We start from the raw sequence: 57,671 nt of genomic DNA, 5'->3' as shown, positions 1-57,671 counted from the left end.
AAGTACGTTTTGATGCTACTATTGCTAAATTACAAAAGGAACGTTCTAAACTTGAAAAAACGGGGCAATCCCTAAAACAAAACGAGAAAAAGAAGCTAGAAGAAGCCGATAAGCTTGAGGAAATTAATAATAAGATTCAGAAAAAATTAGAAAGCTATCAAGAGTTATACGATAGTAACCAACGTTTAATTTACTTAGGACAAAAAGTAAATGATATAGCCGAAAAATATTTTAACAATAGACAGAAGAAAGCCTTAATGGACGAGCTTTTTAAAGTCGTACAGATAGAAAACTCGAAACGCAAAAAAGTTACAGCCAAACAAAAGAAAGCTATAAAAGCTAAAGAGAATCAAGTAAAACAAGAAGCCGAAAAGAAAGTTGAAGTTATTAGGAAAAAGAAAAAAATAGAAAAAGAAAAAGCTATTGAAGCGCCTAAACCAAAAGCTATTATTCGTATTGGAGACCGCGTAAGAATGGAAGATGGTCGCGCCATTGGTACTATTGATAAAATAGAAAAAAACAAGGCCGTTGTTAATTACGGGATGTTTACAACCAATGTTAGCCTAGATCAATTGGAACTTGTTGAAGCTGTTAAAAAATAGTTTAACATCCACATTTCTTAAAAATAAAGTCGGTAGTTGTATACTATCATCCAAATTCACCATACTGGAGGATTAAAATAGCAAGCATTAAATATTGATATATTAATACCAATAGATATATAATAAGAAAATGTATACACAAAAACGACCTAATTTAAAACTACAGTTGTTGTATAAATTAAATTAATATTAATTAGTTGGGAGTAAGTAAATCTCAAGCCTTAAAACTAAATTACAACAACACAATTAAAGTTTAAATTAAAAATATAAAACCATTTAATGAGGCAACAAATTAATATAGACTTAACGCCTTTGTGATTTTTTAAAAAAAACTAAATCTTTACTTAATATAAGTTCATAGAACATATTCACTATCTTTACAACGTGAATTTTAAAGTACCAAAAGATACAAACTTAATCCTGTTTGATGGGGTTTGCAACCTTTGTAATAGCTCTGTTTTATACGTTATAAAACGGGATAAAAAGAGCAAATTTATGTTTGCGCCTTTACAAAGTGAAACCGGTAAAAAAATTATAGAAAAATTTAATATAGACACCGCTCTAATAGATTCTATAATTTTATACAATCCAGCAAAAAACAGTATTAATTACAAAAGCACTGCAGCCTTAAAAGTAGCATCTAAACTTGGTTTCCCGACTAACATATTAGCAATTTTCCTTATTGTGCCTAACTCTATTCGCAATTGGGTTTACGATTTTATTGCTAAAAATCGTTATAAATGGTATGGTAAAAAAGACGCTTGCATGATACCTACACCAGAATTGAAAAGTCGGTTTTTAGACTAACATATTTGTCTTAAATTTATTTATAGATAAACACGCAACCATTACGGTTTTTTCTCATCTTTAAAATAAACTATAAACCATGAAGCAAACACTAACCTACCTTTTAATTGTTTTCCTATGCTTTTCTTGCAAAACAGATGATGCTACTCCCGATTGTTCAGCCGTTTTATGTGAAGAACCTAATTTAAATATTAATTTAATTGATAGCGAAACCTACCTAAATGTAATACTTCAAGATAATATTGAAGCAGAATCCATTGTGATTAAAAATGCTTCGGAAAACGTTATGCCCTTTAGTATTAGCGAAAGCAACGGCAATTTATACATAGCAAAACAAAACACATCGGACACTTTAGAAATACAAATAAATTCTGAAATTGTTGCAACAATCTCATACGATACTACAGCTCCAAAAACTAATGAGTGTTGTGATTTTGGAATACTTACTAATGTAGACATTGAAGGCTTATCCTATATTGTAGAAAACAATTTAATTTCCATTTATATCTAACACAACGTGTCTTACATTATTTAGACTTTAAAATAAACTCACTCAAATTAGTATTTAACTCAAGCATACATATAGATAACTCATTGTCTGTTTTTTAATGTGTTGATTGGTTATAAGTTTATTGGAAACTTAAAACCACTAATCATGAAACAACTATGCTATTTATTTCTTTGCTTTACCACTTTTGTATTTGCTATCAACCCTAAACCAATACCTTCGGCTATTAAAGATGTAACCGTTTTTGTTGATGGCGCGCAAATAACACGACATGCTACTATTTTACTTTCGGCAGGAACAACCGAATTTTCGTTTACCAAACTTTCTCCTCACATTCTAGAAAACAGTATTCAAATTTCTGGGTTAAATAACGCCTCTATAATATCTATAAACTACGCCATAAACCATTTATCTAAACTCGATAAATCTGAAACCATAAACCAACTTAAGGCCGAAATAGAACGTTTAAAGGACGCTATTAATGCTGAAGAAGACATTATGTCTGGCTACCAAGAAGAACTTAAAATTATAAAAGAAAACAGAAAACTGGGTAACGAAAATCAAGTAGTAAGTCTTGAAAAGTTAAAACAATTTGCAGCCTATTACCGAACACGCATTACCGAGATAAATACGCTTATAAATAAATCTTTAAAAACCAACAGGGATTATAACGAGCAAATCGGCGACATAAAAAAACAACTACAAGACTTACATGTAGATGATAAAATACAATCTGGCGAAATAAAAGCGAAATTCCATACCAATGCAAGCAAGCAACTTAATTTGGTTATAAAATACAACGTTAAAAACGCAGGATGGTTTCCTATTTACGATTTAAAAGCAAAAGATATAAACAAACCAATAGATTTACATTACAAGGCACATGTATATCAAAATACAGGTATTCGTTGGGAAAATGTTAGTTTAACACTCTCTACAAACGACCCGAACACTAATAATTTAAAACCTGAAATGAATCCTAAATACTTAAATTTTGTTAGCCGAAATTACAATTACAACACAGAAAATGCCACAAAAAGAAACGACTTTAAACATAATCCTTTTGTTAAACTTATTACTGGCACAATTACAGACGAAAGCGGCATGCCTTTACCCGGAGCAAGTATAATCTTAAAAGGCACAAGTATAGGAACCTCCACAGATTTTGATGGTAACTTTTCTATAGAGCCACAAGGCGCAGAACAATTAGAGATTTCCTATGTAGGTTATGTTTCAGAAATTATACCAATACACTCCAGTGTTATTAATATAAGTCTTCAAGAAGATGTATCTCGTTTAGAAGAAGTTGTGGTAGTTGGGTATGGTTCTAATGCTGCATCGGCACTTACAGAAAGTGTAGCAAGCGTTACCAGTTCTAATATTAAAATTAGAGGCGCTGGTACTTTTAAGTTTAAAAGCAAACCATTATATGTTATAGATGGTGTTACAAGTACAGAAAACGCATTTAAAAAATTAGATGAAGACAGAATTGCTAGCATAGATGTACTAAAAGATGAAGCGGCTACAGCCATTTATGGTAGTAGAGCATCAGATGGTGTTATCATAATTACTACAAAAAAAGGCAACTTAACCTCTAACGGAGATGTTATAAAAGCAGGTATTACCAACACAAATTTTGAAATACAAAAACTTACTTCGGTTGAAAGTGATGGTAATATTACCGTTATCGATATTGATAAATACACGGTTCCTTCAACATTTTCATATTTTGCAGCACCCGTAATTAACGAAAATGTGTTTTTAACAGCAAAAATTGGCGATTGGCAACAATATAATTTATTACCAGGTGAAGTGAATGTGTATTTTGAAGATAGCTATTCTGGAATAACAACTATTAATCCGTATGCCATAACCGATAGTTTAACGGTATCTTTAGGCATCGACCCTAATGTCGCTATTAAAAGGAAACCTATTAATAATTTCAAGAAAAACACCTTTATAGGCCATAATAAAGTTATAGAAAAGGCTTACCAAATAGAACTAAAAAATAACAAACCAACAGCCATAGATATTGTAATTCTAGATAGAGTTCCTGTTAGTGAGGACAAAGAAATAAAAGTGGATGATATTGAAACGGGAACTTCAGATTATAACCCCAAAAAAGGCATTTTAAAATGGAAAACTACAATTTCGCCCAACCAATCTGAGAATTATAAATTTTCATATACTTTGAAATATCCACGGTATAGGCATATTAGTTTGTAGGCTTGATTACTTAAAAAACTAGGGCTAAACAAAAAAACCTAATACTTACACCAATATCGGGTATGAAACAAAAAATTGTTTTCATATCCGGTATTTTAAATGCGCATTAAAAGAATTCTATAAAAGTTAATAACTTAAACAATACCTTACAAGGTACTAAGCCTCTTTTAAAATCTTTTTTAGTTGACTAAAAATCATTTGTTCCATAACATCAAAATCGCCATCGGCAAACGCCATTAACTTTATATCTGCAAACAAATCGACTAAATCGTTACGGTAATAATCGTGTGTTTTAACGGCTTCAATTATATTCTGAATACTTTGGTAATCGTTATCCTTTTCAAATTGTTCGCTTACACGCTTGTAAACTTTTTTATCAACTCGACTTAAAATATATTCCTTTTCATTTTTAGATTCTTCTAAATCGGCATGCGCTATATAAATTAAAATATAGGCTAATAATTCGTCCTTAGTCCATGTACTTGGGTTTTCCATAATTTATTTTTTTAAACTACCATACTCGGTCCAAGAACCATCGTAAACCGAAATGTTTTTATACCCCGAAAGTTCGGCGCCTAATGCCAATACACAAGCTGTAATTCCTGAACCACAGGAAAATATAATAGGATCGTCTTGCTCTGCAACCATGTAAAAAGCCTTGGCTAATTCTTTTTTAGATTTTAATATACCATCTTCTAAAAGGTCTGTAAACGGTAAATTAACAGAGTTTGGAATAGTTCCAGAACGCAAACCTTCTCTAGGTTCTGGCGTTTCACCGCTAAACCTACTTACAGAACGTGCATCTATAATTTTATGTGTTTGATTTTTAGAAGCCTGTTCTACATCATCAAAAAACTTCATATAATTTGGTTGCAAATTTGCTGTAAAATCACCTGATTCACCTGTGTAATGCTTCATAACTTCGGTAGTGAAACCCTCTTTTTTCCATGCTGGAAACCCACCATTTAAAACAGCCACGTTTGTAAAGCCAAAAGCCTTAAACAGCCACCACACACGTGCACTAGAGTAAATACCCTTATCGTCGTAAACAACAATGGCACTGTCGTTATTAACCCCTAATGCCCTAGCCTCTTTCTCAAACTGCTCGGTAGCAGGAAACGCGCTAGGAAATGGATCGTCCAGATTACTAAACTTCTTTTTAATATCGAACAATCTCGCATTTGGAATCTGCTGGGAATCTGCATTAAATACCTTATTTATTGTACCGTCTAGAATAACTAAATTGTTGGCACTTTTGTGTTCATAAAGCCATTCGGCAGAAACTACTGGCGATATTAACGCTACATTGGAATTCATTTATACTGTATTTATTATACGAAACTAGAAGTTATATTTCGCTTGACATAAATTTAATAGATTTTTAGAACACACCAAAATATAGTTTGGGTTATTTTAGCTTTACATTATAGCTTACTTAACCTCTTCGTAATGATCGTCCCACTCTTTTGGTTTTGGATCGTGCAATTTACCTAAAGACTTAGCCACAATCATAGACACTGTAGCATCTCCAGTAACGTTTACAACAGTTCTACACATATCTAAAGGTCTATCTACAGCAAAAATAAGGGCTAGTCCAATTGGCAATAACTCTGCCGGAAACCCTATAGATTCTAACACAATTACCAACATAACCATACCTGCACTTGGTACTGCAGCACTTCCAATAGATGCTAATAATGCTGTAAGTACAATAACCAATTGATTGGTAAAAGTTAATCCTTCTGGCCAAATAACTTGCATAATAAAAACCGCAGCAATACCTTGGTACAAACTAGTGCCATCCATATTTACAGTAGCACCAACAGGTAATACAAAACCAGAAACTTCTTTATCGACCCCTAAATGTTCCTCAACACGCTCCATGGTAACGGGAAGCGTTGCCGCACTACTACTGGTAGAAAACGCTAATAATTGCGCAGGACTTATTTGTTGTAAAAACCACATGGGCGACTTTTTAGTATACACACTCACCAAAATTAGGTAAAACCCAATCATTAAAATTAAACCACCAATTACGCAGAATGCATAATATAAGAGCTTGATCAAAATTTCAACATCATCGAAAGCTATAATAACATTTGCTAATAATGCAAATACAGCGTATGGTGCAAAAAGCATGATTAAATCTACCATTTTCATGACTACTTCATTTAAAGAATCAAAAAAGTCTATTAAAGGTTTTGCCTTTTTTTCTCCAATTAAAAGCAAGCAAATACCAACAAAAATAGCAAAGAAAATAACTTGAAGCATAGAGGCTTCGGCAAAGGATTTAAAAATATTGCTTGGAAAAATATCTACTAAGGCTTGTAACGGACCTGCTTCTTTTTGTGCAGACGCTTTCATTAATTTATCGGTTACACCTGCATCGTTTTCATACTTAAGCTTAATTTTTTCGATGGTATCTTGAGGCATACCGTTTCCTGGCTTAACAATATTTACAATACTTAAACCAATAATAATAGCTACTAAAGTTGTTGCTACATAAATGCCTATGGTACGTAAACCCATAGATTTTATTTTAGAAATATCTTTTAAATCTGAAATACCTTTAATTAATGATGCTAGAATTAAAGGTACAGCAATTAACTTAAGAAGGTTTATAAAAATAGTTCCAAAAGGCGCAACCCAATCGGCTACAAATCCTTTTCCACCATCAACGGTATTCATTATAAACCCAAAAATGATTCCTAAAACCATTCCTATAATAATCTTCCAGTGCAATGCTATTTTCTTCATAAAGTCTATCGTAACCTCTATATAAAAAAAGGTGTTATTTTTTTTTAAATTTTCAATTTCTAAGATAGCACAATATAACTATTTTAAATATAAACTAGCAAATTGGATTTTTGACAAATAAATTCTTACCAAAAAATGGTTATCAATACATTTTATTAAATAAAAAACAAATCTATAGACTTAATTATAAGATGTTTTTGCCTTTGGAATTTGGCTTAAATATCCAATGCATATGTAGGAGTGTCTTCTTTAAGTGTTGCCCCTGCGTTTACAATTATGTATCTCATTAACGGAAAAGTTAGCCCCGATTGAAGACTTTCGACTGGACTCAAGTCAATCTAATCCTATTTTAAACCTAATAAAAACAGGAATTTTGTATTTACCTAAACCAAATAAAAAACCACGTTACTTAAAATTTGTAATAACGTGGTTTAAAAAAATATAGTCCTTCGACTGCGCTCAGGATAAACTACAAACGGGAATAGCTTCTAATAAGAATTTTAAACCCCTGCTATTTCACCTATTTCTGCAATAAATTTATCGCCTAAAGCATCGGCTTCTTCTTGCGATTTTGCTTCGGTATAAATTCTAATAATTGGTTCTGTGTTACTTTTACGTAGGTGTACCCAACTCTCTGAAAAATCTATTTTAACCCCATCGATAGTGGTTAATTGTTCGTTTTGGTAACGCGCTTCCATGGCTTTAAGAATGCCATCTACATCTAAACCAGGTGTTAATTGTATTTTCTTTTTACCCATAAAATAACTTGGATAGGTTTTTCGAAGTGCGCTAACACTCATTTTTTTGTCGGCCAAAAGGCTTAAAAATAAAGCTACACCAACCAAGGCGTCACGTCCGTAATGCGCATCTGGATATATAATACCTCCGTTACCTTCGCCACCAATAACAACTTTGTTTTTCTTCATTAAATTCACCACGTTTACCTCGCCAACAGCACTAGCTTCGTACATGCCACCATGTTTCTCGGTTACATCGCGTAAGGCCCTTGTAGAACTCATGTTACTTACCGTATTACCCGGTGTTTTACTTAATACATAATCTGCGCAAGCTACAAGTGTGTACTCTTCGCCAAACATATCGCCGTTTTCGTCCATAAAAGCAAGACGATCAACATCTGGATCGACAACTATACCAAAATCGGCATTATGCTTTTTAACTTCGGCAGACAGGTCTGTTAAGTGTTCCTTTAAAGGTTCTGGGTTGTGAGGAAAATGTCCGTTTGGTTCGCAATATAACTTAACCACTTCTACCCCTAATCGTTCTAAAAGTAACGGAATTGCGATACCGCCTGTAGAGTTTACACCATCTACAACCACTTTAAAACGAGCTTCTTCAATGGCTGTTACATTAACAAGGTCTAAATCTAGAACTTCAATAATATGTAAATCTATATATGCTTTGTTTTTCGTTATTTTTCCTAGGCTATCCACATCGGCAAATTCCATAGTATCGCTTTCTGCAATGTCAAGAATTTTAGCACCTTCAACAGCATCTAAAAACTCCCCTTTTTCGTTTAATAATTTTAAGGCATTCCATTGCTTTGGGTTATGGCTTGCGGTTAAAATTATACCACCATCGGCATGTTCCATAGGCACCGCCACTTCTACGGTTGGTGTTGTAGAAAGCCCAACATCTACCACATCAATACCTAAACCTATTAAGGTATTCATGACTAGGTTTTGAATCATTTTACCAGAAATACGGGCGTCTCTTCCAACTACAACTTTGTAGTTTTCTTTTTGGCGTTGTTGTTTTAACCACACACCATAAGCCGATGCAAATTTAACAGCGTCTATTGGAGTAAGGTTCTCGCCTACTTGTCCGCCTATGGTTCCTCTAATACCTGAAATTGATTTTATAAGTGTCATTATCTAAATTTAGTTTTAAGTTTTAAAAATGGTTTTTCAAAATATTTATATGAAAGATGAGCCAAAATTATAGTTAATGCAAATGTTAAAATATTTATTAATATAATGGTAAATATATTATTAAAAAAAGCAAATTCTTTAAATTTTATAAATATGAAAACTACCGCATTTAGTGCTATTATATGTAACATATATATACCATACGATATTTGTCCTAAGTAATTTATAATTCTATTTTTTATAACAATCCCAAAATTATTACAACTAAGCACATGTATAAATAAAGACAACAACACCATGGCTGTTAAATTTGTAAGCCATAAATCTTTAAACTGAAAAACATTCGTGAAAAAAAATAACAATGAAGCACTAAGAATTATTATTGGAATTATAATAGATCTTTTTAAAAATTCCAACTTTTTCTCCACTTCTAAAATTGCAATAACTCCTCCTGAAAGTAAGTAAAAGTAAACGAAAAAATGATTTCGCAAATAAGCACTGCTAGTGCTATGAAACACTATAAAATATAAAATAGCAATGCCAATTAAAACCTGTAATATCTTAGTTTTTTTTAGAAAATAAAGCAATGGGGCTATTAAAAAATAAAACTGCTCTTCAATACCTATGGACCATAAAATTTTTAAAATTCCTCCTGGGTCATGTGAAAACGCAAAAATATTTGGAAAAAAGAATACACTAAGCAACAGTCCTTCTTTTAAGCTATAGTTCGTTTCAAAAGGAATGCCCAAATACGGTAAAAACATATGATAAAACAGAAAACCAAAAATTAATACTAAATAGTATAACGGAAAAATTCGTAAAATTCGTCTTAGATAAAATTTACGAATTGAAAAACGCCCCGTTTCTTTTTCAAGATATATCAATCTTACTATTAAAAATCCGCTTAAAATAAAAAAAGTATAAACCGCTTGTATACCTTTATTGAAAATAGGTAAATCATTATAAAATGGAAGTCCTTGATTTCTTGATAGATTAGGAAGATGAAATACAATAACTAATAACGCTAAAAAAAAACGTAAAGCATCTAAGTTTGGAAGCTTTTTCAAAAATACATGGTTTAGCTTACAAAAATACATATATTTATTCAATGAACTACTTAGCCCACATTTATTTGTCTGGTGATAACGATTTAGTAACTATTGGTAACTTTATTGCCGATGGTATTAAAGGTAAACAATACAAAACCTTCCCGAAAGAAATTCAAATTGGCATACTATTACATAGACATATAGATAGTTTTACCGACGCTCATAAAACGTTTAGACTAAGCACCAAAAGACTTCACGAAAAATATGGACATTATTCTGGAGTTATTGTCGATATTTTATACGATCATTTTTTAGCAAAAAACTGGAGTAAATATTGCAACGTCCCTTTAGATGAATATGTAGAAACCTTCTACGATTCGTTGGAGGCAAATTTTGATATTTTACCTGTAAGAATACAAAAAATGATGCCTTATATGTTAGCAGATAATTGGCTATTAAGTTACGCGTCTATTGATGGGATTTCTAGAGTTTTAGATGGTATGAATCGTCGCACTAAAAACCGTGCTAGCATGAACGAGGCTGTTGTTGAACTCGAAGCTTTTTACTCTGAATTTGAAAAAGAGTTTTCAGATTTCTTTGAGGAAGTTATTGCCTCATCAAAACAAAAATTAGAACTCATAAAACAAGAACTTAATGATTAAACATAGTTTTAAAATCGCTTTAATACTGTGCCTTTTCTTTTCATGTAAAAAGGCAAATAATAAAACTGAAGCAACACGCGGCCTCATTACAAAAAATGCCATGGTAGTTTCGGCTCGAGCCGAAGCATCTAAAATAGGAAACGACATACTAAAACAAGGTGGAAATGCCTTTGATGCCATGTGCGCCACCCAATTGGCTTTAGCTGTTGCTTATCCTTATGCAGGTAATTTAGGTGGTGGCGGTTTTATGGTATACCGTAAAGCTAATGGCGATATAGGCTCTATAGATTTTAGAGAAAAAGCACCAATGGCAGCTACAAAAGACATGTATTTAGACGAAAACGGCGATGTAATACCCGAAAAAAGTACCTTAGGCGCTATGGCTGTCGGTGTTCCAGGAAGCGTTGCTGGCGTTTTTGAAGTTCATGAAAAATTAGGTTCATTACCCATAGAAGCCATCATTACCCCAGTTATTGAATTGGCTAAAAAAGGTGTTGTGGTAACCAAAAAACAAGAAGCCAAATTTAAAAAGTACCAACCGCTATTTTTAAAAGCTAATAAAGATTCTATATTATTTGATTTACCCTGGAAAGCCAAAGACACGATTAAATACCCAAAATTAGCCAATACCTTACAACGTATTTTAAAGCATGGTAAGGATGAATTTTACAAAGGTGAAACAGCCAAAATACTAGCTAAGTTTATTCAGGATAATGGTGGCATTATTACCGAAGAAGATTTAGCAAATTACCAAGCAAAATGGCGCAAACCTATTACCTTTAGTTACGACGATTTAAAAGTAATATCCATGGCTCCGCCTTCTAGTGGTGGCGTATGTTTAGCGCAAATAATGAAAATGCTAGAGCCTTTTAATTTAGAAACATACGGGCATAACACCTTAAAAACCATACAAGTTATCACCGAGGCAGAACGTCGCGCTTATGCCGATAGAAGTTATTATTTAGGCGATCCAGATTTCGCAAATGTACCTGTGCAACCCCTAATTAAAGCAGACTATTTAAACCATAGAATGGCAGATTTTTCTTTTGAAAAAGCAACACCATCAAGCCAAGTTTCTCATGGTAACATTCAAGTTGTTGAAAGCGACGAAACCACACACTACTCTATTGTCGATCAATTTGGAAATGCCATTGCAGTAACAACAACCCTAAACGGTGCCTATGGTTCTAAACTGTATTGTTCAGAATTAGGTTTCTTTTTAAACAACGAAATGGACGATTTTAGCAGCAAACCCGGAACCCCAAATATGTTTGGCCTTATTGGTGCAGAAGCTAATAAAATTGAACCCGAAAAACGGATGCTAAGTTCTATGACGCCAACTATAATCGAAAAAAACGGCAAGTTATACATGACCCTTGGTACACCAGGCGGATCAACCATTATTACGTCCGTTTTACAAACTATATTAAATGTTCATGAGTTTGGTATGACCATGCAAGATGCGGTAAATGCACCTCGTTTTCATCACCAATGGTTGCCAGACGAAATCCGTATGGAACCGAACAAATTTAATAGCAAACTTATAAACAATCTCGAAAACTTAGGATATTCCATTAACGAAGAGGACTCTCCAATAATTGGAATTGTAGATGGTATTCTTGTTTTGGATGATAACTCGTACGAAGGAGGTGCCGATTATCGAGGAGATGATACGGCTGTCGGTTTTTAAAGGTTTTACTTTAATTAACCGTAGTACTTTTATAATTTTATAAACAAACCCACAAAAACAACCCTCTTTTATATGCCTATAAAACCCAAGAAAGTACTAAAAATAATAGCAGGAGTGCTTATATTTTTCACACTCCCTACCCTTCTACTTTTTGGGTATATGCATATAAAATACAACGAAGATTTACCCGTAGGAATTCAAGGTGAACAGGCAGATGCTCTAGCACATAAAATGCTAAATACTCTAGATTATCAAGCCTTTAAAAACACGAATTACATTGAGTGGACATTTAAAAAAAGACACCATTACAAATGGGACAAAGCTAATAACAAATGTACCGTGTATTGGAAACAAAATAAAGTTGTTTTAGACCTAAACAACACATCAAAAAGTAAGGTATATATCAATAACTTTATAAACACCAGCGATTTAGCTAAAGAGCTCATTAAACAAGCAACAGACTACTTTAACAACGATTCGTTTTGGCTAGTTGGCCCCTATAAAGTATTCGATTCTGGTGTACAACGCCAACTTGTAAAAACAGAAACAAATACCGAGGCATTGCTTGTAACATACAACTCGGGTGGTTCAACTCCAGGCGATTCTTACCTTTGGATTCTAGATGAAAATTATAAACCAACAGCCTTTAAAATGTGGGTTTCCATACTGCCTATAGAGGGTTTAGAAGCTTCATGGAGCGATTGGACTACCACCAAAACCGGGGCGCAACTACCAACATTTCATAAATTCTTATTTTTTGGCTTGGAAAATGAAAATATTAAAACTTCAAATTAATTAAGTTTATGGGCGCAACCCAAAAGGGTCGGGCTATACGCTACAAGTCCTCGCACCTCCTACGTCGGGCTGTGGGCTTTTCTCTGCTATCCCTTGCGCGGGTACATTTGCAAATTAGCTTTCTCAAACCTTTTTTTAAGAGTCTTTGTCTAAATCACTTCACAAAAATCTACTCAAATTTAATAAACAACAACACTAACTCACTTCTTTTTTAATCGCAAAAAGTGTAACTTCGCAACTTTGCCATTTTATGAGTGAATTCACAGATTTTATCGAAGTTAAAGGAGCACGTGTACACAATCTTAAAAATATTGATGTATCCATACCACGCGAAAAGCTTGTAGTTATTACAGGCTTATCTGGTAGTGGAAAATCCTCACTAGCCTTCGATACCATTTATGCCGAAGGACAACGCCGTTATATCGAAACATTCTCTGCATACGCCAGACAGTTTCTAGGCGGCTTAGAACGTCCGGATGTCGACAAAATCGATGGGCTTTCTCCGGTAATTGCCATCGAGCAAAAAACAACTAGTAAATCGCCACGTTCCACAGTAGGAACCATCACAGAGATTTACGATTTTATGAGACTACTTTTTGCACGTGCCAGTGATGCTTACAGTTATAATACAGGCAAGAAAATGGTAAGCTACAGCGACGAGCAAATTAAAGAGCTTATAAAAAAAGACTTTAATGGTAAACGCATAAACGTACTATCGCCTGTAGTACGTTCTAGAAAAGGGCATTATCGCGAATTATTCGAGCAAATAGCCAAACAAGGCTTTGTAAAAGTAAGAACCGATGGCGAGATTCGAGATATTGTAAAAGGGATGAAATTAGACCGTTACAAAAATCACGATATCGAAATTGTAATAGACAGACTCGTAATTAACGATAGCGTAGATAACGATAAACGCCTTACCGAAACCATTAACACAGCCATGTATCATGGTGAAGATGTACTTTTAGTTATCGATCAAGACACCAACGAAACACGCTATTTTAGTAGAAGTTTAATGTGTCCTACTTCAGGAATCTCCTATCCTAACCCAGAACCAAATAATTTTTCGTTCAATTCCCCTAAAGGCGCTTGTTCAAACTGTAACGGTATTGGTACTTTGTATCAAATTAACGAGGCTAAAATTATTCCAGACGATTCATTATCGATTAAATCTGGAGCCTTAGCGCCTCATGGTCCGCAAAAAAACAGTTGGATTTTTAAGCAATTAGAAACCATTGCACAACGTTTCGATTTTAAATTAACCGATGCTTATAAAGATATTCCTAAAGAAGCTAAACATATTATTCTTTATGGCGGAAATGATAAGTTTTCAGTTGAAAGTAAAACACTTGGTGTAACTCGTAATTACAATATAGATTTTGAAGGCGTTGCTAATTTTATTGAAAACCAATATAACACAGCCGAATCTAGAACCTTAAAACGTTGGGCTAAAGATTATATGGACAAGGTAGAATGTCCTGTTTGCGAAGGTTCTCGCTTAAAAAAAGAATCGCTTTACTTTAAAATAAACAACAAAAATATTGCCGAACTTGCTAATACCGATATGGTGGAGCTTGCCGATTGGTTTAGTACTTTAAACGATACCCTTTCAGAAAAACAGTTAAAAATTGGCGAAGAGGTTATTAAAGAAATAAAATCTAGAATTCAGTTTTTACTCGATGTTGGTTTAGACTATTTGTCCTTAAATCGTAGCTCAAAATCCTTATCGGGTGGCGAGGCACAACGTATTCGTTTGGCCACACAAATAGGATCGCAGCTTGTTGGTGTGCTTTACATTTTAGACGAACCTAGTATTGGTTTACATCAGCGCGATAACGAAAAACTAATAAACTCCCTTGTTTCGCTAAGAGATATAGGAAACTCGGTTGTTGTTGTAGAGCATGATAAAGATATGATTGAGCGTGCCGATTACGTTATTGATATTGGCCCTAAAGCTGGAAAATACGGTGGCGAAATTATTAGCATTGGCACACCAGACGAACTTAAAACGCATAACACCCTAACTGCCGATTATTTAAACGGTAAAAAAGAAATTGAAATTCCTAAAAAACGACGTAAAGGCAATGGTAACTTTATAGAACTTAAAGGCTGCACGGGTAATAACCTAAAAAATGTATCGGTAAAACTACCATTAGGTAAAATGATTGGTATTACAGGGGTTTCTGGTAGCGGAAAATCCACATTAATTAACGAAACCCTTTACCCTATTTTAAACGCTCATTACTTTAATGGTGTAAAAAAACCTATGCCTTACAAAAGCATAAAAGGTTTAGAGCATATAGATAAAGTTATCGATATTAACCAATCGCCTATAGGTAGAACCCCACGAAGTAATCCTGCAACATACACGGGTACTTTTGGCGAAATTAGAGCCTTATTTGCTAAAATTCCCGAAGCCATGATTAGAGGCTACAAAGCGGGTCGTTTTAGTTTTAATGTTAAAGGAGGGCGTTGCGAAACCTGTCAAGGTGGTGGTTTACGTGTTATCGAAATGAATTTCCTACCAGATGTTTACGTAGAATGCGAAACTTGCCAAGGTAAACGTTTTAATCGCGAAACCTTAGAGATTCGTTACAAAGGCAAAAACATTAGCGATGTATTAAACATGACCATGAACGAAGCTGTAGACTTCTTCGAGCATATCCCTAAAATACACAAAAAGCTAAAAACTATTAAAGATGTTGGTTTAGGCTACATCACGCTAGGGCAGCAAAGTACAACACTTTCTGGTGGCGAGGCACAGCGTATTAAATTAGCAACCGAACTCTCAAAACGCGACACCGGAAACACATTTTATATTCTAGACGAGCCCACAACAGGTTTACATTTTGAAGACATAAGAGTGCTCATGTTAGTTTTAAATAAATTAGCAGACAAAGGCAATACCGTTTTAATAATAGAACATAACTTAGATGTTATTAAAACCGTAGATCATATTATAGATATTGGCTACGAAGGCGGTAAAGGTGGCGGACAAGTGGTTGCCGAAGGTACCCCAGAAGAGATTATAAAACACAAAAAAAGTTACACAGCTAAGTTCCTTAAAAAAGAATTAAATTAGCGTGCCTAAAAATTAAGCAGAAATAATAAAAACAATAAAATTTTCGCTTTCGCGGAAATAAAAAACATACTATGAGAAAAGAAAAACATCACAAGGGTTGGAATGAAATAAAAACAAACGATTCATGGGCCATTTTTAAAATAATGGGCGAGTTTGTTAGCGGATTCGAGAAAATGAGTAAAATTGGACCCTGCGTTTCTATTTTTGGTTCGGCAAGAACCAAGCCCGATCATAAATATTATAAGCTAGCCGAAAATGTAGCAACAAAAATAGTTGAGGCTGGCTACGGTGTAATTACTGGTGGTGGTCCAGGTATAATGGAAGCCGGTAATAAAGGTGCCCATTTAGGTGGCGGAACTTCTGTTGGTTTAAATATCGATTTACCTTTCGAGCAACACGACAATCCGTATATAGACAGCGATAAAAGCTTAGATTTCGATTACTTTTTTGTTAGAAAAGTTATGTTTGTTAAATACTCACAAGGCTTTGTAGTAATGCCTGGTGGTTTTGGTACCCTAGATGAACTTTTTGAAGCTATTACGCTTATTCAAACAAATAAAAGTGAAAGATTCCCTATCATTCTTGTAGGAACAGATTTCTGGGAAGGCCTTATGGACTGGGTAAAAAAGACGTTACTTGATGGTTTTGGAAACATAAGCGCAAAAGATTTAGACCTTATTCATTTGGTAGATACCGCCGATGAGGTTATTACCATTTTAGATAGCTTTTATAAAGAGTCTGGCTACAGCCCTAATTTCTAAAAAAATAAAATATTGGCTATTTATGGGCTGTACGTTGTACAGCCCATAAATTAACTTAAACACCTTGTTTTAAGCCATCCTATTTTGCTATCTTGCAACGCCATACATAAATCTATTAACCTAATAATGTTTTTTAAATTTGAAATTTAGATTTTTTAATTGTTTTATTTTACTGTGTTTCTGTCTTAGCAGTTTTGCTCAAAACAAAACCAATGTTAAGGCTGTTTTTGATATAGAAAATAAACAAATAAAAATATCGCAATCCATTCAATATAAAAACACTACTAACGTCCAATTAGATACCATTTATCTTAACGATTGGAATAGTAGCTATTCTACAAAAAAAACACCTTTAGCTATTCGTATTGCAGACGAATACAATAATAACTTTCATCTTGCCAAAAACGAAGATCGAGGATTTTCTGTTATTACCTCCATGAAACAAAATGGTAAAGATGTAGAGTTTAAACAACTTAAAAACCAAATAGACATTCTTAAGGTTGCGCTTAACGAACCTCTAAAAGCCAATGATACCTATACTTTAGATTTAGAGTATACCGTTAAAATCCCAAATGCTAAATTTACTAGCTACGGTGTTACAGATAGCGGCGATATAAACCTAAGATATTGGTACATTACACCTGCCGTTTTTAATGGAGAATGGCAATACTATAGCAATAAAAATTTAGACGATTTATACATCCCAATTTCAGAGGTAAATCTAGAAATAGAATACCCAAATGGCTATGCCATAACTTCAGATTTAGATGTAAGTAACACACAACAACTACCTACAAAACAAATCATTACACTTAAAGGAGCAAACAGAAACAACAACCGATTGTTTTTAACTAAAGGTTCAGAATTTAAAACCTTACAAGATGGCGAATTATCAATAATTTCAAACATTCATGACGAAGATCTTGATATTGTAGAAAAGGTTTTAATCAATGAAAAGGTAAAAACCTTTCTCTTCGAAATCTTTGGTGAATATCCACATAAAAAGCTTCTTCTTTCTCAAATCGATTATGATAAAGATCCTATTTATGGCTTAAATTTTCTACCTAGTTTTATTAAAACATACCCTAATCATTTTCAATACGAGCTCAAGTATTTAAAAATTGCCTTACATAATTATTTAGAAAACACCTTACTATTAAATCCTAGAAAGGAACAATGGTTAATAGATGGTATTCAAATTTATTATTTAATGAATTATGTAGACAGGCACTACCCTAACATGAAATTCCTTGGTAGCATAGCTAATTTTTGGGGTGTAAGATCCTTTCATGCTGCCGATATGAGTTTTAATGATAAATACGTGTTATCTTATATGCTTATGGCACGTACAAATCGAGACCAACCATTAACCATGGCTAAAGACTCGTTATTAAAATTCAACAAAAACATAGCCAATAAATACAAAGCCGGTGTAGGACTAAAATATCTAGACGATTTTGTAAACCAAGATATTGTAGAGCATAGTATTGAAACTTTTGTTAAAGAAAATAAACTTAAACAAACCTCCGTAAAAGATTTTGAAAGCTATATAAAATCAAAAACCAAAAAAGATATTAATTGGTTTTTTGATGATTATTTAAGCACTAGAAAAAAAATAGATTTCAAAATAAGTAAATTAAAAAAGACCGAAGACTCTATTACCTTAACCATTAAAAATAAAGGCGATAATAGCATGCCTATTTCATTATATAGCTTGTATAACGATAGTGTAATTGCCAAACGCTGGGTAGAAAACATAAAAGGTAGTAAAACCATTACCATACCAAGAGAAGACGCCAATAAGTTAGTTTTAAACTACAATAACACCATTCCTGAATTTAACTTAAGAGACAACTGGAAATCTTTAAAGGGTTTCTTTTTTAACAACAAACCTTTGCAATTTAGGTTATTTCAAGATGTAGAAGACCCCTACTACAATCAAGTCTTTTTTATGCCCATTGTAGAGTATAATAATATTTATGATGGTTTCACCGCTGGTGCCAAAATTTACAATAAAACCGTATTAAGAAAATTATTCAATTATAAAATTGCACCAAGATATTCGTTTAAATCTCGATCGCTAACAGGTTCTGCTTCGGCTTTTAAAACCCATTATATTCAAAACAAAAATTTATACTCCATTCATTATGGAATTGCCGCAGGATATAGCTCTTATGGTGAAGATTTATTTGTTAGACAAATTACACCTTCGGTACAATTTCTATTTAGAGAAAACAACGATTTTAGGTCCAATAAAAGGCAGTTGCTAAATGTAAGACACGTAAACATTAATAGAGATCAAGAACTCAATAACCCAGATTCTTCCAACGAGCCTAATTACAGTGTTTTTAATATTAGATACGTAAATTCTAACGATAACCTTATTAATTTTAGTAAGTGGAATACCGATTTTCAAATTGCCGATAAGTTTAGTAAAGTCTCTTTTAACTACGAGTTTAGACGCCTTTTTGAAAGCAACAGACAGCTAAATGTTAGAGCGTTTGCAGGAGCCTTCCTATCAAATAATAGCGACTTAGGGTCTAATTATTTCAGTTTTGCATTAGATCGTCCAACCGATTATCTTTTCGATTATAATTACTTAGGACGATCTGAAGACACCGGTATTTTTAGTCAGCAATACATAGAAGCCGAGGGTGGATTTAAATCTAAATTAACCACACCATTCGCTAACCAATGGATCACAACATTAAATGCTAGTACAACGCTATGGAATTACATCCTAGCTTACGGCGATATAGGTTTAGTAAAAAATAAATTTAACGCCGCTAATTTTGTTTACGACTCTGGTATTCGAATTAATTTAGTTACCGATTACTTTGAGGTTTACCTGCCAGTATATTCAAATTTGGGTTGGGAAATAGGTCAGCCACGTTACGATCAAAAAATACGTATAAAGTTTACAGCCGACCCACAAGCCCTCTTAGGCTTGTTTAGAAGGAAATGGTTTTAATTCATTTTATTTATTGAATAATCAATAAAACCCTCCTATCTATCAATAATCATCAACAGAAAAGCCTTTAAATATTACATTTTTAAAAATTTATCATTATTTTAACAAGGGAATTAATTGCAAAAAAGGTCAATTTTAACTACTTTCGCAAAACTAAAAGCATGAACCTATGCAACCCTTAACCAACTTGGAAAACAATTTATCTTTCGATGATTTTAAAGCAGAAGTCATAAACGACTATCGTACTGCTATGATAAGTCGCGAATGCAGTTTGCTTGGACGAAGAGAGGTATTAACCGGAAAAGCAAAATTTGGTATTTTTGGAGATGGTAAAGAAGTACCGCAACTTGCCATGGCTAAAGCCTTTAAAAAAGGCGATTGGAGATCTGGTTATTATAGAGACCAAACCTTTATGATGGCTATTGGCGAATTAACACCAGAACAGTTTTTTGCAGGTTTATACGCCAACACCAATATCGAGCTAGAACCTATGTCTGCTGGCCGCCAAATGGGTGGGCATTTTGTTACCCACAGTCTTAATAACAACGGTAGCTGGAAAGACTTAACAGCACAATATAATTCTAGTGCCGACATCTCTCCTACTGCAGGACAAATGCCACGTTTATTAGGGTTAGCTCAAGCCTCAAAAATATTCAGAAATGTTAAAGGCATAAACGCCTCAAAATTTTCTAAAAATGGAAACGAAGTCGCTTGGGGAACCATTGGTAACGCAAGTACTAGCGAAGGTTTATTTTTCGAAACCATAAATGCTGCAGGCGTTTTACAAGTGCCTATGGTAATTAGTGTTTGGGACGATGATTATGGTATATCTGTACATGCCAAACACCAAACCACCAAAGAAAACATATCGGAAATCCTAAAAGGATTCCAAAGAGATAAAGATAGTAATGGCTACGACATACTTCGTGTAAAAGGTTGGGATTATGCCAACTTAATAGAAACCTATCAAGAAGCATCTGCCATAGCACGAGAAGAGCACGTACCCGTTTTAATTCACGTACAAGAATTAACACAACCGCAAGGGCACTCTACTTCGGGTTCTCATGAGCGTTACAAAAATGCCGAACGCTTAGAGTGGGAAGCTAAAAACGATTGTAATGTTAAATTCCGCGAATGGATTCTAGAAAGCGGTATCGCTACAAACGAAGCGCTTATAGAAATTGAAAGAGCAGCAAAACGAGATGTTCGAGAAGCCAAAAAATCGGCGTGGAACACCTTCTTAAGACCCATAAAAAAGGAACAACAAGAATTACTGTCTATATTAAAACAAGTTGCAGCCAATAGCATTAACGGCGTATTTATATCTAAACTAAAAGAAAGTTTAGCAAATATTAACGAGCCAACACGAAAAGACATCCTTTCTCATGCACGCAAGGCATTACGCTTTACGGTAGAAGAAACGTTTCCAGAAAAGAAAACGCTTCGTAATTGGATAGATTCTATTTTCGAGCAGGTACAACCTAAATTCAGTTCGCATTTATACTCCGAAACGCAAGGTAGAAATACACGTATTAAAGAAATAAAGGCCACATATAACGACGATGCCGAACAAGTAGATGGCAGAATTATTCTTCGCGATAATTTCGACGCCATTTTTGCTACCCATCCCGAAGTATTAGTTTTTGGAGAAGATACCGGTAACATTGGCGATGTAAACCAAGGTCTAGAAGGCTTACAAGAAAAATACGGCGAACTTCGAGTAGCCGATTCTGGAATTCGGGAAGCCACCATTATAGGTCAAGGTATAGGTATGGCGCTACGTGGCTTACGTCCAATAGCCGAAATTCAATATCTCGATTACATTTTATACGCCTTACAAATAATTAGCGACGATTTAGCTACCGTGCATTACCGTACAAAAGGCAAGCAAAAAGCACCTTTAATAATAAGAACCCGCGGGCACCGTCTAGAAGGTATCTGGCATTCTGGTTCGCAAATGGGCGGTATACTTAGTTTAGTAAAAGGTGTAAATTTATTGGTACCTAGAAACATGACTAAAGCAGCCGGTTTTTACAACACCTTATTGCTAGGCGACGATCCTGCAATTGTGGTAGAATGTTTAAATGGCTACAGACTTAAAGAAAAAATGCCAAACAACCTTGGCACACTTAAAACCCCTATTGGCGTTGTCGAAACCGTAAAAGAAGGTACAGATATCACCCTAGTATCCTACGGTTCCACATTACGCATTGTAGAGCAAACAGCCAAAGATTTATTGGCTATAGGTATCGATGCCGAAGTTATAGATGTACAATCTCTAATGCCTTTCGATTTAAACCACGACATCGTAAAAAGTATCGCAAAAACAAATCGCGTGGTTATTATAGACGAAGATGTTCCTGGAGGCGCATCGGCCTATATTTTAGATAAAATTCTAAACGAGCAAAACGCATTTCAATATCTAGATAGTTCGCCAAAAACCATTACAGCCAAGTCACACAGGCCAGCTTATGGTAACGATGGCGATTACTTCTCAAAACCATCTGCCGAAGATATTTTTGAAGGTATTTACGATGTTATGCACGAGCTTAACCCAAGTAATTTCCCTAAACTAAGGTAACACGTTATTTAAACAATTTGTGCGCCACCACAAGGGTCGGGCTATACACTACAAGTCCTCGCACCTCCTACGTCGGGCTGTGGGCTTTCCATTGCTATCCCTAGCGCAGGTATCCGCTAACTTAAGTACAAAACAATTATTTATTTAACACCCGCAAACCATTGTACTTACAATCCTTTTTTTATATTTATAACATCAGGTAAAAAGACCTACAAGGTTTTAAAAACCTCGCAGGTCTCTAAAACATAATACATTATCGGTATTTAACAACAAACCACTTAGGTCATAATAAATCGACTTTTATAAATGAAAGCTGTACCATTACCAGAAATAAAGAAAGAACTCAATACACTTTCACACAAAGAAACCCAAGAACTATGCTTGCGTTTAGCCCGATTTAAAAAAGAAAACAAAGAGCTCCTTACCTATTTACTCTTCGAGTCGCACAACGAAAGTGGCTACATACAAACCGTTAAAGGCTATATGGACGAGGAATTCGAACTGATTAATACCAACAGCTATTTTTATATTAGAAAAAGCGCACGCAAAATACTCCGTAACGTTAAAAAGTTTATACGTTACTCACAAAAAAAGGAAACCGAAGTAGAACTCCTACTCTATTTCTGCCAAAAACTTAAAGACTTTAAACCTAGCATAAAACGTAGTACACAACTACAAAACATGTACAACCGCCAAATACTTCTAGCCAAAAAAAGTATTACTAAACTGCACGAAGATTTACAGTACGATTTTAACTTGATGCTGGAGGAGTTATAGATTGTTGAAAACTCTTCAAAAAGATAAAGTAAACCTTTATTATAATCATTTTTGACTAAACTAATTTATCGTCGACTATTAAGCATGAGAACGATTTTATAAACGTAAAACCGTTGACAACAAGCTGTGAAATTCCTCAATTAAAGAAATTTAGATCATTAAATTGATAATTTTGTATCTTTGATAAAAAGCTCAATAAAATGAATTTAGAAGCTCGAAAAATAGAATTTGTACAAGAATTTTTAAAACTTCAAAGCGAAGAAGCGGTTTCACGTCTCGAAAAAATTTTGAGAATGGAAAAAAACGCTTCAAACGAGCGATTATCCGAACCTATGACTCAAGAGGAGCTGAATAAAAGAATTGACCAATCGGAATCTGATTTCCAAAACAATCGATTTAAAAGCAGTTCTGAACTTTTGGCAAAATATGAATAATGACATTGAAAATTCTTTGGTCTGAATTTGCTGAAACTCAACTTGACGAAATCTACGACTATTATAAAAAGGAAGCTAGTACAAGAATAGCCAAAAAAATTGTGAAAGGAATTATCAATGAGCCAAAAAAGTTGATAAAAACACCTTTAATTGGACAAGAAGAAGAATTACTAAAACAGAGAGAAATTCGTTATAGATATTTAGTATTTAAAAATTATAAATTGATATACTCTGTGGATAAAGAAAACGGATTTATTAAAATAGCTGATGTTTTTGATACACGACAAAATCCGCCAAAAATAAAACGAACAAAATAAAGCCAGTTTCCAACATCATTTATAATTTATTGCTAATTCTAGCCTACTAACAAAAGCCCTCACGGGTTTTATTTTCGGTTTTTATTTACTGCATTAGGTGCTCAAACCACGCGACGTAATCGTACACAAACACGATAAACCAAACTGTTCAACTTCCGTCCCCAAACCCCACAAACCCAACCCCAAATTAACATATTAACAAAATGCCATCCTTTGTTTGAATGCTGACTTCAATATTTTATCTTTGCACGCTTAAATAGGACATTGATTTATGAAGATTTCATACAACTGGTTAAAACAATTTTTAAAAACAGATTGGACACCAGAACAAACTAGCGAACTACTTACAGATTTAGGACTTGAAGTTGAAGGTATTGAAACCTATCAATCCGTAAAAGGAGGATTAGAAGGTGTTGTTGTTGGCGAGGTTTTAACTTGTGTTAAACATCCAAATGCCGACAAACTAAAAATTACCACGGTTGATGTTGGTACAGATGCACCTTTACAAATTGTATGTGGCGCACCTAATGTAGATGCAGGACAAAAAGTACCTGTTGCTACTATTGGTACAGTTTTATATACCGCAGAAGGCGAATCGTGGACCATTAAAAAAGGTAAAATTCGTGGCGAAGAAAGCCATGGTATGATTTGCGCTGAAGATGAATTAGGCCTGGGAAAATCGCACGACGGTATTCTAGTTTTAGATAACGATATTAAAGTAGGCACTTTAGTTGCCGATCTTTTTGACATTGAAAACGACCAAGTTTTCGAAATTGGATTAACACCTAACCGCGCCGATGCCATGAGCCATTTAGGAACGGCTCGCGATTTAAAAGCGGGATTGATGCAAAAGGATATTAACCTGGAGTTAATTACACCTTCCATTAGTGCGTTTCATGTGGAGAACCGTACTTTAAAAATGGATATTGAAGTGGTGGATAAAGAATTAGCACCACGTTATTGTGGCGTTTCTATTTCTGGTATTAAAGTAGCCGAATCTCCTGCTTGGTTACAACACCGCTTAAAAGCTATTGGTTTAATGCCTTTAAATAATGTTGTAGATGCTACTAATTATGTGTTACACGATTTAGGCCAACCATTGCATGCTTTTGATGCTGCTAAAATTTCTGAAAATAAAATAGAGGTTAAAACCTTACCTGCCGGTACTAAATTTGTGACTTTAGATGGTGTAGAGCGCACATTGCACGAAGATGATTTAATGATTTGCAATGGCGATAAACCCATGTGTATTGCTGGTGTTTTTGGAGGTTTAGATTCTGGAGTTACCGAGCATACTACAAGTATTTTCTTAGAAAGTGCTTATTTTAACCCAGTAAGCGTAAGAAAAACAGCTAAACGTCATGGTTTAAATACCGATGCTTCTTTTAGATTTGAGCGTGGTATAGACCCAAATACCTGCGAGTACGCTTTAAAACGTGCAGCATTACTTATTCAAGAAATTGCAGGCGGTGAAATTACTAGCGATATTTTAGATTTCTACCCTAAAAAAATTAAGGATTTCGAAGTGCGTTTAAGCTTTGAAAATACCGAAAAATTAATTGGAGAAGAAATACCAAAAGAAACCATAAAACAAATATTAAGCTCGTTAGACATTAAAGTAAATAATGTTACCGAAGCTGGTTTAGGTTTAACCGTACCTGCGTATAGAAACGATGTTGAAAGAGAAGCCGATGTTATTGAAGAAATTTTAAGAGTTTACGGGTATAATAATATTAAAACTACCGAAAAACTTAACGCATCTATTTCTACAACGTCGCGTTTTGAAGATTATAAAATTCAGAATATTGTTGGAAACCAATTAGCATCGCAAGGCTTTTTTGAAATCCTTTCCAACTCGCTTACCACACCAAATTACGTGGCTTTAAGCGAGCAATTAAAGGAAGAACACAATATTACTATACTAAATCCTTTAAGTAACGACTTGTCTGTAATGAGACAATCTTTATTGTTTTCTGGATTAGAAGCGGTTTCGTTTAACATTAATAGAAGACGTGGTGATTTAAGATTGTTCGAATTTGGAAAAACCTACCATGGTTATGGTGATAAACGTGAGGAATACAAGCATTTATCGGTATTTTTAACGGGAGATAAAAATTCAGAAAACTGGACAGACACGAGTAAAAAGAGCGATTTCTTTTTAATGAAAGGTTATATAATTGCTATTTTAGAACGTTTAGGGATTTCTAGGTTTAACGAATCGCCTATTAAAAGTGATTTATTTACCGAAGGTTTAACCTTTGGTCTTGGTAAAAATGTATTGGTAGAATTTGGTTTAATAAAAAAACCAATTTTAAAGCATTTTGATATTGCGCAAGAGGTTATTTATGCCGATTTTAAATGGGATAGCATTTTAGATTTAGTTAAGCATAACAAGATTAAGTTTAAAGCTATTTCTAAATATCCTGGAGTACGTCGCGATTTCGCATTATTGCTAGACGATAATGTTACTTTTGAGTCTATTTACAAAATAGCTAAGCAAACCGAAAAGCAATTGCTTACTGCTGTTAACTTATTTGATGTTTACCAAGGTAAAAACTTACCTAAAGGTAAAAAGAGTTACGCGGTTAGTTTTACGCTACAAGATGAAAACAAAACGCTTAACGACAAGCAAATTGATAAGATTATGAAAAAATTACAAAGTAATTTTGAAAATCAGTTAGGTGCAGAATTAAGATAATATAGCCGCTTGCTTGTGGCTACATAACTAAATATAACAACTAATTATTATTAAAAAAACCTGTTAATTATTATTTAATTAACAGGTTTTTACGTTAAAAATGTTGTATATTTAAAAAGTAACCTTTTAATTTTTAAGATATGTCTAACTACATAAAAGTATTTTCTGGAAATTTTATTGAAGTGCAACGCATGTTTAAATTACTTGAAGAAGTAAATATTTGCGCTATTATTAAAGATGAATCTGAATCTGGAAGATTAGCTGGTTTTGGATCGTCCATTCAAGGTTTACAAGAAATCCATGTGCATAAGGATGAACTAGAACGGGCTAAACCTATTATTGAAAGTTCGACTTCGACTTCGGAATTTGAGCTGGATTAGCCATTTCATTACATTCTTAAATGTTACAAGAGCTTTATAAACGATGGTACATTTGTACCTCCTTGACTTTTTTATTTAAGCTTTTTGTATTTGCCGTAATATTTAAACTAATTAAAAGCTTAAACCTACAAAAGTATTAATATGATGGGTATAAAAAATGTTATTTAGTATTACCAATATTTTGTAATTAGAACATCTAAACTCTATTAGTGGTACGTATATACTAAAAACATTATACAGAATTTACCATGTTAAACTACATAAAAGTATTTTCAGGCTATTTTATTGATATACAACGTATTTTTAAAGAGTTACAAAACTTAAATATTTCGGCCATAGTTAAAGATGAATCTGAATATGCTAGATTGGGTGGTATGGGATCTCCTTTTAACTGCATATTACATATACATGTGCTTGAGGATGAACTTGAAAGAGCAAAACCTGTTTTTGAAAATTTCTTATCGGAATTAGAGTTAGAGTATTAATTTAAACTAATCTGTTTAAAATTTTGTTCAAACTAAAATACATGCACGTAAATCCTTTAATTAAGATTTAGGTATTACACACGTCTTGTATTATTAATTGTTTGCGATTTAATTACTGTAAACTCCTTTATAAATACACCTGTTACCTACCGTTTTAAAACTAGCTCCCAGATTTACCCGCGTTAGGGATTGCAGTGAAAAGCCCACAGCCTGACGCTAGGAAGTGCGAGAACTTGTAGCGGAAAGCCCGACCCTTTATGGGTAACGCCCTAATTAATTTTGTGTTAGCTTATTCGGTTGCGCCGTACATTTTGTTACGTAACTCTTTTATTTTTTTGTCTTGCATGTACTCATCGAACGTGGTATAACGGTCTATAACGCCATTTGGTGTTAACTCTACTACCCTATTACCCACAGTTTGTGCAAACTCATGATCGTGCGTGGTGAACAATATGGTGCCTTTAAAGTTTTTAAGCGAGTTATTAAATGCTGTGATACTCTCTAAATCTAAGTGGTTTGTTGGCTCGTCTAGTTGTAATACGTTTGCTCTCATCATCATCATTCTAGATAGCATACATCTTACTTTTTCTCCTCCAGATAATACAGACGATTTTTTAAAGGCTTCTTCGCCACTAAAAATCATTTTCCCTAGGAAACCACGAATGTTTACTTCTTCGCGCTCTTCTTCGGTGGTTGCGTATTGGCGTAACCAATCTATTAAGGTTAGGTCGTTATTAAAAAACTCGTCGTTATCTAGTGGTAAATACGATTGTGTGGTAGTTACACCCCACATAAATTTACCAGAATCTGCTTGTTCTTTATTATTTAAAATTTGGTAAAAAGCTGTTGTGGCTCTGGAGTCTCTAGAAAATACCACTACCTTATCGCCTTTTGCCAGGTTTAAGTCTATATCTTTAAATAGCACTTCGCCATCTGTAGAAGCGCTTAAACCTTCGATATTTAATATTTGATCGCCGGCTTCTCTTTCGCGCTCGAAAATAATGGCTGGGTAACGTCGGCTTGTTCGTCTAATATCGCCTATATTAAGTTTTTCGATCATTTTCTTTCTACTTGTTGCTTGTTTACTTTTTGCAACGTTGGCAGAGAAACGACGAATAAATTCTTCTAATTCTTTTTTCTTTTCTTCGGCTTTTTTATTCTGTTGTGCATGTTGTCTTGCTGCTAATTGCGAAGACTCGTACCAGAAGGTATAGTTACCAGAATAGTGGTTTATTTTTCCGAAATCGATATCTGAAATATGTGTACAAACGGCATCTAAAAAGTGTCTATCGTGCGATACTACAATTACACAGTTATCATAATTAGCTAAAAAGTTTTCTAACCATGAAATGGTTTCGTAATCCAAATCGTTGGTAGGCTCATCCATAATTAAAACATCTGGATTACCAAACAAGGCTTGTGCTAATAACACACGTACTTTTTGTTTACCATCTAAATCGGCCATTAAGGTATGGTGAAACTCTTCTTTTATCCCTAAGTTAGATAACATGGCAGCGGCATTACTATCGGCATTCCAACCATCCATTTCTTCAAACTTAACTTGAAGCTCACCTATTTTTTCGGCGTTCTCATCAGAATAATCTGCATATAATGCATCAATTTCTGTTTTAATTTTAAATAAGGGTTTGTTACCCATTAAAATAGTTTCTAATACGGTATGCTCATCATACAAATTGTGATTTTGTTCTAAAACCGACATACGTTTTCCAGACTCTAAAGAAACATGACCAGAAGTTGGCTCTAGTTTACCCGATATAATCTTTAAAAACGTAGATTTTCCAGATCCGTTGGCGCCAATAATTCCGTAGCAATTACCATTATTAAATGTGGTATTTACTTCGTCGAAAAGAACACGTTTACCGAATTGAACTGAAAGATTTGATACTGATAACATATAGTACTATTTAATTTTTTGCAAAAGTAGAAAATTACATTGGTAAGACGAAACATAGTAACCCAAATTTTAGGCCGTTTTAGGACATTTTGTTTACTAAATATTTAACAACGCATTAACAGGAGTTTAGCGTTTCAAGCTATATTTTTGCTATTACAAATTCGCTTGAGCGTTCTATGAAGTTTTACTTTACTATTTTATTTATTTCCGTTACACTATTTAGTTGTAAAAAAAACAACGAGGAACCCGCATTGAATATTGCGTACTTGGGTGGCGAGATTATTAACCCCAATACTAACTATATTGTATTGTCTAAAGACGAGACTATTTTAGATACGGTTTATTTAGACGGTAAGAATAGATTTCTTTATAAAATTGATAATTTAAACAAAGGGATTTATACCTTTAGGCATGGAGGCGAATATCAATTAGTTTTGCTAGAGCCCGAAGACAGCTTATTGTTTAGACTTAATACTTTAGATTTTGATGAGTCGCTTGTATACAGTGGTAAAGGCGACGATAAAAATAATTATTTTATTAATGAATATATTGAAAACGAAAAGGAAGAAAAATATATCATTAAAATTTGCCAGCTTAATGGCGAAGATTTCCAAAAGAAAGCGGACTCTTTAAAAGACTTTAAAGCAGAACGTTTAAACCGTTTTGTTGAAAAAAATGACCCGTCGGATTTATTTTTAAAAATTGCCCATGCCAATATTGATTATAAATATTACTTAAGTAAAGAGGTGTATCCTTTTGTACATGTTGGCGAAAACAAAGCAGCACTTTTAAAATCTTTACCTAAAAATTTTTATAACTACCGAAAAGAAATTAATTACAACGATTCCTTTTTAACTAACCACCATGGTTATAATAAGTTTTTGCGCTATAACTTAAGTAACTTATCCCTTAAAACGCACGACGACCACGAAAAGAATGCTTGTTTCGATAAAAAGTCTTTATGCTTTAATTTAGACAGGCTTAAACTAATTGACAGTTTAATTATAAACCCAGAAGTTAAAGACGATTTACTTTACCATTTTACCATTGGCTACTTAGCTAAAAGTAAAAACATAGAGTATAATAAAGAGTTACTAAAAACCTACCTAAGCATAAGTAAAAGCGAAAAAGGAAAAGAGCGCATGCTGCGCTTTACAAGCTCTGTTAACAACCTTAAGAACGGCGATAAATTACCTAATATTAAAATTTTTGGATACGACGATAGTGAATATAGACTTAACGCAAAAGTATATGCGCCAACGGTATTATGCTTTTGGTCTTTTAAATATTTCGATCATTTTAAGGAAAGTCACTATAAAATAAAAGAGTTAAAGGTTAAATATCCCGAGATTAATTTTATTTCCATAAATATGGACGGGAAAAACATAGAAAAGTCTAAAAACCTTCTTAAAGGAAATGGATTTTATAGTCCTAACGAATACCTGTTTAAAAACCCAGAAGTAGCATCGAATGTTTTAGCTATTTACCCAATGACCAAAACCATATTGGTAGATAAAAACAATAAAATTGTAAACAGCAATACCAATATGTTCTCTGTTAATTTTGAAGAACAATTACTTGGCTTAATTAATAGGTAATACATTACCCTATTTCACCTCAATTTTAATAATAATAATTTGAAGCTATTCCTGCTATCCGCTATATCTTTTTTGTATTAAATATTTTCTACATTTAATACAGTTAAGTTTACTAACATAATTAAGTCTATTTAACAAAAATATAGAAACACAAAAAAGGATGCCGCTACTATCAGGGCTAAACCACCTGCCAACTTAAGGTTTTGCTTAAAGTTACAGTTTATAATGGTTCATTAGCATTTTCTCGTAAACGGTGTCTGGTAAAATACGTTTTAGTACAATAGAAAATTTCTGCAAAAACTCCCCTACTTTGTAATGGACTTTTAGGTTGGGATTATTAATAATTTTATAAATAGCTTTAGCCATAATATCAGGATCGCTGCCATTATCAACATGCGTATTCATTAAGTTTAAAGTATCTCCGTAAGGTTTTTTGTAGGGCGAGTTTTCAAGTAGTGGTGCATGATATCTTCCAGCGGCTATATTGGTAGCAAAATCACCTGGCGCTACATTGGTCATTTTTATATTAAAGTCTTTTATTTCCATCCTGAAAGCCTCGGTTAAAAGCTCTAAAGCACCTTTACTAGCACTGTAAACACCACGATATGGTAAACCCATATAACCCGCAATAGAGGTAACATTAATAATTAACCCCGAGTTTTGCTTACGCATTTGCGGTAACACTGCTTTTATAACGCGTATTGGTCCGAAAAAATTAGTATCAAAATTATTCTTTATCTCTTCATCGGGCGTTTCCTCAATAGGTCCCGTTATTCCTGCACCAGCATTATTAATAACAATGTCTAATTTGCCTTCCTTTTCAATAATAGTACGCACGGTTTCAGAAATGGTTAAATTCTCTTTAACATCAAGTGCCAAAATAGGAAATTTACTGTCCTTATACTTCTCTGGGCTTCTACTGGTGCCATATACTATAAAATCTTTACCAATTAAAAATTCACCTATAGATTTTCCAATACCAGAAGAACCACCAGTTATTAATACCACTTTAGACATAAAAAACGTTATTTAATGCTTTAAAAATACAATAATACTCATAAGGTTCAACCCTTGCAAGAATGTTTATAAAACTAAAAAATCCTGATTCGCCTAAGCTTTCAAGATTTGAGTTTATTGCATAAAAAAAGGCAAGCTACCTACATCACACCGCTACGACCATTTACCTTTGCTTCGTTCCCGACCTGGAGGATTCAACAGGAGCTGGTTGTGTAGGACTTGCCGGTTGCAAAGATACAAACTTTTAAAATTTTCCCAATGATTTTTTAAACCGATTTTAAATAAATATCTTGCTATAAATTATATATCGAAAATGAAAACATTCAAATATCTCACTATCATATTTTTAGGCGCAATTTTAATTGGTTGCGGATCTAATTCTGGTCAGAAAAAAAGTGATTTTTCCATAAAAACTAATGCCGAAAAAGGAAATATTGCCAATAATAGCACCCTAAAATTGTCTCTTGAGAACAAAAAAGCGCTAACTATCGACTCGGTTACTTATTATTTAGATGGTAAACGAATTAATGAAAATTCAGATTTAAAAGATTTTAAACTAGGAAAACACAGCATTGAAGCTACGGTTTATGTTGAAGGCGAAAAACAAACAACCACATCGGCAGTTACCATTTTAAATAGCGAATTACCAAAAGTGTATACGTATAAAATAATTAATGAATATCCGCACGATATTACTTCTTACACCCAAGGTTTAGAGTTTCATAACGACACCCTTTATGAAAGTACAGGGCAGCATAAAGAATCGAAACTTAGAAAGCTAGACTACAAAACAGGAAACGTTATTAAAAACATTGATTTAGCCGATGAGTATTTTGGTGAAGGCTTAACCATTTTAAACAATAAAGTATACCAATTAACATGGCAAAAAGGCACTGGCTTTGTTTACGATGTAAATACCTTTGAAAAACTAAGCAGCTTTAAGTATGGTAATAGTAAAGAAGGTTGGGGTTTATGTAATTATAACAACACTATTTATAAAAGTGATGGTACCGAAAAAATATGGTTATTAAATTCTGAAACTTTAGCAGAACAAGAATACATACAAGTGTATACTAACAAAGGAAAAATTGTTGGTATAAATGAAATGGAATGGATAGATGGTAAAATATATGCCAACCGTTACCAAAAAGATGGTGTAGCCATTATTAACCCTAAAAATGGAGCTGTAATTGGCGTTGTAGATTTTAAACCATTAAAAAAATTAGTTACCCAACATGCCGGTTTAGATGTTTTAAACGGTATTGCTTATAACCCAAAAACAAAAACCATTTTTGTTACAGGAAAACGTTGGGATAAACTATTTGAGGTTAAGATTTTGGAGAAACAAATAACATATATTAAATAAAATATATGTTTACGTTTTGAGTGCCTTACCAATTTTGATAAATATCTTCTGTTGGATTTCCATTAGCAATATAGATAAATAATAATCTGTTTTTTATTTACAAAATTATTACCGTCATAATTTTGTTCTATTACGCCTGTTACTCTATTATTTTAATTATAGCTTAAAACCCGTTTTCTACTTTCAAATCTACTTAGTTTCATTACAATTATATTTAATACTAGAAAATAGAGTATTACCATTATAGTATTTATAATCTAGACTTTAATGATTAATATAACTCGTTTAGTTATACTTTTCTGTAAGAAATGATAATATCTTGTACTACGCTTAATTAGTAGTTGTAATTTTACGAATTAGATTAATATCAAAACTATCCACCTAGTAAATATTGACCCACAGAACCCGTTGCATGCGGGGTAAGTTTAAAAACAAAATCTGGTATAATAAATTCTTCTTTTCTGTGCGATACGTAAATAATAGCAGTTTCGCTTTCTTGGGCTATTTTGTTTACCAACTCTGAGAATAGTTTGGCATCGGCATCGTCTAAACCGTTAGTAGGTTCGTCTAAAATAAGTAAAGGTGGGTGTTTAACCATGGCTCTAGCTATTAACACTAAGCGCTTATGGCCATTGGATAAAAACTGGAAGCTTTTATCTTTTATGTGCAGCATGTTTAACAGGCTTAACCATTGGTGCGCTATATTAATTTGCGTATCGGTTGGGCGCTTGTAAAGCCCTACAGAGTCTAAAAAACCAGAAACTATCATGCTTTCAATGGTGTCTCTGCGTTTAAAACCGCGTAGCATCTCGGAGGTATAAAAGCCTATATTTTTTTTAATATCCCAAACGGTTTCGCCACTCCCCTTTTTTATGCCAAATAACCGCATATCTACCATATAGCCTTTGGGGTTATCGCCAGATATTAACGACAGTATGGTGCTCTTCCCCGAACCGTTAGGCCCAATAAGTTGCCAAAACTCGCCGTGGTTAATTTGCCAAGAGATGTTGTTTAGTATGGGGCGTTCGCCATAACTAACCGATACCTTATTAAGTTGTATTAACGGGTTAAACGTTTCCCTTTGGGTTTGGTAAGGTTGTGGTAATTGTTGCGTGAAGTTTTTTTGCGTCGCTTCTGCGGTTGGCACATATAATTTTGGCTCGCCATCTTCTATAACATAAACGCTGTCTATAAACTCCAAAATATCGCGCTTTCTGGTAGAAAGCTGGATAATGATAACCTCGTTACTTAAATTACTAAGTGTGTTTTTAATTCTAGATTGTGCTGCTACATCTAAACAATCGAAAACATTATCTAAAACTATATAATCGGGTTTAGATTCTAGAATATGATTAAGTAAAGCGCGTTTGCGCTCTCCTTCGGATGAATTGTTAAGGCTGTTTTTGTTTGCCGTTTTTACATCGTACTGTCCATGACGCAGTTCTTGCTCTATAAACGCATTTATTGTAAACTCCGAAAATACAGCGCCTTTTAAATGGTTTAAATCACTAAACCACTGGCCTGTTGTTATGGCTTTTATAAGCTCTGGCTTACGTGCTGTATTGGATATGTAAAAGGCCTTATGTTGTGGCACACGCTATAACCCTATAAGTTTTTGGTGTGAAACGGCACTAAACCATCAATTGGTCTACGAATAAAGTTGCCTACGGTAAAGCCCATTTCTACTGCCACTTCTTTAATTTCTTTTTGAGCAAAAAATGCAATAGATCCTGCAAAATGCACAGGTACGTTTTTAAGCTCATCCTTATACTGCATAATCATATTAGTAACGAAAGCTCTAATACCTTGTTTAATTAGGTTAATAGTGTACTCTGAGTCTTTGTGTAAAAACATAAACTCTGCAAAGTTTGCTAAGTATGCATTAGGACTTGGTTGCTTGTATAGGTTGTATTTTATAAAATCGGGCTCCATGTTAAATTTAGCTCCAAAAGCTATCCTTACATTTTCTGGCATGTGATTATAGTAGTAATCTCTAATTAATTGCTTACCGTAGTAATTACCAGAAGCATCGTCCATTAAGGTATAACCAAGCGATATAACACGTTGGTGTAAAATTTCGCCATCGTAATAACTGCAGTTGGATCCTGTACCTAAAATACAAACTACAGCAGCCTCGGTTGGCGTGTTAATAGTAGAGTAAACGGCAGCTAAAGTATCTTCGTTAACTTCAACATGTGCATTACTAAAAATATCTTTTAATACTGTACTTAATAGTTGTTTGGCATTATCTGTACCGCAACCAGCACCGTAGAAAAAAACGTGTGTTACCTTGTCTTTATTCGCTTTTAAGTCTTTACTTTTTAAGATTCTTTTCTGAAGCTTTTTTTCGTTTAAAATGGCTGGATTTAATCCTTTAGTACGGATTTTATCCATTAATTTATTACCATCACTATCTACAGCTAACCAATCGGATTTTGTAGAACCACTATCAATAATTAGAATCATAAGTTTTAATTTTTAAAAGAAAATAGAGCGCTTTGAAATTATAATTAATAACAAAGGTTTGTTTGTAAATGGATTACAATTTTAAGTTTATGGTATAAAAAAATCCACAGCATTACCCTAAAGGGTAATACTGTGGAAATATATAAATAAATTATTTTAAAGCCCCGATATGTTGAGCTAAATCAATTAATTTAGTTGAATAACCAAACTCGTTATCATACCAAGACACTAATTTTACAAAACCATCATTTAATGCCATACTTGCGTTAGCATCAAAAGTACTTGTTTTTGGCTCTGATACGAAATCTTGAGATACAACACCTTCTTCAGTATATCCTAAAACACCAGCTAATTCACCTTCAGAAGCTTCTTTTAAAGCCGCTTTAATTTCAGCCCATGGTGCTGGTTTTTCTAAACGACACGTTAAATCTACAACAGATACATCAACAGTAGGGATTCTGAAAGCCATACCCGTTAATATTCCATTTAAAGAAGGAATTACTTTACCAACAGCTTTAGCCGCTCCAGTTGAAGCCGGTACAATATTGTTTAAAGATGCACGACCTAAACGGTAATCTTTTCTAGACACACCATCAACAGTTGATTGTGTAGCCGTAGCCGCGTGAACCGTTGTCATTAAACCTTCAGCAATACCAAATTTATCGTGAATTACTTTAGCTAATGGCGCTAAACAGTTAGTAGTACAAGATGCGTTAGATACGATAGTATCAGCAGCTGTAATTTCTTTGTGGTTTACACCCATTACAAACATTGGTGCATCTGCAGATGGTGCAGAAATAGCCACTTTTTTAGCCCCAGCAGTAATGTGCTTTTGTGCACCTTCTAAAGTTGTGAAGATACCAGTACAATCTAAAACAACTTCTGCTCCAATAGCATCCCATTTTAAATCTTCTGGGTTACGCTCTGCAGTAACTCTAATTGTGTTTCCGTTTACTATTAAGTTACCATCTTTAGTTTCGATAGTTCCATCAAACTGACCGTGAACAGAATCGTATTTTAATAAGTAAGCTAAGTGATCTACATCTAATAAATCATTAATTCCTACTACTTCGATATCATTTGATCTAGAAGCTGCTACTCTAAAAGCAATTCTACCTATTCTACCAAATCCGTTAATTCCAATTTTTAATTTTGACATAATCGTGTTTATAAATGTTAAGTGCTCATGATATCTGAGACACGCAATAATTCTAAGTTTATTTTAGTTTTTCCTTTAATGGCATTATCTAATGGTGTAAGTTCCATTTTTCCGTCTAATAAACCAACCATATAATTGGTTTGTCCGTTTAATAACGACTCTACGGCTTTTACACCCATTCTACTAGCAAGAACTCTATCGAAACAAGATGGTGCACCACCACGTTGCATGTGCCCCAGAACGGATACTCTTACATCGTAACCTTCCATGTTTTCGTCAACGTAATCTTTTAATTCGAAAATATTCTTACCTATTTTATCACCTTCGGCAACTATAACGATGCTTGATGATTTTCCAGATTTTCTACTTCTATTTAAAGAGTCTACTAATCTATCTAATCCTAAATCTTCTTCAGGAATAAGAATTTCTTCGGCTCCACCAGCAATACCTGCATTTAATGCAATATGCCCCACATCGCGCCCCATTACTTCTATAAAGAATAAACGGTTGTGCGAACTGGCAGTATCTCTAATTTTATCGATAGCTTCTACTACAGTATTTAATGCGGTGTCGAATCCTAAGGTATGTGAGGTTCCAAAAATATCGTTATCAATAGTTCCAGGAATACCCATTACTGGGAAACCAAACTCTTGATTAAATATAAGCGCTCCTGTAAACGAACCATCACCTCCTACTACAACCAATGCATCTACTTCGGCATCAACTAAGTTTTGAAATGCTTTTTTACGACCTTCTTCGGTTCTAAATTCTTTAGATCTAGCCGACTTAAGAATGGTTCCTCCTTTATTAATAATACCTTTTACACTACGGGCATCCATCTGTTTAAAATCACCTTCAATTAATCCTTCGTAACCACGGTAAACTCCAACACATTCTATGTTATGATAGGCGCATGATCTAACAACCGAACGTATTGCTGCGTTCATCCCTGGCGAATCCCCTCCAGAGGTTAAAACTGCTATTTTTTTTATTGTTTTTGGCATTAATTATCAATTTTAATAAAGTAAAATTACTAAACAAAATGCACATATCTATAGCAATTACAGTAAATTAACAACAGTTTAAAAACTATAACGTTTTAGTTGATAAAAAAAACTAAAGATTTACGAAACCAACCTTAAAAACTACTCTTTTTTGGCAGATGGTTGAATGGAAATGTATTCTGGTAATGGATTTTCTTCGGTAGTTTCCTCTTGAATTTCTAAACTAGGATTCTCATCTTCTTTAGATTTTTTAAATAGCTTTTGAATCAATTCCTTAAAGGTATCGAAATCGACATTATAGGATAATCCTATGCCTTGGGTATAACCAATATCTTCTCCAAAATTCTGGATGCTATTTTCTCTATTAAATACATTGGCGGTAAGGGTACCTTCTTCATTTAAAAGGAAATCGATTTCTACATCGCCCGCTACCACAGTACTGGTTGCTCCACCAACAGGAACCCCCACTTTACCATTTATAAGCACACGATCGCTAATTTGGGTTTGTAGTGTAACACCAAACCTATCGTCGGTTTGATAATCTGGTCTGTTTTGTCCGGCTTCGTAATTTAAACCTACGTTAACCTTACCGTCTTCCGATGAAAAGATACTGTTTAAAATACCATTTAATCGTTCGGCTATAGTTCCAGAGGCATTTAATGCGTTTAAACCGCTTGAAAACGAGCCTGTAGACACTAAGAATAAGGCTTGTGTATCGCGCTCATCTTTAGATTCTAACCGGTAATTAAGCTCAGATTTTATGGTTGATGTTACATTAGGAAACTCAAAACTAAATTCTGGTACAGGTTGCTCGATATCGCCAGTAATGGCAATGTTTAACTCTACCGGAATACTTCTATTAATAGGATTATCTAGTAATGGCGAAGGATTTGCTTGGGTTTTATAAATAGCCAACATATCGATAGTGGTGTTTTTAAGCGGATCGCCATTCCAGGCAATAGTACCACCGGGTTGTACTATAAATTGCTTTTGAATTATACCACCGTAAGCAAAATTGTAAACCCCTTCGAATACAGCAAAATCCCCCCACATATCAAATTTTCCATTGGTGTTTATTTCTACCAGAATACCTCCAACTCCACGTCCTTTTAAAGAGTGCCCCGTTTCTTTGTCGATAATAATTTCTACTTCGGCATCTTGGGTAACATCTAATTCGAAATCGAGCTCTAGTCCTTTTATTTCTTCATAAATTACCTCTTCTCCCATTTTACGAGCTTCTTTTTCATCTTTTGTTATAAAATGAATATATGAGTTGTCTCCAAATGATTCTGAATCGTTCAGTGGAATTTTAAATACAGTTCCTTTTTTAGTTTCGCCTATTACACTAATTACCAATTGCTCGGTAGGACCATAAATACTAGCACGACCGCCAATAAACCCGGTACCGTAATATAAAGACTCCTCGGTTTCTTTAGTATCTAAAATTAACAATCTAGGTGTTGTAATATCTAAACCTAAATTCCATTTACCAAAATTAGCATGACTTATTGAACCATCTAAAAAGCCTTTAGATTTGTGTTTGGTATCGGTTAACATGATTCTATTAAACACAAAACTTTGATTTTTTAACGTTACCGAAGCATTGGTATTAAAATCGTAATCCACATTTAAATAAGGCACACCTAGACCACCGTTTTTAACTATTAAATCGCCATTAAAATCGGGTTTCTTTAAATCGCCAATAACATTTACGCTACCATTGGCTTCGCCCCTAATATTTGACAATACGCCATCTAACAACGGATTTAAAGGCGATAAGTTAAAGGCATTAAAATCTAATACTACATTAATAGCCGATTGTTTTCCAGAAACCGAAATATCTCCTTTTGCTGCAAACGAGCGTGTAATATCGTTTTTAATAGTAGCATCTACATTATAATTGGTAAGCGACTCGTTTCCTTTTATAGTAGCATCAAAAGAGCCTAATAAGAAATCGTTAACCTTTAAATCGTCTATTACAATAGTAGAATTTGGTAGGTAGCTACCGTTTTGCTGTAAAATATCTAACTTACCATTAACATTTCCTGCCAAGGATAAACTATCTATATCGGGCGTTATTTTAGCTAAATCTACATTAGTAAAATTTAGTTTTATATCCTTTTGAGTAGAATCGCGAACAAAACCAGAAAACTTAATTTCCTCGTTATTATGGTTAACCCTAAACTTATCGATATCGAACCTAGATAGTTTTTTATCGAATGTTATTTTATGAAATTTATCTTGATCTTCGTTTATAAACCACTTGTAATCCTTTATAGTTATATCGGACTGTTTAAAACCAATTACCGACTCGTTAGCTTCATTTATAGTATGGTAAAAACTTAAGTTGAAGTTATCTTTATTTCGGTTTCCTCCAGAAAACTCCGATCGCATAAACAGCGTATCGCTTACCGTTACATTAATTAGGTTAAATTTAGATATGCTGTAGTAATTAGTACTTAAACTATCAATCTCTACGTAGGTGTTAAATAAGGGGTTGCTATTATCGACTTGCAACTCGATATTATTAGCAAAGTTTTTTAAGTATTTAATTTTAGGCGATTTAAAAGTGAGCTTAAAATTTTCCTCCTCGCTTTCTACACGCCCTCTAATAAACGTGTTTTTGGCAAGCTCTAATTCCGGATAAATAACTTCGACAATTTTATTGTAAATTTTGAAGTTAAAATCGATACTTTGATTGGTATCTACCTCGTGCGGAATGTAATTGGTGTAAATATGACCAATAGAATTTTCGAATAGCTTTTTTAGGTCCTTTAAAAAGAAATGACCTTTTAATTCGCCTTCAATAATATCTGGAGAGATAAACTCTACGTATCGCGTATCGTCTTCAAACCTTGACGAAATATCAAACTTATCGAAAAAATAGGTATCGTTTTCGTTTTCGTATCTCGTTTTGGTAAAGGCTATTTTACCAACAGCATCATCAAAACTACTACTATTCATATTCATTTTAACACGACTTCTAAAAATAGAGATGCTATCTTTTTTAACAAAGTTAAGCGCGTTTAAATTGGCATGATCTACAATAGCCTCGAAATCGTATTTTTTTACGGTTTCAGAAAAATCTACTAATCCTGTAAAATTTAATTTTAAGTTTTTATCGCTAACATTTAAATTTCCATCAAAAATTTTGTTCTGTAAATTTCCCGCAACTTTAATATTGTTGTAATTGTATTGATTATAAAGGAGTTCGAAAACCTCTCCTTTAACTTGTGTATCTACCTTTTCGGCAGTAAACCCTTTTCCGTTAACATCAAAATCCAAAGAACCTTTCCCGAAGTTTGGATCGTCTAAAAACACTCCAAAATGGAATTGCTCGAAAATAATCTGGCCTTTGTAATCGGCATTATCAATATCGTTAATTTTTGTAATTTCTAGGTTAGAATCTACAAAACCTAATTCGGTATCAATTTCTATATCGGCTAATACTTTTGATGATGTAATTTGAGAATTTCCTCTAACCGTAAAATATCCCAAACGATCGAAAGAAGATGGTATAGCTTCGCCCAAAACATTTGGTAATAGCGCTTTTAAATCTTTGTATGTAGATGATAGGTTGCTAAAATTCCCATTCATATAAAAATTATGATCCTCTTTATTAAATAGGTTTTTAAAATTAATATCGCCATAAACTCTAGTTTTAGAGTTTGTATTTAACCTTAAATTGCTGGTGTATAAATCGTTTAAAGTTCCTGTAACATCGGTACTAAATGTTGCCGATTGGTTGGCGCCAAACTCGTTATAAAACGTGTTAAGCTCATCCAACAAAACCTTAGAGTCTTTAAAACTTGCTTCAACCTTTACTTTATCAACAAAATATTGTAAATCCTCTCGCGCATACAAAAACTTTAAATCGCCTTTTAGTATCGAGTTTGGTGTTTTTATCTGCAGGTTTGCAAAGGTCATATCGGTTAAGGTGTATGCGAAATCCGTCATCATATTTTTAACCTCTACACCTCTACTATCCTTAAAAGCTAAAGTATTTATACGTGCGCTCACATCGCTTCCATTAATTAAAAAGTTAGTGGCGTTAATATTTAAGTCTTCAAAATGGAGCACTTTGGTGGTTTCTTTGTTTTCATCGGACAGCATAAAAACACTGTTGTAAATGGAAACATCGCTTGAGGATAGCAAAAAGTTGCTTTTACCCGTTCTTGGGTTATCACTTTCAAATCTATCTACAAAAACATCCAAGTTAGTTTGCTCCTCATCTTTATAGGTTTTAATGTTAAAGAGCAAGTTTTCAATATCAATATCACCAAAAACTAGATTGCCTTGGTATAAATTTCTGAAGCTTAAAATAGATGTATTTAATTCTGTAATGCTTATTAGTGTGTCTTTTTTGTAGTCTTCAATGTAAATATCTTTAATTTCTATATCGCCATTAAATTGCAAACTCACCTTATCTATATTGATATTGGTTTTAAAATCGTCGTTTAAACGCTTAGTAGCATACTTACCTAACCTTGTTTGAATATAGGGAATAGAAAGCACCAACACCAATATGATGAATAACATTAGCAAAATACCTGCTAATTTTAAAAGTATTTTTAGAAATTTTTTGATGTCCTTTAAGTTATAACTTTATTAAGAATAAACTACTTTTGCATATACGAACGTATGGATGCACAAAGATGCTTATTCGTTTTCAAAATTAACAATTATTGTGCCTAATATTTATTAATGTCTTCACAAAATATTTACATTCTAGGAATTGAGTCGTCTTGCGATGATACAGCGGCTTCTATAATTTATAACGGACGCATTTTAAGTAATGTTATTGCCAACCAAAAAATACACGAAGCCTATGGTGGTGTTGTACCAGAATTAGCGTCTAGAGCGCACCAACAAAACATAGTTCCTGTAGTACACCAAGCCTTAGAAAAAGCAGGTATTACTAAAAATGAATTACATGCTATTGCCTTTACTAAAGGCCCAGGATTAATGGGAAGTTTATTGGTAGGAACCTCGTTTGCTAAATCTTTGGCTTATGGTTTAAACATCCCTCTAATTGATGTAAACCACATGCAAGGGCATATTTTAGCCCATTATATTGATGAAGATGGTTATAATAAGCCACCTTTTCCGTTTTTAGCTATGACGATTTCTGGTGGCCATACGCAAATAGTAAAAGTAGATCACTATTTTGATATGACCGTTATTGGCGAAACCATTGATGATGCTGTTGGTGAGGCTTTTGATAAAAGCGGAAAAATTTTAGGATTGGGCTATCCTGCTGGACCAGAAATTGATAAACGTGCCGCTTTAGGAAACCCGAAAGCCTTTAAATTTACGAAACCAAAAGTGGACGGTTTAAACTTTAGTTTCTCTGGCTTTAAAACCGCTGTGCTTTATTTTATACAGCGCGAGGTTAAAGCCAACCCAAATTTTATTGAAGAAAACTTAAATGATATTTGTGCCTCTATTCAATATACTATTATTGGTATTTTAATGGACAAATTAAAACTCGCCTCGAAGCAAACAGGTATTAAGAATATTGCTATTGGGGGCGGGGTTTCGGCAAATTCTGGAATTCGTAAAGCTTTAAAAGATGGCGAACAAAAATTTGGATGGACAACTTACATTCCTAAGTTTGAATTTACTACCGATAATGCTGCTATGATTGCCATTGTTGGCTATTTAAAATTTTTAGAAGGCGATTTTGCAGAGCAGAATGTTGTGGCCTCGGCTAGATTGAAGATTTAATTATAAAATTTGTAACTTTGATATTATGGATTTAAGTCTTCAAAATAAAAAAATCGAATTAATTCAATGGTTATCGACTTTGAACGATCAATCTTTAATTGATAAATTAATGAAATTACGAGAAACTGAACAGGCAGATTGGTGGAACGACATATCAGAATCTGAAAAAAAATCTATTGAAAAAGGAATTGAAGACGCCGATAACAAAAAACTAACTTCCCACTCCGAAGTAAGAAAAATTTATGGAAAGCGTCTATAAAGTTTTATGGACAGACCATGCTATTTCCGAATTAAAGGATACAATTACATATTTAGAAACTCATTGGACTAATAAAGAATTAGTTAATTTTTCAAACAAACTAGATCATACTATCGAGTTAATTTCTAAAACTCCCGAAATCTTTCCTAATGCTTTAAGTAAAATAGAGATAAGAAGAGCAGTAGTGGATAAACACAATACTTTGTATTACAGGAAAAACAATAATTCTATTGAAATTATTTCACTTTTTGCAAATAAACAAGATCCGACTAAGAAGAAAATATAAACACACAAAATAGTAACTTCTAATTACTTTTATATCCAATTTTTTAAAGCAATTAATCTACCATCATAAGTTATAAACAACAACTTCTTGAAAACTTATTGATTTTTTTTTAAACGCTCCAATTTTCCTTATAAATTTGAAAATTGAAATTAAAACCTACTCTTATGTTACAAAAATTACTTGTTTTATTACTAATTAGCACAGCTTGTGTAAACGCACAAACTTCTATCGAAAAAGACTTAGATATTTTAGAAACCACAGAACAAGCCGAAACGTATTTAAAAACAACTAAATCGAAAAAAAACAAATTAATTACCTTTAACGAAGAGAAGCATAAAACAATTTTAGCTAAAGAGCTCTTTAAATTAGGGATTGGAGGTAAAAAAGTTAACGACGGCGAGTTCGAAAAAACATATTACAAAGTCGTAAATAAAACGAAAAAAAATTACGAGAGATTATCTTATATCTACTTAGATGGCTCAAAATATAAACTAGAGGAAATTAATACCCTTAGAGATCAAATTATAACTAAATACCATAACGGTGCACCTTTCGATTTTTTAGCAAAACAATATTCCATGGATGCTAATGCCAAAAAAGGTGGCGATTTAGGATGGTTTTTAAAAGAAGAAACTCACCCTGCTTTTGAAACTAATGTATTTAGCGAACCTCATGAGTTAAATGAAATCTTTACAGTAGATGTACCATCGGAACATTGGTACTATGTTATTTTAAAAACACACGAACCAAAAGAAATTTTAGAAATTGACGTATTAAAAATAGTTGAATCTAAATTATAATGCAGCTTTTTTATAGCCCAGACATAACAGAAGAAACCGCGCTTTTCACTTTTAATAGAGATGAAAGCAAACACATTGTAAAAGTGTTGCGTAAAACCATGGGCGACACGCTATACATAACAAATGGTAAGGGATGGCTATTTACTGCAGAAATTTCGGTGCCTAATATTAATAAATGTACAGCAAATATTGTTTCGAAGGTACTACAACCTAAACGCAATTACAGCTTGCATTTGGCTGTAGCGCCAACTAAAATGAACGATCGTTACGAGTGGTTTTTAGAAAAGGCCACCGAAATAGGTATAGACAGCATTACCCCTATAATTTGCGACCATAGCGAACGTAAAGTAATAAAACCAGAACGTTTTGAGCGCATTTTGCAATCAGCTATGAAACAATCGTTAAGTTGTTATTTGCCAAAATTACACAAGGCCATTTCGTTTCAAGATTTTATCGAGCAAGATTTTAAAACCGAAAGGTTTATTGCACATTGCGAGGAAACCGATAAAAAATCATTAAAACAACAGTTAAAACCTGGCTCTAACACTACTATTTTAATTGGACCCGAAGGTGATTTTTCTGTTAAAGAAATAACCAAAGCACTAGAAAACAATTTTATTCCTGTAACTTTGGGTGAAACTAGATTGCGAACAGAAACAGCTGCTATTGTAGCCTGTCATTCGGTAGCGTTTACAAACGAATAATTTTCTATGAAATTATATTTATCTCTTTTCTCAAGCCTTTTTTCTCTTTTCGTTTTTAGCCAAGATTTAGCTATTTTAAAATATAAAGGTGGTGGCGATTGGTACGGGAACCCTACAGCTTTACCAAACCTTATTAAGTATTGCAACACCAGTTTAAGAACTAAAATAAACCCAAAACCCGAAACCGTTGAAACCGGAAGTACAGATATTTTTCAGTACCCCTTATTACACATGACTGGCCACGGAAATGTGTTTTTTAGCGACACAGATGCCGAAAACCTACGTAATTATTTAATGTCTGGTGGTTTTTTACATATTGACGATAATTACGGCATGCAGCCATACATAACCAAAGAACTTAAAAAAGTATTTCCGGATAAAGATTTGATAGAATTACCAAATAACCATCCTATTTTTAATTATGCTTTTAAATTCCCCAATGGCTTGCCAAAAATACACGAACACGATGGCAAACGTCCGCAAGCTTTTGGTATTTTTAATGAAGACCGTTTGATATTATTATTCACCTATGAAAGTGATTTGGGTGATGGTTGGGAAGACCCCGAAGTGCATAACGACCCCGCCGAAGTAAGAGAAAAAGCACTTAAAATGGGTGCCAACATTGTTAAATATGCTTTTGAAAATTAAAAAACAAGACCCAAACCCCAAAGGGACCAAACAAAATTGCAAACTGAATACTGAATATTGAATACTGCTTACCGCCAACTTAATTATGCAACTCAACCACTATAACACCAATTTTACTGTAAGAACCTTCCCTATTACATTAATTTGCGATAACGTTACCAATGCACCTAATATTGGTAGTTTGTTTAGAATTGCCGATGCTTTTGGTATTGAGAAACTAATGCTTTGTGGCGAAAATATTCAGTTGGGCCGCAAAATGGCAAAAACCTCTAGAGCTACTGAAAAAGTAGTGCCGTATGAAATTACCAATTCTGCTTTAACCGCTGTAGAGTCATTAAAATCGAAAGGTTACCAAATTCTAGCTTTAGAAATTACCGAAAATAGTAAAGCCATACACAACACTATATTTTCAAACAAAGCACCGATAGCTATGGTAATAGGCGATGAAAATTTTGGCGTATCCGACCGCATACTTAAGTTTTGCGATACTATTGTTCACATAAACATGTTTGGGCAAAACAGTAGTATGAATGTGGTTCAAGCCACCAACATTGCGCTTTACGAAATAACCAAACAACTGCAATAGCGATTTTAAAATTAGCACTACACTGCATTTAAAATAATATTATATTTACTAAATGAATTCAAACACCATTTCTAAAGGTATTTTAAAAGCCATAGGCGTTGTATTAGGTGTTACCCTAGTATTGTTCTTTCTGTATAAGATACAATCTGTTATAGGCTATATAGCCATATCTGCAGTAATTTCGCTTATTGGCCGACCTATTGTGTTATTTTTAGAAAACAAGTTGAAGTTTAAAAACATAATTGCCGTAATTATTACCATAGTCATCTTGCTTGGACTATTTGTAGGATTGGTAGGCTTATTTATTCCTTTAGTCCTCGAACAGGGTCATAATTTATCGCTATTAAACATAGAGGAGCTACAATCTAACATTGAGAATTTATATAAGGAAGTGATATCTTATTTTGATCTTCGCCAAATTGACGTCGAAAAATCCATAAAAGAATCTAATTTAATGTCTAAAATAGATTTATCCATATTACCCGATTTTTTAAACTCGGTAATTAGCGGATTAGGAAATTTTAGCATCGGCTTATTTTCGGTTTTATTTATTTCCTTTTTCTTTTTAAAAGACAGCAGATTATTCGAAAATGGCATTTTAACGTTTATTCCAGAAAACAAAGAATCGCGTTGGAAAACCACCACCACAAAAATAAAAGACTTACTATCTAGATATTTTGTTGGCTTAATTTTTCAAATACTAATTCTATTCATTATTTACATGATTGGGCTGTTAATTATTGGTGTTGAAAACGCCGTTGTTATTGCTTTTTTATGTGCGCTTTTAAATTTAATACCTTATGTTGGGCCATTAGTTGGTGGTTTTTTAATGATCACTTTAACCATGACAAGCAATTTAGGAGAATCCTTTAGCGATGTTATTTTACCTAAAACACTTTGGGTACTTGTGGTATTTGCTATTGGTCAATTAGTCGATAATTTTGGGAGTCAACCTATCATATTTTCAAAAAGTGTGAAGTCGCATCCGCTAGAAATATTTTTAGTGATTTTAATTACTGGTATTTTATTTGGAGTTATTGGTTTAATATTAGCAGTACCTGCTTATACCGCCATAAAAGTAATTTTAAAGGCCTTTTTATCAGATAATAAAATAGTTAAAAAATTAACTAAAAACCTTTAATCTTTACTTTGAATAAAAATATATTAAATACTGATATTCAAAATTTTATAAAAAACAATGCGAATATCGCAATAGGTGATTTAGTACTAAAAGGAACCACATTTCCGGATGTTGACACAAAACAAATCGTAGAACAAATTGAAGCCAAAAACAGGTGTAAATCTAAGCTTTTTACTTGGTATTCCACTAATAAAATATACTACCCTAACAAGCTAAACATCGAGCAAACCTCGTCTGAAACCACAGCGAAATACAAATCGGAATTAATAAATGGCAACTCTGTAATCGATTTAACAGGAGGTTTTGGAGTAGATTGTTTTTACTTTTCTAAGCGTTTTAAATCGGTTACGCATTGTGAGATTAACGAAAGCCTATCGGATATAGTTAACCATAATTACCAGCAATTAAATATTAGTAATATAGAAACCATAAACGAAGATGGTATTGCCTATTTAGAAACTTCGAACAAGCAATTTGATTGGATTTATATCGATCCATCTCGACGTCATGATAGCAAAGGAAAGGTCTTTTTTTTAAAAGATTGCCTACCCAATGTTCCTGAACATTTAAATATGCTGTTTAAACATTCTAATAACATCATGATTAAAACATCTCCTTTATTGGATATATCAGTTGGAATTAGCGAATTAAAACACGTAAAAACCATTCATGTTGTTGCGGTTAATAATGAAGTTAAGGAACTGCTTTGGGTTCTAGAAAACGGATATGACTCTAAAATTACCATCAAAACAGTAAATATTAAAAAAGATAAACAAGAACACTTTTCGTTTCTTTTAGATGAAGAAAAGCTAACCGAACCAACATATAGCCTTCCACTAGCCTATTTATACGAACCTAATACCTCCATATTAAAATCTGGTGCCTTTAATCAAACATCAAAACAATTGAAGATTAACAAGCTTCAAAAGCATTCTCATTTATATACAAGTTCTGCTTTAATAGATTTTCCAGGACGTATTTTCACTATTGAGGCCTCTTTACCCTATAATAAAAAAACAATAAAGCGATTGGACATTAAAAAGGCTAATATTACCACAAGAAATTTCCCGGAAACGGTGCAACAAATACGAAGCAAATTTAAAATTAACGATGGCGGCAACGACTATTTGTTTTTTACTACCGATATGGACGGCAATAAAATTGTTTTAATTACTAAAAAGACAAACTTATGATGCTTAAAAACTTAGTTGGACACTATACCGTAGTAGGTAGCAATCAAGATGACGAACCCAATACCTATAAAGGCTCTCTAAGCCTAACGCTTGATGAAAACAGTAGAATTAAAGCAAAATGGCTAATAAACAAAGACCAGGAACAATTTGGAACAGGTTTTTTTAAGGACAACATTCTTGTAATTAATTTTAACTACAAAATGGACCACAAGGTTTTTAAAGGTGTGGTCGTTTATAAATGCATATCTAAGGATGTTTTAGATGGCTTTTGGTCCGAAAAACACGGCGACCCAAACTACTTAGGTAAAGAACAATGTTTTAGAGCAGACAGCACTAAAGAGGTTATAAATTAAAAGGCGAGCTTGTTAAACTAAGAGCGAGGTTTATCTATACCTCTATCATAAAGCACGATACTACCGGCTACAGCAACATTTAAACTTAATTCCGATTTAAATTTTACTAAAAAATGAGATTTCTCGATAGCTTGTTTAGACAAACCATGATCCTCGGCTCCTAACAAATACACACATCGGCGCGGATGATGAAAGGTTTCTAGAGCCTCGGCAGAATCTGTAAGCTCCACACCTACCAATCTTGCACCCTTAGGAAGATTACTAAAAAAATCATCGAAAGTATCATAATGAAAATAAGGCATTGCTTTAACAGCATCATGCGTATCACTAGCTTGTTTTGCATAGCGATTACCAATAGTAAATATAAAACTTGCCCCTAGGTTTTGAGCTGTACGCCATAAAACACCTAGGTTTTCGGGAGTTTTCCCATTCTGAATTCCTATTCCGAAAAATTCATTTTTAAAATTATCACTCATATCCAATACAGTTACAAAAAGCAATCTAAAGTATGTAAAACAAAAAAGCCTCACTAAATATAGTGAAGCTTTAAGTGAGCCCTGCAGGATTCGAACCTGCGACCGCCTCCTTAGAAGGGAGGTGCTCTATCCAGCTGAGCTAAGAGCCCTCAAAGAAAACATTTTCGTTTTCCGGTGTGCAAATATAAAATTAACTATATATCTAACCAAAAGAAATGTTTATAATTTTTACTAGAAAATAACATTTAAAATAAAAATTAAGCTATGTGCCTAATTACAGCTATTTTACGAATCAAGTTAGACTTAAAAATGAGCAAAAAAAATCGCCATTAATTATAATTAATGACGATTTATATATTAAAACGTTATATTTTTTTAGCTAAAAATCACGTAAGTACTAATTACCACAATGCAAATTACAAGACCTACAGGTTTAACAAATTTCCAAGGTGTAACATCAACCTCTCGGGTATATTCTTGAACATAATCGGTTTCTCTAGGTTTTAATTTACCAATAATCAACATAATTATTATTGTAAGCACAAAAGCCATAAACTGAAAATGCAAGAAATGTGGCAAGTCCATCTCAAAACCTTTTGCTAAAATAATATATGTTACATAAAATACAAAAGCAAAAACAATACCTACTTTGGCAGCCAATGCAGGAACACGTTTTGATAAAAACCCAACCACAATAACAGTAAGAATAGGCACACTATATGCTCCGTTTACAGTTTGTAAATAACCAAACAAACCATCCGAAGCATAATATAAAAACGGAGCTACAAACATAGAAAAAATAGCCAGTACAATACCAAACTTTTTACCCACAGACACTACTCTACTTTCTTCCGCTGTTTTGTTAATAAATTGCTTGTAAATATCTATACCAAACAGAGTAACACAACTATTTAAGGCCGAGTTAAACGAACTTAAAATAGCACCAAACATAACAGCCGCAAAGAAGCCTACCATAGGTTTTGGTAACACTTCTGCTACTAACCTCGGATATGCAATATCATTGTTAGACAAAACCTCTCCCCCCCATTTATGGTAAGCAATTATACCTGGAAGAACTACAATAATTGGCCCTAATATCTTAATAAATGCCGCTAACGTTAATCCTTTTTGACCTTCGGCTAGATTTTTAGCCCCTAAAGCGCGTTGTATAATTTGTTGATTAGTACCCCAATAAAAAAGTTGCACGAGCATCATTCCTGTAAAAATAGTAGCAAAAGGTATAGAAGAATCTTCACCACCTATAGCATTTAATTTTTCTGGATATTCGCTAGTTAATTTAGCTAACCCACTAGTAATACTACCTTCATCTCCTATAGCCATTAAGCCAAATACAGGAATTAAAAGACCTCCTATAAGTAAACCAATAGCATTAATGGAGTCTGAAACAGCTACAGCTTTTAACCCCCCAAAAATAGCATATACAGAACCTATAAGACCTATACTCCAAACACATAACCAAACAGACTCCCATTCAGATATTCCAAGTAATTCTGGAAGATTAAACATACCACTAATTCCTAAAGAACCAGAATACAATACAATTGGCAACAATACAATGGCATAACCAGACAAAAACAAACCAGAAGTCATAGCTTTTGTTGTAGTATCAAATCGACGTTCTAAATACGTTGGAATGGTAGAAATACCACCTTTTAAGTATTTTGGCAATAAAAACACAGCCGTTATAACCATAGCTATAGCTGCTAAGGTTTCCCAAGCCATAACCAAAATACCATCGGCATAAGCAGAACCATTAAGCCCTACAATTTGCTCGGTAGATAAGTTTGTTAATAATAAAGATCCTGCAATAACTCCTGCAGTAAGACTTCTTCCTCCTAGAAAATATCCGTCTGAAGATTTTTCGTTTGTACCTTTTGTGGCATAATAAGCAATAACGGCCACCAAAATAGTGAAACCGGCAAATGAAAGTATTCCTAACATTATATTTTTGGTTTAGTTTAGTTTTCTTTTAACAATGTTTCAAATATATATATTAATATTTAAACTACAACGATTCAATAAAAATAAAAAAACAAACTAGTAGGGTCTAGTAGGTTTTATGTATAAATAAATATATATTTGCAATACATTATGATTAAAATTAAAAAAGAAATAGGAATCCCAAAGTATAAGCAAATTATCAATTCTATTGAAGATGCTATACTTGTTGGCACTCTTAAAAAAGGAGACCAAATACCGTCTATTAATAAAATTAAGGATGACAACAACCTGTCTAGAGACACAGTAATGACAGCCTTTAACGAGCTAAAAAGTAGAGGTATCATAAAATCTATAGTTGGCAAAGGCTATTACGTTAACAGTGAAAACATCAACGTTAATCAGAAAATATTTTTATTATTCGACGAATTAAATTCCTTTAAAGAAGATTTATACAATTCATTTTTAGAACACTTAGGTGATAATATTCAAGTCGATATTTTTTTTCATCACTTCAACAAAAACACCTTCGATAAGCTAATATTAGAAAATACAGGTGATTATAACTATTATGTAATCATGCCTGCTAATTTAAAAAACACAAAATCAGCGATTCAAAATTTACCAAAAGACAAAGTTTATATTTTAGACCAAACTCAAGAGGAGTTAAGAGAATATCCTGCGATTTATCAAAATTTCGAAAAGACCATTTTTAATAATCTTTCCAAAGCTATTCATCTTATAAAAAAATATAAAAAATTAATTTTATTGTTTTCTGAAGATAAACAACCTTTACCCATGAAAGCAGGGTTTATTGATTTTTGCACAAGCAACAACATGCCTTTTGATTGTATTGCAACATTAAAAAACAGGACTTTAACTAAAGGCGAATTATACATTATTCCCGAGGATAAAATCTTGCTAAAAATAATCAAACAAATGAAAAGTGAAGGTTTATTAATAGCCGAAGATATTGGCATAATATCCTATAATGACACCTTGCTTAAAGAAATTGTCTTGGGCGGAATAACAACCATTTCAACAGATTTCAACTACATGGGGAAACGTCTAGCCAAAATGATTTTAAATAAAGAACAAACTAAAATAGAGAACACTAATAATCTAATTATTAGAAGCTCGATATAACTATAAATAAGAACTAATTATGTTTTCAATTACTAAAAACGACGCCTTAAATACAATTGAAATTAAATCATTAAACCATAAGGTTTATGGCCAGATTAAGCTTAATGAAGGAGCCAGTTTACAGGAACTAACTTTAAACGGACAAGCCATAATTAAAAGCCTAGAGCCATTGCCTTATAAAGATACATACGCCTCCTCTATTCTATTTCCTTTTGCCAATAGAATAAAAGATGGACAATACACTTACAATAACAAATTATACCAATTTGAAATAAACCAAACAGAAGAAAACAACGCCTTACATGGTTTGGTTTACAACAAATCTTTTAATGTCGTTGATACTTTTACAGACAACGAGTCTGCAAGTATTAAATTAGAATATGTAGAAGAAAACGAATCTATTGGCTTTCCGTATACCTTCAAAATTCAATTAACTTATACGTTTACCAAAACTAATTTAGAGCTTGATTTTTCAGTGGAAAATACAGACTCTAAAGCTTTTCCGTTTAACTTAGGTTGGCATCCTTATTTTGTAAGCGATAATCTATCGGAAAGTATTTTAGAATTTGATTCTTCTGAAAAATTAGTCATTGGCGACCGCAATATTACTACCGGAACAGAAAAACTAGAACACTTTAAATCCCTTAAAATTGAAAACAAAAAATTAGATGATTGTTGGATTTTAGACTCTAATACTATCCAATTTTATACACCAAAGTATAAGTTATCTATATATTCTTCGGCAAAAAACAACTTTTTACAAGCGTACACGCCTCCAAAATTAAACACTATTGCCATAGAGCCTACAACCGGTGTTTCAAACAGTTTTAATAATAACATTGGGCTAGATATTTTAAAACCAAACGACACCTACTCCATTACGTGGACCTTAAATCTTGAAAACAACTAAATTATGACCAATACACTTATAAAAGAGGTTGAAGCGGCATTTTTAAAGGAATTTAAAACAACCCCGCTACTTATATTCTCTCCTGGACGAATTAATATTATTGGCGAACATACCGATTACAATGATGGCTTTGTTTTTCCGGCAGCTGTAAACAAAGGTATTGCGGCAGCAATTGAAAAAAGCGACACAGGACAATCTACCGCTATAGCTTTGGACTTAGATAGCACTATCGAATTTAACCTAGATACACTCAAACCATCAAAAGAAGGCAGTTGGGAAAATTATGTTTTTGGTGTTGTAGCCGAAATACAAAATAGAAATAAAACCATAGGCAATTTTAATATTGTGTTTAAAGGAAATATTCCTGGTGGCGCAGGTATGTCATCGTCGGCAGCACTAGAAAACAGTGTTGTATTTGGGTTAAATGAGTTGTTTCAGCTAGGTTTATCTAAAGAGGATATGATTTTAATTTCGCAAAAAGCAGAACACAATTATGTAGGTGTTAAATGCGGTATAATGGATCAATACGCTAGTATGTTTGGTAAAAAAGACCATGCATTACATTTAGATTGTAGAACCATAAAATCGAACCCTTATAAGATCGATTTTAAAGATCATCAATTAATGCTTATTAACACAAATGTAAAACATAGTTTATCTGATAGTGCTTATAACGACCGACGATCGGCTTGCGAGGCTATTTCCGAATTATTAAATATTAAAGCTTTAAGAGACGCTACCGAAGCCGATTTAGAAACGGTTAAAGACAAGGTAACTCCAGAAAATTATCAAAAAGCGCTTTATGTTATTCAAGAAAACAGAAGAACTATTAAAGCTGCAAAAGCTATTGAAAATAATGATTTAGACACCTTAGGCGCTTTAATTTATCAATCGCATGAAGGGCTTTCAAACCAATACAAAGTAAGCTGCGAGGAATTAGATTTTTTAGTGGCACAAGCTAAACAGAACAAGCACGTTTTAGGGGCCAGAATGATGGGTGGTGGCTTTGGTGGTTGCACCATAAATTTAATTGCAAAACGTGAAGCTGAAGCCTTTGCAGAAACAGCTTCTAAGGCATACAAAAAACAGTTTAATAAAGATTGCTCGGTGTATTTTATTGCACTTTCTGATGGCACACACTTAGTAAAATAAAAAAATCAACGATTTTATATTTCCAATAATGAAAAATACAGATTTACAAGATTACTCGCATAAACGCTTTAATATTTTAACTGGCGAATGGGTTTTAGTGTCTCCACATAGAGCCAAACGACCATGGCAAGGTCAAAATGAAGCGGTTAATAACGAAAAACGACCATCATACGATGCGTCATGTTACTTGTGCGCCGGAAATACAAGAATTAACGGAGAAGTAAACCCTAATTATAAAGATGTGTTTGTTTTTACAAACGATTTTGCAGCTTTACAAAACGATTCTCCTACGTTTTCGGTAAACGATGGTTTACTTGTTGCAGAAAGCGAAACTGGTATTTGTAAAGTCATTTGTTTTAGTCCAGACCACTCTAAAAGTTTAGCCGATATGTCTGCTAACGAGATTCAGCATGTAGTTTTCGCGTGGCAAAACGAGTTTAAAGCATTGGCTGCAAACCCTAAAATTAATTACGTTCAAATATTTGAAAACAAAGGTGCAGTAATGGGTTGTAGCAATCCGCATCCGCATGGTCAAATTTGGAGCCAGTCCACACTTCCTAATGAAGTTGACAAAAAAAACACACAACAGTTAAACTACTATAACAAAAATAACAGTAGCTTATTGGGCGACTATTTAACACAAGAATTAGAAAACCAAGAGCGCATTATTTTTGAAAATGATGGTTTTGTAGTTATCATTCCGTTTTGGGCGGTATGGCCTTTTGAAGCTATGATTGCTCCAAAAAGACACATGACTAACATCTTGGATATGACCGATACCGAAACACTACAATACGCCGAAGCTATTGCCGTAATAACAAAAGCTTACGATAAATTATTTAACACCTCGTTCCCGTATTCATCAGGCATTCATCAAGCGCCAACAGATGGTAATAAAAATAGTCATTGGCATTGGCACATGAGCTTTTATCCGCCACTTTTACGAAGCGCAACGGTTAAAAAATTCATGGTAGGTTACGAAATGTTTGGATCGCCTCAAAGAGACATTACAGCAGAATCTGCTGTGAAAATGTTAAAAGAACTATTATAATTAATAGGATAACCTAGATAGAAACCTCTATTTTTGTTGTCCTATTCTGATAGTTTATTTTAAATGAAAACATACGAAACTAGCTTAACGGTTACAAAAGATCATATTGACGATTTAAACCACGTTAATAACGTGCATTATGTGCAGTGGGTGCAAGATATTGCTAAAGCCCATTGGCAATCGAAAGCATCAGAAGAACTGCAAACTAAATACAGTTGGTTTCTTTTATCTCATTTTATAGAATATAAGAGCGCCGCGTTTTTAAATGACACCATAAACTTAAAAACATATATCGCAAAGGCCGAAGGTGTTACGTATACTCGCGTTGTAGAAATGCATAATGCGAGCACCAATAAATTACTTGCCAAATCCGAAACCAAATGGTGTTTTATAAATGCTAAAACGGAACGCCCTTCTAGAATTCCTAAAGAAATTACCGAATTATTTGATTAATTAGGCCGTATTATACTAAATCATAATTTCAAAAGTTATATTTTTAGGCTCAAATCTTAGCATTTATAAATGACACGTTTTTTATATTTTTCCATTACTTTACTTTTTTTAATGCTTTGGAGCTCTTGTCGTAAAGACTTTGAGTTCACTCCAAGCACAGGAACTTTACAATTTTCTAAGGACACCGTTTACTTAGACACTATTTTTACAAATATTGGATCTAGCACTTACAATTTAAAAGTATATAATAAGAGCGATAACGATATTGTTATTCCTAATATAAGCTTAAAGGAAGGCTTTAATTCCTTATACCGATTAAGTATAGACGGCATGTTGGGTGAAAATAACGGAACACCAGGATCCGAAGGAAAAGTATTTGAAAATGTAGAAGTTCTAGCCAAAGACAGTTTGTTTATCTTTATTGAAACCACGGTTGATATTGAAAATCAAGCCGCTACGGCCAATCAGTTTTTATATACCGATGCTATTGAATTTGATACGGGCAACAACCAGCAAACCGTAGAATTGGTAACCTTAGTTCAAGATGCTGTTTTTATCTTTCCAGACCGCGATAACACCACAAAAGTAATTGATACGCTTACTTTAAATATAGCAGGCGAATTAGTGGTAACCGATTTACAAGGTCGCGAATTATTACCCGACGAGCTTACATTTACCAACGAAAAACCTTATGTTATTTATGGTTTTGCAACGGTTCCTCCAAATGAAACCTTAACCATTAATGCTGGAGCACGCGTTCACTTTCATGATAATTCGGGTATTATCGTACCTAACGGCGCCTCAATACATGTAAATGGAGCTTTTAGTAAC

The 57,671-nt window shown here is 33.6% G+C and carries 49 protein-coding genes, 1 tRNA gene and 1 other RNA gene (2 of these 51 cut by a window edge); 35 read left to right on the top strand and 16 right to left on the bottom strand.

From position 1 onward, the window contains the following. From BMY96_RS06310 to BMY96_RS06295, 4 genes are all read left to right on the top strand, one after another. Positions 1–602 carry the final stretch of an endonuclease MutS2 gene (locus BMY96_RS06310; RefSeq protein WP_092850503.1) on the top strand. It extends 1,567 nt beyond the left edge of the window, so the window shows 602 of its 2,169 coding nt (coding positions 1,568–2,169); its start codon lies off the left edge, out of view; the stop codon is at positions 600–602. A 384-nt stretch (positions 603–986) separates the two neighbouring features. Continuing rightward, the gene (locus BMY96_RS06305) at positions 987–1,409 is read left to right on the top strand and encodes a thiol-disulfide oxidoreductase DCC family protein (RefSeq protein WP_092850501.1); all 423 of its coding nucleotides are present in this window, start codon (positions 987–989) and stop codon (positions 1,407–1,409) included. Positions 1,410–1,488: 79 nt separating this feature from the next. Next, on the top strand, positions 1,489–1,920 hold the full coding sequence (locus BMY96_RS06300; RefSeq protein ID WP_092850498.1) for a hypothetical protein: 432 nt from the start codon (positions 1,489–1,491) through the stop codon (positions 1,918–1,920). 144 nt (positions 1,921–2,064) lie between these two features. Then, complete coding sequence (locus tag BMY96_RS06295) at positions 2,065–4,143, top strand: DUF4139 domain-containing protein (RefSeq protein WP_092850496.1); 2,079 nt, start codon at positions 2,065–2,067, stop codon at positions 4,141–4,143. A 156-nt stretch (positions 4,144–4,299) separates the two neighbouring features. Here the strand turns inward: BMY96_RS06295 and BMY96_RS06290 are convergent, their stop codons facing one another. The 5 genes from BMY96_RS06290 to BMY96_RS06270 form a co-directional block, all read right to left on the bottom strand. Continuing rightward, positions 4,300–4,638 (bottom strand): hypothetical protein, encoded by a 339-nt coding sequence (locus BMY96_RS06290; protein WP_092850494.1) that lies wholly within the window; start codon positions 4,636–4,638, stop codon positions 4,300–4,302. A 3-nt stretch (positions 4,639–4,641) separates the two neighbouring features. Then, positions 4,642–5,460: a sulfurtransferase gene (locus BMY96_RS06285; protein ID WP_092850492.1), complete on the bottom strand. Its 819-nt coding sequence runs from the start codon at positions 5,458–5,460 to the stop codon at positions 4,642–4,644. Between the two features lie 114 nt (positions 5,461–5,574). Next, positions 5,575–6,900 carry a dicarboxylate/amino acid:cation symporter gene (locus tag BMY96_RS06280; RefSeq protein WP_092850489.1) on the bottom strand — a complete coding sequence of 442 codons (1,326 nt, stop codon included), beginning with the start codon at positions 6,898–6,900 and terminating at the stop codon, positions 5,575–5,577. A 500-nt stretch (positions 6,901–7,400) separates the two neighbouring features. Then, a complete protein-coding gene (glmM, locus tag BMY96_RS06275; protein WP_092850487.1) occupies positions 7,401–8,789 on the bottom strand; it encodes a phosphoglucosamine mutase in 1,389 nt (462 codons plus the stop codon). Next, entirely contained in the window at positions 8,789–9,898 is a 1,110-nt protein-coding gene (locus tag BMY96_RS06270; RefSeq protein WP_139205221.1) for an acyltransferase family protein, read from the bottom strand. The genes glmM and BMY96_RS06270 overlap by 1 nt, the downstream gene beginning before the upstream one ends. Here BMY96_RS06270 and BMY96_RS06265 point away from each other — a divergent pair. The 13 genes from BMY96_RS06265 to BMY96_RS06205 all read left to right on the top strand — a co-directional run bounded on the left by BMY96_RS06265 (position 9,898) and on the right by BMY96_RS06205 (position 27,471). After that, positions 9,898–10,500, top strand: a complete 603-nt coding sequence (locus BMY96_RS06265; protein WP_092850483.1) for an acyl carrier protein phosphodiesterase — start codon at positions 9,898–9,900, stop codon at positions 10,498–10,500. The two genes, BMY96_RS06270 and BMY96_RS06265, sit on opposite strands and share 1 nt — an antisense overlap. Further along, on the top strand, positions 10,493–12,190 hold the full coding sequence (gene ggt, locus BMY96_RS06260) for a gamma-glutamyltransferase (protein ID WP_175473524.1): 1,698 nt from the start codon (positions 10,493–10,495) through the stop codon (positions 12,188–12,190). The genes BMY96_RS06265 and ggt overlap by 8 nt, the downstream gene beginning before the upstream one ends. Positions 12,191–12,262: 72 nt before the next feature. Then, positions 12,263–12,985 carry a hypothetical protein gene (locus tag BMY96_RS06255; protein ID WP_092850480.1) on the top strand — a complete coding sequence of 241 codons (723 nt, stop codon included), beginning with the start codon at positions 12,263–12,265 and terminating at the stop codon, positions 12,983–12,985. 250 nt (positions 12,986–13,235) lie between these two features. Then, the gene (gene uvrA, locus BMY96_RS06250; RefSeq protein ID WP_092850474.1) at positions 13,236–16,067 is read left to right on the top strand and encodes an excinuclease ABC subunit UvrA; all 2,832 of its coding nucleotides are present in this window, start codon (positions 13,236–13,238) and stop codon (positions 16,065–16,067) included. A 71-nt stretch (positions 16,068–16,138) separates the two neighbouring features. Beyond that, positions 16,139–16,828, top strand: coding sequence for an LOG family protein (locus tag BMY96_RS06245; protein ID WP_092850470.1), 690 nt, complete (start codon positions 16,139–16,141; stop codon positions 16,826–16,828). 139 nt (positions 16,829–16,967) lie between these two features. Further along, the gene (locus BMY96_RS06240; protein WP_092850468.1) at positions 16,968–19,799 is read left to right on the top strand and encodes a gluzincin family metallopeptidase; all 2,832 of its coding nucleotides are present in this window, start codon (positions 16,968–16,970) and stop codon (positions 19,797–19,799) included. A gap of 169 nt (positions 19,800–19,968) precedes the next feature. Beyond that, positions 19,969–22,380 (top strand): alpha-ketoacid dehydrogenase subunit alpha/beta, encoded by a 2,412-nt coding sequence (locus BMY96_RS06235; protein ID WP_092850464.1) that lies wholly within the window; start codon positions 19,969–19,971, stop codon positions 22,378–22,380. A 306-nt stretch (positions 22,381–22,686) separates the two neighbouring features. Then, on the top strand, positions 22,687–23,157 hold the full coding sequence (locus tag BMY96_RS06230; protein WP_092850461.1) for a hypothetical protein: 471 nt from the start codon (positions 22,687–22,689) through the stop codon (positions 23,155–23,157). A gap of 200 nt (positions 23,158–23,357) precedes the next feature. Continuing rightward, on the top strand, positions 23,358–23,591 hold the full coding sequence (locus BMY96_RS06225) for a hypothetical protein (RefSeq protein WP_092850458.1): 234 nt from the start codon (positions 23,358–23,360) through the stop codon (positions 23,589–23,591). Then, positions 23,591–23,908 carry a type II toxin-antitoxin system RelE/ParE family toxin gene (locus BMY96_RS06220; RefSeq protein WP_092850454.1) on the top strand — a complete coding sequence of 106 codons (318 nt, stop codon included), beginning with the start codon at positions 23,591–23,593 and terminating at the stop codon, positions 23,906–23,908. Before BMY96_RS06225 ends, BMY96_RS06220 begins: the two co-directional genes overlap by 1 nt. 271 nt (positions 23,909–24,179) lie before the next feature. Continuing rightward, positions 24,180–26,606, top strand: a complete 2,427-nt coding sequence (gene pheT / locus BMY96_RS06215) for a phenylalanine--tRNA ligase subunit beta (RefSeq protein WP_092850451.1) — start codon at positions 24,180–24,182, stop codon at positions 26,604–26,606. Between the two features lie 140 nt (positions 26,607–26,746). Then, positions 26,747–26,986, top strand: coding sequence for a putative signal transducing protein (locus BMY96_RS06210; RefSeq protein ID WP_092850449.1), 240 nt, complete (start codon positions 26,747–26,749; stop codon positions 26,984–26,986). Positions 26,987–27,234: 248 nt separating this feature from the next. After that, a complete protein-coding gene (locus BMY96_RS06205) occupies positions 27,235–27,471 on the top strand; it encodes a hypothetical protein (RefSeq protein ID WP_092850447.1) in 237 nt (78 codons plus the stop codon). 289 nt (positions 27,472–27,760) lie between these two features. On the opposite strand, the gene BMY96_RS06200 is transcribed toward BMY96_RS06205, so the two are convergent. Further along, the gene (locus BMY96_RS06200; protein WP_092850445.1) at positions 27,761–29,386 is read right to left on the bottom strand and encodes an ABC-F family ATP-binding cassette domain-containing protein; all 1,626 of its coding nucleotides are present in this window, start codon (positions 29,384–29,386) and stop codon (positions 27,761–27,763) included. 176 nt (positions 29,387–29,562) lie between these two features. On the opposite strand from BMY96_RS06200, the gene BMY96_RS06195 reads away from it, so the two are divergent. After that, the gene (locus BMY96_RS06195) at positions 29,563–30,984 is read left to right on the top strand and encodes a TlpA family protein disulfide reductase (RefSeq protein ID WP_092850442.1); all 1,422 of its coding nucleotides are present in this window, start codon (positions 29,563–29,565) and stop codon (positions 30,982–30,984) included. A gap of 213 nt (positions 30,985–31,197) precedes the next feature. Here the strand turns inward: BMY96_RS06195 and BMY96_RS06190 are convergent, their stop codons facing one another. Then, entirely contained in the window at positions 31,198–32,001 is an 804-nt protein-coding gene (locus BMY96_RS06190; RefSeq protein ID WP_092850440.1) for an SDR family oxidoreductase, read from the bottom strand. A gap of 126 nt (positions 32,002–32,127) precedes the next feature. Next, an RNA gene (ffs, locus tag BMY96_RS06185) (signal recognition particle sRNA small type) lies at positions 32,128–32,226 on the bottom strand. Positions 32,227–32,314: 88 nt separating this feature from the next. Here ffs and BMY96_RS06180 point away from each other — a divergent pair. Then, positions 32,315–33,367, top strand: coding sequence for a glutaminyl-peptide cyclotransferase (locus BMY96_RS06180; protein ID WP_092850438.1), 1,053 nt, complete (start codon positions 32,315–32,317; stop codon positions 33,365–33,367). Positions 33,368–33,740: 373 nt separating this feature from the next. Here the strand turns inward: BMY96_RS06180 and BMY96_RS06175 are convergent, their stop codons facing one another. The 5 genes from BMY96_RS06175 to BMY96_RS06155 form a co-directional block, all read right to left on the bottom strand. After that, a complete protein-coding gene (locus BMY96_RS06175; RefSeq protein WP_092850436.1) occupies positions 33,741–34,961 on the bottom strand; it encodes an ATP-binding cassette domain-containing protein in 1,221 nt (406 codons plus the stop codon). Positions 34,962–34,972: 11 nt separating this feature from the next. Beyond that, positions 34,973–35,833 carry an N-acetylglucosamine kinase gene (locus BMY96_RS06170; protein ID WP_092850434.1) on the bottom strand — a complete coding sequence of 287 codons (861 nt, stop codon included), beginning with the start codon at positions 35,831–35,833 and terminating at the stop codon, positions 34,973–34,975. 151 nt (positions 35,834–35,984) lie between these two features. Then, on the bottom strand, positions 35,985–36,992 hold the full coding sequence (gap, locus tag BMY96_RS06165; RefSeq protein WP_092850431.1) for a type I glyceraldehyde-3-phosphate dehydrogenase: 1,008 nt from the start codon (positions 36,990–36,992) through the stop codon (positions 35,985–35,987). A 17-nt stretch (positions 36,993–37,009) separates the two neighbouring features. Continuing rightward, entirely contained in the window at positions 37,010–37,996 is a 987-nt protein-coding gene (gene pfkA / locus BMY96_RS06160) for a 6-phosphofructokinase (protein ID WP_092850426.1), read from the bottom strand. 141 nt (positions 37,997–38,137) lie between these two features. Further along, positions 38,138–42,535: a translocation/assembly module TamB domain-containing protein gene (locus BMY96_RS06155; RefSeq protein ID WP_092850423.1), complete on the bottom strand. Its 4,398-nt coding sequence runs from the start codon at positions 42,533–42,535 to the stop codon at positions 38,138–38,140. 165 nt (positions 42,536–42,700) lie between these two features. On the opposite strand from BMY96_RS06155, the gene tsaD reads away from it, so the two are divergent. The 10 genes from tsaD to BMY96_RS06105 all read left to right on the top strand — a co-directional run bounded on the left by tsaD (position 42,701) and on the right by BMY96_RS06105 (position 49,693). Continuing rightward, positions 42,701–43,723, top strand: coding sequence for a tRNA (adenosine(37)-N6)-threonylcarbamoyltransferase complex transferase subunit TsaD (tsaD, locus tag BMY96_RS06150; protein WP_092850420.1), 1,023 nt, complete (start codon positions 42,701–42,703; stop codon positions 43,721–43,723). 25 nt (positions 43,724–43,748) lie between these two features. Beyond that, entirely contained in the window at positions 43,749–43,982 is a 234-nt protein-coding gene (locus tag BMY96_RS06145) for a hypothetical protein (protein WP_092850417.1), read from the top strand. Beyond that, a complete protein-coding gene (locus BMY96_RS06140; RefSeq protein ID WP_092850414.1) occupies positions 43,966–44,268 on the top strand; it encodes a type II toxin-antitoxin system RelE/ParE family toxin in 303 nt (100 codons plus the stop codon). The genes BMY96_RS06145 and BMY96_RS06140 overlap by 17 nt, the downstream gene beginning before the upstream one ends. Before the next feature lie 164 nt (positions 44,269–44,432). Further along, positions 44,433–45,068, top strand: coding sequence for a peptidylprolyl isomerase (locus tag BMY96_RS06135; protein WP_092850411.1), 636 nt, complete (start codon positions 44,433–44,435; stop codon positions 45,066–45,068). Beyond that, on the top strand, positions 45,068–45,772 hold the full coding sequence (locus BMY96_RS06130; protein WP_092850408.1) for a 16S rRNA (uracil(1498)-N(3))-methyltransferase: 705 nt from the start codon (positions 45,068–45,070) through the stop codon (positions 45,770–45,772). Before BMY96_RS06135 ends, BMY96_RS06130 begins: the two co-directional genes overlap by 1 nt. Positions 45,773–45,778: 6 nt before the next feature. Next, positions 45,779–46,420 (top strand): DUF4159 domain-containing protein, encoded by a 642-nt coding sequence (locus BMY96_RS06125; RefSeq protein WP_092850405.1) that lies wholly within the window; start codon positions 45,779–45,781, stop codon positions 46,418–46,420. An 85-nt stretch (positions 46,421–46,505) separates the two neighbouring features. Further along, positions 46,506–47,006: a TrmH family RNA methyltransferase gene (locus BMY96_RS06120; protein WP_092850403.1), complete on the top strand. Its 501-nt coding sequence runs from the start codon at positions 46,506–46,508 to the stop codon at positions 47,004–47,006. A gap of 52 nt (positions 47,007–47,058) precedes the next feature. Then, positions 47,059–48,147, top strand: a complete 1,089-nt coding sequence (locus tag BMY96_RS06115; RefSeq protein ID WP_092850400.1) for an AI-2E family transporter — start codon at positions 47,059–47,061, stop codon at positions 48,145–48,147. Between the two features lie 8 nt (positions 48,148–48,155). Continuing rightward, positions 48,156–49,340 carry a class I SAM-dependent methyltransferase gene (locus BMY96_RS06110; protein WP_092850397.1) on the top strand — a complete coding sequence of 395 codons (1,185 nt, stop codon included), beginning with the start codon at positions 48,156–48,158 and terminating at the stop codon, positions 49,338–49,340. Continuing rightward, a complete protein-coding gene (locus BMY96_RS06105) occupies positions 49,337–49,693 on the top strand; it encodes a hypothetical protein (RefSeq protein ID WP_092850395.1) in 357 nt (118 codons plus the stop codon). Before BMY96_RS06110 ends, BMY96_RS06105 begins: the two co-directional genes overlap by 4 nt. A 17-nt stretch (positions 49,694–49,710) precedes the next feature. On the opposite strand, the gene BMY96_RS06100 is transcribed toward BMY96_RS06105, so the two are convergent. The 3 genes from BMY96_RS06100 to BMY96_RS06090 form a co-directional block, all read right to left on the bottom strand. Continuing rightward, a complete protein-coding gene (locus BMY96_RS06100; RefSeq protein WP_092850393.1) occupies positions 49,711–50,169 on the bottom strand; it encodes an RNA methyltransferase in 459 nt (152 codons plus the stop codon). A gap of 75 nt (positions 50,170–50,244) precedes the next feature. Then, a tRNA-Arg gene (locus BMY96_RS06095) sits at positions 50,245–50,318 on the bottom strand. Between the two features lie 226 nt (positions 50,319–50,544). Further along, positions 50,545–52,131, bottom strand: coding sequence for a solute:sodium symporter family transporter (locus tag BMY96_RS06090; protein ID WP_092850391.1), 1,587 nt, complete (start codon positions 52,129–52,131; stop codon positions 50,545–50,547). A gap of 150 nt (positions 52,132–52,281) precedes the next feature. On the opposite strand from BMY96_RS06090, the gene BMY96_RS06085 reads away from it, so the two are divergent. The 6 genes from BMY96_RS06085 to BMY96_RS06060 form a co-directional block, all read left to right on the top strand. Beyond that, on the top strand, positions 52,282–53,274 hold the full coding sequence (locus BMY96_RS06085) for a GntR family transcriptional regulator (protein ID WP_092850388.1): 993 nt from the start codon (positions 52,282–52,284) through the stop codon (positions 53,272–53,274). Between the two features lie 19 nt (positions 53,275–53,293). Further along, complete coding sequence (locus tag BMY96_RS06080; protein ID WP_092850385.1) at positions 53,294–54,184, top strand: aldose 1-epimerase; 891 nt, start codon at positions 53,294–53,296, stop codon at positions 54,182–54,184. A gap of 3 nt (positions 54,185–54,187) precedes the next feature. Beyond that, positions 54,188–55,336, top strand: coding sequence for a galactokinase (gene galK / locus BMY96_RS06075; protein WP_092850382.1), 1,149 nt, complete (start codon positions 54,188–54,190; stop codon positions 55,334–55,336). Between the two features lie 28 nt (positions 55,337–55,364). Further along, the gene (locus BMY96_RS06070; protein WP_092850378.1) at positions 55,365–56,387 is read left to right on the top strand and encodes a UDP-glucose--hexose-1-phosphate uridylyltransferase; all 1,023 of its coding nucleotides are present in this window, start codon (positions 55,365–55,367) and stop codon (positions 56,385–56,387) included. Positions 56,388–56,450: 63 nt separating this feature from the next. Further along, on the top strand, positions 56,451–56,840 hold the full coding sequence (locus BMY96_RS06065; protein WP_092850375.1) for an acyl-CoA thioesterase: 390 nt from the start codon (positions 56,451–56,453) through the stop codon (positions 56,838–56,840). Between the two features lie 69 nt (positions 56,841–56,909). Then, on the top strand, positions 56,910–57,671 hold the 5' end (the start) of the coding sequence (locus tag BMY96_RS06060) for a hypothetical protein (protein WP_092850372.1). Its footprint extends 834 nt past the window's final position; only the first 762 of its 1,596 coding nucleotides appear in the window; it begins with the start codon at positions 56,910–56,912; its stop codon lies off the right edge, out of view.

Origin of the sequence: Algibacter pectinivorans, assembly GCF_900112595.1 — a bacterium.
Classification (GTDB): domain Bacteria; phylum Bacteroidota; class Bacteroidia; order Flavobacteriales; family Flavobacteriaceae; genus Algibacter_B; species Algibacter_B pectinivorans.
This window is presented reverse-complemented; position numbering and strand designations above follow the sequence as displayed.

Bases quoted from the DNA above. Each gene is read 5' to 3' on its own strand.
- BMY96_RS06170 (WP_092850434.1), bottom strand. From the start codon at position 35,833: ATGATTCTAATTATTGATAGTGGTTCTACAAAATCCGATTGGTTAGCT.
- BMY96_RS06290 (WP_092850494.1), bottom strand. From the start codon at position 4,638: ATGGAAAACCCAAGTACATGGACTAAGGACGAATTATTAGCCTATATT.
- BMY96_RS06080 (WP_092850385.1), top strand. From the start codon at position 53,294: ATGTTTTCAATTACTAAAAACGACGCCTTAAATACAATTGAAATTAAA.
- BMY96_RS06295 (WP_092850496.1), top strand. From the start codon at position 2,065: ATGAAACAACTATGCTATTTATTTCTTTGCTTTACCACTTTTGTATTT.
- BMY96_RS06210 (WP_092850449.1), top strand. From the start codon at position 26,747: ATGTCTAACTACATAAAAGTATTTTCTGGAAATTTTATTGAAGTGCAA.
- BMY96_RS06180 (WP_092850438.1), top strand. From the start codon at position 32,315: ATGAAAACATTCAAATATCTCACTATCATATTTTTAGGCGCAATTTTA.
- BMY96_RS06065 (WP_092850375.1), top strand. From the start codon at position 56,451: ATGAAAACATACGAAACTAGCTTAACGGTTACAAAAGATCATATTGAC.
- BMY96_RS06235 (WP_092850464.1), top strand. From the start codon at position 19,969: ATGCAACCCTTAACCAACTTGGAAAACAATTTATCTTTCGATGATTTT.
- BMY96_RS06070 (WP_092850378.1), top strand. From the start codon at position 55,365: ATGAAAAATACAGATTTACAAGATTACTCGCATAAACGCTTTAATATT.
- BMY96_RS06220 (WP_092850454.1), top strand. From the start codon at position 23,591: ATGACATTGAAAATTCTTTGGTCTGAATTTGCTGAAACTCAACTTGAC.
- BMY96_RS06085 (WP_092850388.1), top strand. From the start codon at position 52,282: ATGATTAAAATTAAAAAAGAAATAGGAATCCCAAAGTATAAGCAAATT.
- BMY96_RS06225 (WP_092850458.1), top strand. From the start codon at position 23,358: ATGAATTTAGAAGCTCGAAAAATAGAATTTGTACAAGAATTTTTAAAA.
- BMY96_RS06205 (WP_092850447.1), top strand. From the start codon at position 27,235: ATGTTAAACTACATAAAAGTATTTTCAGGCTATTTTATTGATATACAA.
- BMY96_RS06105 (WP_092850395.1), top strand. From the start codon at position 49,337: ATGATGCTTAAAAACTTAGTTGGACACTATACCGTAGTAGGTAGCAAT.
- BMY96_RS06120 (WP_092850403.1), top strand. From the start codon at position 46,506: ATGCAACTCAACCACTATAACACCAATTTTACTGTAAGAACCTTCCCT.
- BMY96_RS06280 (WP_092850489.1), bottom strand. From the start codon at position 6,900: ATGAAGAAAATAGCATTGCACTGGAAGATTATTATAGGAATGGTTTTA.
- pheT (WP_092850451.1), top strand. From the start codon at position 24,180: ATGAAGATTTCATACAACTGGTTAAAACAATTTTTAAAAACAGATTGG.
- gap (WP_092850431.1), bottom strand. From the start codon at position 36,992: ATGTCAAAATTAAAAATTGGAATTAACGGATTTGGTAGAATAGGTAGA.
- uvrA (WP_092850474.1), top strand. From the start codon at position 13,236: ATGAGTGAATTCACAGATTTTATCGAAGTTAAAGGAGCACGTGTACAC.
- tsaD (WP_092850420.1), top strand. From the start codon at position 42,701: ATGTCTTCACAAAATATTTACATTCTAGGAATTGAGTCGTCTTGCGAT.
- pfkA (WP_092850426.1), bottom strand. From the start codon at position 37,996: ATGCCAAAAACAATAAAAAAAATAGCAGTTTTAACCTCTGGAGGGGAT.
- BMY96_RS06155 (WP_092850423.1), bottom strand. From the start codon at position 42,535: ATGTTATTCATCATATTGGTGTTGGTGCTTTCTATTCCCTATATTCAA.
- ggt (WP_175473524.1), top strand. From the start codon at position 10,493: ATGATTAAACATAGTTTTAAAATCGCTTTAATACTGTGCCTTTTCTTT.
- BMY96_RS06140 (WP_092850414.1), top strand. From the start codon at position 43,966: ATGGAAAGCGTCTATAAAGTTTTATGGACAGACCATGCTATTTCCGAA.
- BMY96_RS06230 (WP_092850461.1), top strand. From the start codon at position 22,687: ATGAAAGCTGTACCATTACCAGAAATAAAGAAAGAACTCAATACACTT.
- galK (WP_092850382.1), top strand. From the start codon at position 54,188: ATGACCAATACACTTATAAAAGAGGTTGAAGCGGCATTTTTAAAGGAA.
- BMY96_RS06135 (WP_092850411.1), top strand. From the start codon at position 44,433: ATGTTACAAAAATTACTTGTTTTATTACTAATTAGCACAGCTTGTGTA.
- BMY96_RS06195 (WP_092850442.1), top strand. From the start codon at position 29,563: ATGAAGTTTTACTTTACTATTTTATTTATTTCCGTTACACTATTTAGT.
- BMY96_RS06285 (WP_092850492.1), bottom strand. From the start codon at position 5,460: ATGAATTCCAATGTAGCGTTAATATCGCCAGTAGTTTCTGCCGAATGG.
- BMY96_RS06245 (WP_092850470.1), top strand. From the start codon at position 16,139: ATGAGAAAAGAAAAACATCACAAGGGTTGGAATGAAATAAAAACAAAC.
- BMY96_RS06300 (WP_092850498.1), top strand. From the start codon at position 1,489: ATGAAGCAAACACTAACCTACCTTTTAATTGTTTTCCTATGCTTTTCT.
- BMY96_RS06265 (WP_092850483.1), top strand. From the start codon at position 9,898: ATGAACTACTTAGCCCACATTTATTTGTCTGGTGATAACGATTTAGTA.
- BMY96_RS06145 (WP_092850417.1), top strand. From the start codon at position 43,749: ATGGATTTAAGTCTTCAAAATAAAAAAATCGAATTAATTCAATGGTTA.
- BMY96_RS06125 (WP_092850405.1), top strand. From the start codon at position 45,779: ATGAAATTATATTTATCTCTTTTCTCAAGCCTTTTTTCTCTTTTCGTT.
- BMY96_RS06100 (WP_092850393.1), bottom strand. From the start codon at position 50,169: ATGAGTGATAATTTTAAAAATGAATTTTTCGGAATAGGAATTCAGAAT.
- BMY96_RS06190 (WP_092850440.1), bottom strand. From the start codon at position 32,001: ATGTCTAAAGTGGTATTAATAACTGGTGGTTCTTCTGGTATTGGAAAA.
- BMY96_RS06200 (WP_092850445.1), bottom strand. From the start codon at position 29,386: ATGTTATCAGTATCAAATCTTTCAGTTCAATTCGGTAAACGTGTTCTT.
- BMY96_RS06090 (WP_092850391.1), bottom strand. From the start codon at position 52,131: ATGTTAGGAATACTTTCATTTGCCGGTTTCACTATTTTGGTGGCCGTT.
- BMY96_RS06130 (WP_092850408.1), top strand. From the start codon at position 45,068: ATGCAGCTTTTTTATAGCCCAGACATAACAGAAGAAACCGCGCTTTTC.
- BMY96_RS06115 (WP_092850400.1), top strand. From the start codon at position 47,059: ATGAATTCAAACACCATTTCTAAAGGTATTTTAAAAGCCATAGGCGTT.
- BMY96_RS06255 (WP_092850480.1), top strand. From the start codon at position 12,263: ATGCCTATAAAACCCAAGAAAGTACTAAAAATAATAGCAGGAGTGCTT.
- glmM (WP_092850487.1), bottom strand. From the start codon at position 8,789: ATGACACTTATAAAATCAATTTCAGGTATTAGAGGAACCATAGGCGGA.